Source organism: Agrococcus sp. KRD186 (assembly GCF_017168255.1).
GTDB lineage: Bacteria > Actinomycetota > Actinomycetes > Actinomycetales > Microbacteriaceae > Agrococcus.
This window is the reverse complement of record NZ_JABFAP010000001.1, coordinates 1,206,640-1,262,203: the sequence shown is the minus strand read 5'-3', so window position 1 is coordinate 1,262,203 and position 55,564 is coordinate 1,206,640. Positions and strand designations below refer to the sequence as shown.

The 55,564-nt window shown below is 72.1% G+C and carries 56 protein-coding genes and 1 riboswitch (1 of these 57 cut by a window edge); of the genes, 42 read left to right on the top strand and 14 right to left on the bottom strand.

Going from position 1 to position 55,564, the window contains the following annotated elements:
- The 3 genes from rplS to J1M46_RS06060 form a co-directional block, all read left to right on the top strand.
- On the top strand, nt 1-345 hold the 3' portion of the coding sequence (rplS, locus tag J1M46_RS06070) for a 50S ribosomal protein L19 (protein WP_206447004.1). The gene continues 3 nt to the left of window position 1, outside the view; 345 of the gene's 348 nt are visible here — the last part of the coding sequence; its start codon lies beyond the left edge, outside the window; its stop codon occupies nt 343-345.
- A 143-nt stretch (nt 346-488) separates the two neighbouring features.
- A complete protein-coding gene (gene lepB, locus J1M46_RS06065; protein ID WP_206447003.1) occupies nt 489-1,265 on the top strand; it encodes a signal peptidase I in 777 nt (258 codons plus the stop codon).
- Entirely contained in the window at nt 1,265-1,906 is a 642-nt protein-coding gene (locus J1M46_RS06060) for a ribonuclease HII (RefSeq protein WP_206447002.1), read from the top strand. The genes lepB and J1M46_RS06060 overlap by 1 nt, the downstream gene beginning before the upstream one ends.
- Here J1M46_RS06060 and J1M46_RS06055 read toward each other — a convergent pair.
- Nucleotides 1,897-3,681 (bottom strand): VWA domain-containing protein, encoded by a 1,785-nt coding sequence (locus J1M46_RS06055; protein WP_206447001.1) that lies wholly within the window; start codon nt 3,679-3,681, stop codon nt 1,897-1,899. The genes J1M46_RS06060 and J1M46_RS06055 overlap by 10 nt on opposite strands.
- A gap of 146 nt (nt 3,682-3,827) precedes the next feature.
- On the opposite strand from J1M46_RS06055, the gene J1M46_RS06050 reads away from it, so the two are divergent.
- The 4 genes from J1M46_RS06050 to dprA all read left to right on the top strand — a co-directional run bounded on the left by J1M46_RS06050 (nt 3,828) and on the right by dprA (nt 7,311).
- On the top strand, nt 3,828-4,151 hold the full coding sequence (locus J1M46_RS06050; protein ID WP_021011424.1) for a DUF2469 domain-containing protein: 324 nt from the start codon (nt 3,828-3,830) through the stop codon (nt 4,149-4,151).
- Nucleotides 4,152-4,232: 81 nt separating this feature from the next.
- Complete coding sequence (locus J1M46_RS06045) at nt 4,233-4,586, top strand: YraN family protein (protein ID WP_206447000.1); 354 nt, start codon at nt 4,233-4,235, stop codon at nt 4,584-4,586.
- Between the two features lie 38 nt (nt 4,587-4,624).
- On the top strand, nt 4,625-6,112 hold the full coding sequence (locus J1M46_RS06040; protein ID WP_241249397.1) for a YifB family Mg chelatase-like AAA ATPase: 1,488 nt from the start codon (nt 4,625-4,627) through the stop codon (nt 6,110-6,112).
- Nucleotides 6,109-7,311 (top strand): DNA-processing protein DprA, encoded by a 1,203-nt coding sequence (gene dprA, locus J1M46_RS06035; protein WP_206446998.1) that lies wholly within the window; start codon nt 6,109-6,111, stop codon nt 7,309-7,311. The genes J1M46_RS06040 and dprA overlap by 4 nt, the downstream gene beginning before the upstream one ends.
- A 9-nt stretch (nt 7,312-7,320) precedes the next feature.
- Here the strand turns inward: dprA and J1M46_RS15305 are convergent, their stop codons facing one another.
- Nucleotides 7,321-7,935, bottom strand: a complete 615-nt coding sequence (locus J1M46_RS15305; protein ID WP_342384292.1) for an acyltransferase — start codon at nt 7,933-7,935, stop codon at nt 7,321-7,323.
- Nucleotides 7,936-7,969: 34 nt separating this feature from the next.
- Between J1M46_RS15305 and J1M46_RS06025 the strand changes: the two genes are divergently transcribed.
- Nucleotides 7,970-8,863, top strand: a complete 894-nt coding sequence (locus tag J1M46_RS06025) for a metallophosphoesterase (protein ID WP_206446997.1) — start codon at nt 7,970-7,972, stop codon at nt 8,861-8,863.
- 2 nt (nt 8,864-8,865) lie between these two features.
- Nucleotides 8,866-9,768, top strand: a complete 903-nt coding sequence (locus J1M46_RS06020; RefSeq protein WP_206446996.1) for a tyrosine-type recombinase/integrase — start codon at nt 8,866-8,868, stop codon at nt 9,766-9,768.
- Here the strand turns inward: J1M46_RS06020 and J1M46_RS06015 are convergent.
- Nucleotides 9,689-10,234 (bottom strand): murein hydrolase activator EnvC family protein, encoded by a 546-nt coding sequence (locus J1M46_RS06015; protein WP_241249037.1) that lies wholly within the window; start codon nt 10,232-10,234, stop codon nt 9,689-9,691. The genes J1M46_RS06020 and J1M46_RS06015 overlap by 80 nt on opposite strands.
- Nucleotides 10,235-10,497: 263 nt before the next feature.
- On the opposite strand from J1M46_RS06015, the gene rpsB reads away from it, so the two are divergent.
- From rpsB to J1M46_RS05975, 8 genes are all read left to right on the top strand, one after another.
- Nucleotides 10,498-11,424 carry a 30S ribosomal protein S2 gene (gene rpsB, locus J1M46_RS06010; RefSeq protein WP_206446994.1) on the top strand — a complete coding sequence of 309 codons (927 nt, stop codon included), beginning with the start codon at nt 10,498-10,500 and terminating at the stop codon, nt 11,422-11,424.
- Between the two features lie 11 nt (nt 11,425-11,435).
- The gene (gene tsf / locus J1M46_RS06005; RefSeq protein ID WP_206446993.1) at nt 11,436-12,263 is read left to right on the top strand and encodes a translation elongation factor Ts; all 828 of its coding nucleotides are present in this window, start codon (nt 11,436-11,438) and stop codon (nt 12,261-12,263) included.
- Between the two features lie 117 nt (nt 12,264-12,380).
- Nucleotides 12,381-13,094 (top strand): UMP kinase, encoded by a 714-nt coding sequence (pyrH, locus tag J1M46_RS06000; protein ID WP_206446992.1) that lies wholly within the window; start codon nt 12,381-12,383, stop codon nt 13,092-13,094.
- A gap of 42 nt (nt 13,095-13,136) precedes the next feature.
- Nucleotides 13,137-13,691 carry a ribosome recycling factor gene (gene frr, locus J1M46_RS05995; RefSeq protein WP_092918720.1) on the top strand — a complete coding sequence of 185 codons (555 nt, stop codon included), beginning with the start codon at nt 13,137-13,139 and terminating at the stop codon, nt 13,689-13,691.
- Nucleotides 13,692-13,713: 22 nt separating this feature from the next.
- Nucleotides 13,714-14,643, top strand: coding sequence for a phosphatidate cytidylyltransferase (locus tag J1M46_RS05990; protein WP_206446991.1), 930 nt, complete (start codon nt 13,714-13,716; stop codon nt 14,641-14,643).
- A gap of 31 nt (nt 14,644-14,674) precedes the next feature.
- Nucleotides 14,675-15,223, top strand: a complete 549-nt coding sequence (locus tag J1M46_RS05985; protein WP_206446990.1) for a DivIVA domain-containing protein — start codon at nt 14,675-14,677, stop codon at nt 15,221-15,223.
- A 30-nt stretch (nt 15,224-15,253) separates the two neighbouring features.
- Entirely contained in the window at nt 15,254-15,919 is a 666-nt protein-coding gene (locus tag J1M46_RS05980) for an aggregation-promoting factor C-terminal-like domain-containing protein (RefSeq protein WP_206446989.1), read from the top strand.
- A complete protein-coding gene (locus J1M46_RS05975; protein ID WP_206446988.1) occupies nt 15,919-16,203 on the top strand; it encodes a hypothetical protein in 285 nt (94 codons plus the stop codon). The genes J1M46_RS05980 and J1M46_RS05975 overlap by 1 nt, the downstream gene beginning before the upstream one ends.
- 27 nt (nt 16,204-16,230) lie before the next feature.
- On the opposite strand, the gene J1M46_RS05970 is transcribed toward J1M46_RS05975, so the two are convergent.
- Nucleotides 16,231-17,307, bottom strand: a complete 1,077-nt coding sequence (locus J1M46_RS05970) for an AI-2E family transporter (RefSeq protein ID WP_241249036.1) — start codon at nt 17,305-17,307, stop codon at nt 16,231-16,233.
- A 175-nt stretch (nt 17,308-17,482) separates the two neighbouring features.
- On the opposite strand from J1M46_RS05970, the gene J1M46_RS05965 reads away from it, so the two are divergent.
- Together J1M46_RS05965 and J1M46_RS05960 are read left to right on the top strand one after the other, a co-directional pair.
- Entirely contained in the window at nt 17,483-19,369 is a 1,887-nt protein-coding gene (locus J1M46_RS05965; RefSeq protein ID WP_206446986.1) for a hypothetical protein, read from the top strand.
- A complete protein-coding gene (locus J1M46_RS05960; protein WP_206446985.1) occupies nt 19,366-20,310 on the top strand; it encodes a tetratricopeptide repeat protein in 945 nt (314 codons plus the stop codon). The genes J1M46_RS05965 and J1M46_RS05960 overlap by 4 nt, the downstream gene beginning before the upstream one ends.
- Before the next feature lie 64 nt (nt 20,311-20,374).
- Here the strand turns inward: J1M46_RS05960 and glgB are convergent, their stop codons facing one another.
- Together glgB and J1M46_RS05950 are read right to left on the bottom strand one after the other, a co-directional pair.
- Nucleotides 20,375-22,561 carry a 1,4-alpha-glucan branching protein GlgB gene (glgB, locus tag J1M46_RS05955; RefSeq protein WP_206446984.1) on the bottom strand — a complete coding sequence of 729 codons (2,187 nt, stop codon included), beginning with the start codon at nt 22,559-22,561 and terminating at the stop codon, nt 20,375-20,377.
- Nucleotides 22,558-24,576: an alpha-1,4-glucan--maltose-1-phosphate maltosyltransferase gene (locus J1M46_RS05950; RefSeq protein WP_446698564.1), complete on the bottom strand. Its 2,019-nt coding sequence runs from the start codon at nt 24,574-24,576 to the stop codon at nt 22,558-22,560. The genes glgB and J1M46_RS05950 overlap by 4 nt, the downstream gene beginning before the upstream one ends.
- A gap of 61 nt (nt 24,577-24,637) precedes the next feature.
- Between J1M46_RS05950 and glgP the strand changes: the two genes are divergently transcribed.
- Entirely contained in the window at nt 24,638-27,175 is a 2,538-nt protein-coding gene (glgP, locus tag J1M46_RS05945; RefSeq protein ID WP_206446983.1) for an alpha-glucan family phosphorylase, read from the top strand.
- On the opposite strand, the gene glgX is transcribed toward glgP, so the two are convergent.
- Nucleotides 27,160-29,328: a glycogen debranching protein GlgX gene (glgX, locus tag J1M46_RS05940; protein WP_206446982.1), complete on the bottom strand. Its 2,169-nt coding sequence runs from the start codon at nt 29,326-29,328 to the stop codon at nt 27,160-27,162. The two genes, glgP and glgX, sit on opposite strands and share 16 nt — an antisense overlap.
- Before the next feature lie 20 nt (nt 29,329-29,348).
- On the opposite strand from glgX, the gene J1M46_RS05935 reads away from it, so the two are divergent.
- From J1M46_RS05935 to J1M46_RS05925, 3 genes are all read left to right on the top strand, one after another.
- Nucleotides 29,349-30,506 (top strand): cysteine desulfurase family protein, encoded by a 1,158-nt coding sequence (locus tag J1M46_RS05935; RefSeq protein WP_206446981.1) that lies wholly within the window; start codon nt 29,349-29,351, stop codon nt 30,504-30,506.
- Between the two features lie 191 nt (nt 30,507-30,697).
- A complete protein-coding gene (mnmA, locus tag J1M46_RS05930) occupies nt 30,698-31,966 on the top strand; it encodes a tRNA methyl transferase PRC-barrel domain-containing protein (RefSeq protein ID WP_206446980.1) in 1,269 nt (422 codons plus the stop codon).
- The gene (locus J1M46_RS05925) at nt 31,963-32,325 is read left to right on the top strand and encodes a DUF4440 domain-containing protein (protein WP_206446979.1); all 363 of its coding nucleotides are present in this window, start codon (nt 31,963-31,965) and stop codon (nt 32,323-32,325) included. Before mnmA ends, J1M46_RS05925 begins: the two co-directional genes overlap by 4 nt.
- Before the next feature lie 73 nt (nt 32,326-32,398).
- Here J1M46_RS05925 and J1M46_RS05920 read toward each other — a convergent pair whose 3' ends face one another.
- Together J1M46_RS05920 and J1M46_RS05915 are read right to left on the bottom strand one after the other, a co-directional pair.
- The gene (locus tag J1M46_RS05920) at nt 32,399-32,953 is read right to left on the bottom strand and encodes a hypothetical protein (protein ID WP_206446978.1); all 555 of its coding nucleotides are present in this window, start codon (nt 32,951-32,953) and stop codon (nt 32,399-32,401) included.
- A gap of 8 nt (nt 32,954-32,961) precedes the next feature.
- Nucleotides 32,962-33,105, bottom strand: a complete 144-nt coding sequence (locus tag J1M46_RS05915; protein ID WP_241249035.1) for a hypothetical protein — start codon at nt 33,103-33,105, stop codon at nt 32,962-32,964.
- A 177-nt stretch (nt 33,106-33,282) separates the two neighbouring features.
- Between J1M46_RS05915 and ligA the strand changes: the two genes are divergently transcribed.
- The 5 genes from ligA to J1M46_RS05890 all read left to right on the top strand — a co-directional run bounded on the left by ligA (nt 33,283) and on the right by J1M46_RS05890 (nt 39,130).
- Nucleotides 33,283-35,709, top strand: a complete 2,427-nt coding sequence (ligA, locus tag J1M46_RS05910; protein ID WP_206446977.1) for an NAD-dependent DNA ligase LigA — start codon at nt 33,283-33,285, stop codon at nt 35,707-35,709.
- Nucleotides 35,709-36,215 (top strand): mycothiol transferase, encoded by a 507-nt coding sequence (locus tag J1M46_RS05905; RefSeq protein ID WP_206446976.1) that lies wholly within the window; start codon nt 35,709-35,711, stop codon nt 36,213-36,215. Before ligA ends, J1M46_RS05905 begins: the two co-directional genes overlap by 1 nt.
- On the top strand, nt 36,212-37,378 hold the full coding sequence (locus tag J1M46_RS05900; RefSeq protein WP_092918752.1) for an AAA family ATPase: 1,167 nt from the start codon (nt 36,212-36,214) through the stop codon (nt 37,376-37,378). Before J1M46_RS05905 ends, J1M46_RS05900 begins: the two co-directional genes overlap by 4 nt.
- Before the next feature lie 35 nt (nt 37,379-37,413).
- Nucleotides 37,414-38,352, top strand: a complete 939-nt coding sequence (locus J1M46_RS05895) for a phosphotransferase enzyme family protein (RefSeq protein ID WP_206446975.1) — start codon at nt 37,414-37,416, stop codon at nt 38,350-38,352.
- A 106-nt stretch (nt 38,353-38,458) separates the two neighbouring features.
- Nucleotides 38,459-39,130 (top strand): alpha/beta hydrolase, encoded by a 672-nt coding sequence (locus J1M46_RS05890; RefSeq protein ID WP_206446974.1) that lies wholly within the window; start codon nt 38,459-38,461, stop codon nt 39,128-39,130.
- 12 nt (nt 39,131-39,142) lie between these two features.
- Here J1M46_RS05890 and J1M46_RS05885 read toward each other — a convergent pair whose 3' ends face one another.
- Nucleotides 39,143-40,195, bottom strand: a complete 1,053-nt coding sequence (locus tag J1M46_RS05885; RefSeq protein ID WP_206446973.1) for an Rv2578c family radical SAM protein — start codon at nt 40,193-40,195, stop codon at nt 39,143-39,145.
- A gap of 98 nt (nt 40,196-40,293) precedes the next feature.
- Between J1M46_RS05885 and J1M46_RS05880 the strand changes: the two genes are divergently transcribed.
- From J1M46_RS05880 to J1M46_RS05860, 5 genes are all read left to right on the top strand, one after another.
- Nucleotides 40,294-41,250, top strand: a complete 957-nt coding sequence (locus J1M46_RS05880; protein ID WP_206446972.1) for a YdcF family protein — start codon at nt 40,294-40,296, stop codon at nt 41,248-41,250.
- A gap of 34 nt (nt 41,251-41,284) precedes the next feature.
- Nucleotides 41,285-41,584, top strand: coding sequence for an Asp-tRNA(Asn)/Glu-tRNA(Gln) amidotransferase subunit GatC (gene gatC / locus J1M46_RS05875; RefSeq protein WP_206446971.1), 300 nt, complete (start codon nt 41,285-41,287; stop codon nt 41,582-41,584).
- The gene (gene gatA, locus J1M46_RS05870) at nt 41,584-43,107 is read left to right on the top strand and encodes an Asp-tRNA(Asn)/Glu-tRNA(Gln) amidotransferase subunit GatA (RefSeq protein WP_206446970.1); all 1,524 of its coding nucleotides are present in this window, start codon (nt 41,584-41,586) and stop codon (nt 43,105-43,107) included. The genes gatC and gatA overlap by 1 nt, the downstream gene beginning before the upstream one ends.
- Nucleotides 43,104-44,615, top strand: coding sequence for an Asp-tRNA(Asn)/Glu-tRNA(Gln) amidotransferase subunit GatB (gene gatB / locus J1M46_RS05865; protein ID WP_206446969.1), 1,512 nt, complete (start codon nt 43,104-43,106; stop codon nt 44,613-44,615). Before gatA ends, gatB begins: the two co-directional genes overlap by 4 nt.
- 151 nt (nt 44,616-44,766) lie before the next feature.
- Nucleotides 44,767-45,045, top strand: coding sequence for a GlsB/YeaQ/YmgE family stress response membrane protein (locus J1M46_RS05860; protein ID WP_092918768.1), 279 nt, complete (start codon nt 44,767-44,769; stop codon nt 45,043-45,045).
- A gap of 73 nt (nt 45,046-45,118) precedes the next feature.
- Here J1M46_RS05860 and J1M46_RS05855 read toward each other — a convergent pair whose 3' ends face one another.
- A complete protein-coding gene (locus J1M46_RS05855; RefSeq protein WP_206446968.1) occupies nt 45,119-46,039 on the bottom strand; it encodes a TIGR03560 family F420-dependent LLM class oxidoreductase in 921 nt (306 codons plus the stop codon).
- A gap of 96 nt (nt 46,040-46,135) precedes the next feature.
- Here J1M46_RS05855 and J1M46_RS05850 point away from each other — a divergent pair, with 96 nt between their 5' ends.
- Entirely contained in the window at nt 46,136-47,167 is a 1,032-nt protein-coding gene (locus J1M46_RS05850) for an LLM class F420-dependent oxidoreductase (protein ID WP_206446967.1), read from the top strand.
- A gap of 91 nt (nt 47,168-47,258) precedes the next feature.
- A complete protein-coding gene (locus tag J1M46_RS05845; RefSeq protein ID WP_206448603.1) occupies nt 47,259-48,101 on the top strand; it encodes a DUF3097 domain-containing protein in 843 nt (280 codons plus the stop codon).
- Here the strand turns inward: J1M46_RS05845 and J1M46_RS05840 are convergent, their stop codons facing one another.
- A complete protein-coding gene (locus J1M46_RS05840) occupies nt 48,102-48,881 on the bottom strand; it encodes a GDSL-type esterase/lipase family protein (RefSeq protein WP_206446966.1) in 780 nt (259 codons plus the stop codon).
- Between the two features lie 44 nt (nt 48,882-48,925).
- Nucleotides 48,926-49,034: riboswitch (TPP riboswitch) on the top strand.
- A gap of 26 nt (nt 49,035-49,060) precedes the next feature.
- On the opposite strand from J1M46_RS05840, the gene J1M46_RS05835 reads away from it, so the two are divergent.
- From J1M46_RS05835 to J1M46_RS05820, 4 genes are read left to right on the top strand one after another with little or no spacing between them, the layout of a single operon-like run.
- The gene (locus tag J1M46_RS05835; protein WP_206446965.1) at nt 49,061-49,669 is read left to right on the top strand and encodes an ECF transporter S component; all 609 of its coding nucleotides are present in this window, start codon (nt 49,061-49,063) and stop codon (nt 49,667-49,669) included.
- Nucleotides 49,666-51,153 carry an ABC transporter ATP-binding protein gene (locus tag J1M46_RS05830; protein ID WP_206446964.1) on the top strand — a complete coding sequence of 496 codons (1,488 nt, stop codon included), beginning with the start codon at nt 49,666-49,668 and terminating at the stop codon, nt 51,151-51,153. The genes J1M46_RS05835 and J1M46_RS05830 overlap by 4 nt, the downstream gene beginning before the upstream one ends.
- Nucleotides 51,150-51,932, top strand: coding sequence for an energy-coupling factor transporter transmembrane component T family protein (locus J1M46_RS05825; protein ID WP_206446963.1), 783 nt, complete (start codon nt 51,150-51,152; stop codon nt 51,930-51,932). The genes J1M46_RS05830 and J1M46_RS05825 overlap by 4 nt, the downstream gene beginning before the upstream one ends.
- Nucleotides 51,929-52,417, top strand: a complete 489-nt coding sequence (locus J1M46_RS05820) for a hypothetical protein (RefSeq protein WP_206446962.1) — start codon at nt 51,929-51,931, stop codon at nt 52,415-52,417. The genes J1M46_RS05825 and J1M46_RS05820 overlap by 4 nt, the downstream gene beginning before the upstream one ends.
- 12 nt (nt 52,418-52,429) lie before the next feature.
- Here J1M46_RS05820 and J1M46_RS05815 read toward each other — a convergent pair whose 3' ends face one another.
- Nucleotides 52,430-52,780 (bottom strand): metallopeptidase family protein, encoded by a 351-nt coding sequence (locus J1M46_RS05815; RefSeq protein ID WP_206446961.1) that lies wholly within the window; start codon nt 52,778-52,780, stop codon nt 52,430-52,432.
- A gap of 78 nt (nt 52,781-52,858) precedes the next feature.
- Between J1M46_RS05815 and J1M46_RS05810 the strand changes: the two genes are divergently transcribed.
- Nucleotides 52,859-53,710 carry a siderophore-interacting protein gene (locus J1M46_RS05810; protein WP_206446960.1) on the top strand — a complete coding sequence of 284 codons (852 nt, stop codon included), beginning with the start codon at nt 52,859-52,861 and terminating at the stop codon, nt 53,708-53,710.
- Nucleotides 53,711-53,920: 210 nt separating this feature from the next.
- Nucleotides 53,921-54,217 (top strand): hypothetical protein, encoded by a 297-nt coding sequence (locus tag J1M46_RS05805; protein ID WP_241249034.1) that lies wholly within the window; start codon nt 53,921-53,923, stop codon nt 54,215-54,217.
- A gap of 92 nt (nt 54,218-54,309) precedes the next feature.
- Here J1M46_RS05805 and J1M46_RS15595 read toward each other — a convergent pair whose 3' ends face one another.
- Nucleotides 54,310-54,867, bottom strand: coding sequence for a MarR family transcriptional regulator (locus tag J1M46_RS15595; RefSeq protein WP_342384291.1), 558 nt, complete (start codon nt 54,865-54,867; stop codon nt 54,310-54,312).
- Between J1M46_RS15595 and J1M46_RS05795 the strand changes: the two genes are divergently transcribed.
- Nucleotides 54,824-55,255 (top strand): DUF6640 family protein, encoded by a 432-nt coding sequence (locus tag J1M46_RS05795; protein ID WP_206446958.1) that lies wholly within the window; start codon nt 54,824-54,826, stop codon nt 55,253-55,255. The genes J1M46_RS15595 and J1M46_RS05795 overlap by 44 nt on opposite strands.
- Nucleotides 55,256-55,564: the final 309 nt, after the last annotated feature.

The following is a 55,564-nucleotide window of genomic DNA, read 5'->3' as shown; positions in this document are numbered from 1 at the left end:
CACATCCTCGACAAGGTCGACGCAGCCAGCCTGAAGACCGACATCCCCGACTTCCGGGCCGGCGACACCGTCAAGGTGCACGTCAACATCATCGAGGGCGCGCGCTCGCGCGTCCAGATCTTCCAGGGCGTCGTCATCGGCCGCTCGGGCCACGGCGTGCGCGAGACCTTCACGGTCCGCAAGGTCTCGTTCCAGGTCGGCGTCGAGCGCACCTTCCCGGTGCACTCGCCGGTGATCGACGAGATCGAGCTGGTCAGCCGCGGCGACGTCCGCCGCGCGAAGCTCTACTACCTCCGCGGTCTGCGCGGCAAGGCGGCCAAGATCCGCGAGAAGCGCGACAACTGAGCATCACCCAGAACGGGGCCGGCACTCGCCGGCCCCGTTCTGCGTCGTGGGCCTTCGTCGCCGAATCGTGATGCGGCGCGAGGCCGGCCATGCCGCGTCGGGCGGCTCGGCGCACCTAGACTTGGCACGGCGAAAGGGCGGGGATGACGGACACGGTCGAGACCGGTGAGGCCGGCCGGGGAGACGGCAGGTCCCGCGGGCGCGGAGTGCTGCTGTTCCTGCGCGACATCGTCGTCATCTTCCTGATCGCGCTGCTGATCTCGTTCCTGGTCAAGACCTTCCTGATCCGGCCGTTCTGGATCCCGTCCGAGTCGATGAACCAGACCCTGCAGGTCGACGACCGGATCATCGTCAGCCTGCTGAGCCCCACGGTGATCCCGGTCGAGCACGGTGACGTGGTCGTCTTCGAGGATCCCGGCGGCTGGCTTCCCGAGCCGCAGCAGGAGCCCGAGACCGGCGTCGTCGGCGCCGTCGACTGGTTCCTGACCTTCGTGGGCCTCGCGCCCGAGGACGACCACGGCTACCTCATCAAGCGCGTCATCGGCCTGCCCGGCGACACCGTCGAATGCTGCAACGACTTCGGGCAGCTGCTCATCAACGGCGAGCCCATCGACGAGCCCTACCTGAGCCTCGATCAGCCGGGCCAACCCGCCAGCTCGATGGCGTTCGAGGTGACGGTGCCCGAGGGCCACCTGTGGATGATGGGCGACAACCGCAACCACTCCGGCGACTCGCGCGCGCACATGGACGCCCCGGGCGGCGGCTTCGTGCCGATGCAGTCGGTGGTCGGCCGCGCCATCCTCATCTCCTGGCCCGTCGACCGCTGGAGCTGGCTCGACAGCTACCAGCAGACCTTCGTCGGGGTCGAGTCGCAGGGCGCGGCGACCGAGGTGGTGCTCTCGCGGGCGGTGGCGCACTGATGCCGGCCACGCCGACGCTCGAGCACGAGCAGGCACTGTGGGCGGATGCGTCCCTCGTCATCGGCATGGACGAGGTCGGCCGGGGCGCACTGGCCGGTCCCGTCAGCGTCGGCGCCCTGGCGCTGGCCGCTGACTGCGGCGCCTGGCCCGAGCATCTGCGCGACTCGAAGACGATGACGCCGCTGCGTCGCGCATCCACCGCCCCCCTCGTGCGCGAATGGGGCGTGAGCGCCGTCGGTCACGCCTCGAACGACGAGATCGACCGGCTCGGCATCCAGGTCGCGCTGGGCCTGGCCGGCAGGCGGGCGCTCGTCGCGCTGCACGCGATCGGCATCGACGTGGTCGCTTCGGCCATCCTGCTCGACGGCACCCACGACTGGCTGGCGCCGGCGCTGCGCGCTCCCATCCGCACGACGCTGCGGGCGAAGGCCGACCGCGACTGCGCCTCCGTCTCCGGCGCGGCGCTGGTGGCGAAGGTCGAGCGAGATGAGCGGATGGTCGGGGCCGACACCGTGCACCCGGGCTACGGCTGGGCGTCCAACAAGGGCTACGGCTCCGCCGCCCACATGGCCGCGATCGCCGAGCTCGGGCCGAGCGTGCTGCACCGTCGCAGCTGGTTGCGCGAGACCGTTCAGACGTAGCGGCGGGTGGCACGCCGCCACAGCCACACCAGCAGCACGATCACGCCGATCGCGATCAGGCCGCCGACCGCGAAGGTGATGAGCACGCGCAGCGAGCCGTCGTCGAGCGTCGCGGCGGGCGCCTCCTCGGCCACCGCCGGCGCTGTGTCGGGCGTGCCGCTGAAGTCGGGCGCCGCGGCCGCTTCGCCGATCACCTCGATGGTGACGGTGATGGGCATCGGCGGCGTGCCCTCGGCGGCGCCGAAGCCCATGGCGACGTAGTGCTCGCCCGCGACCACGGGACGTTTGAGCATGCCGGGGTCGCCGTCCCAGCGCACCGGAGCGGTGGTGACGGCGACGGCGGAGCCGGGCTCGGGCAGCGGCTGCGCCCAGCGGGTGCCGTCGGCATCGGTGGCGAGCAGGGCGCCGACGTCGGCGCCGACCGGATCGAGCACCTGCAGGATGCCCCACGCGTCGGCAGGCGCCGGCAGGTCGGGCGAGAGGTTGGCGCGCACGCGCACCTGCTGGCCCCAGTCCGCGGCGACGCGGAAGAACTGGAACTCGTTCGGCAGCATCTCGATCGTGTAGGAGCCCGGCTCGGTGAGCGGTGCGTCGTTGAGGCTCGCGCCGCCGACGAGGCTGCCGGTCGCGCCGTCTGCGGCGATGCCTAGCGACCAGCCGCGCTCGGCGTCGGTGGGCGCCGGCAGCGTCGACGCATTGCTCGGCCACGGCTCCTCGAGGATGCGCAGCTCGAAGGGCACGGGCGCATCGGGCGGCGCGGCGGCCTCGAGCGAGAGCAGCAGCGTCTCGGCTGTCGCGCAGGCGTGGGACGGGCTGCCCTCGGCGGCGCTGAGCCTGCCGGTGAAGATCGAGTAGCGCTCCTCGCCGAGCGCGGCGACGGTGGTCGCATCGCACGCGGTGCCGTCGGCGGTGGTGAGGGTGGCGTCGATCGAGAGCGTGCCCTGGTGCGGGAGCCGGCCGGTGATGCCGACGTGCAGGATCGAGCCGGGCTGCTCGCGCTGCAGCAGGTAGCGCAGCGCGGGCCGATCGCCGCTGAGCTCGTCGGCGTACTGGGTGCCGGCGACCAGCTCGGGCGCGTCGGCCGCATCGACGGTGCCTGCTGCGTCCTCGCCGACGACGCCGAAGGGCCGGAAGGCGCGGGTCGAGAGGCGCTCGAGCGCGTGCTGCAGGCTGTCGGCCTCGGAGACGTCGAGGTAGTCGCCCCGGCCGCGGTCGGCGACGCACTGCAGCTGCTGTCTCGCCTGGGCATCGACGTCGAAGCCGATCACGTCGATGCGCATGCCGATGTCCTGGGCGGTCAGCTCGGCTGCGATCTGGCACGGGTCGGGCTCGCACGTGGCAATGCCGTCGGAGACCAGCAGGATGCCGCGGAAGCCCTGCTGCCCGAGATCGGCGCCGGCCTGCTGCAGCGCGTAGCCGATGGGCGTGTCGCCGGCGGGCTCGTAGCGGCCCACCGCCGCACGCAGCTCATCGCGGTTGTTCGTGCCGATCGGCACCAGCAGCTGCGAGTCGGTGCAGGAGTCGGCACCCGGGTTCGGGGTCGCGCCGAACACGCGCAGCCCGACGCGGTTCTGCGCCGGCAGGTTGGCCATCACCGCGTCGAGCGCGCCGCGCGCGGCGGCGATGCGGGTGGTGCCATCGGGTGTGATCTCGGCCATCGAGCCCGAGGCGTCGAGCACGACCATCAGGCCGCCGTCCTCGGGAGTGCCGGTCGCGCTCGCAGGCGCTGCCGGGAGCGTGCCGGTGCCGAGCGCGACCGCTGCGGCGAGCGCCACGACGGCCAGGATCCTACGCAACGACGCTCCGTTCGGTCGGCAAATGTACCGGAACCGAATCTACGCGCTTCGCAATACGAGCACGATCGACCGGGGCATCTCTTGTCGCAATCCTCAGCCTCGCCGTGCGGCCATAGGATGGCGATGTGGAACCTGAGGACATCGAGGACTACGACCGCGAGGTCGAGCTGGCCCTCTTCAAGGAGTACCGAGACGTCGTCGGCATGTTCAAGCACGTCGTCGAGACCGAGCGGCGCTTCTACCTCGCCAACGACGTGAAGGTCACCCGCCACGACGCCGGCACCGACTTCTATTTCGAGCTCGAGCTCACGGACGTGTGGGTGTGGGACATCTACCGCTCCGATCGCTTCATCAAGTCGGCCCGCATCCTCACGTTCAAGGACGTCAACGTGGAGGAGCTCGCCTCGCGCGATCTGGAGCTGCCGAAGGACCTCGCGATCGAGGAGTGATCGAGGCGGCCTCGGCCGACTTGTCCACAGGCGTGCGATGCGCGCGCACGCGCCACCGCGCGCATCCGCTTCTCTGCACCCATGCGAGCGAAGGATCAGCTGGGGCTTGACGGGGAAGCCGCCGCCACCGTGCACCTGGAGCGCGCCGGCATGCGCATCGTCGACCGCCGGTGGCGCTGCGCGCACGGTGAGCTCGACATCGTCGCGGTCGACGGGCAGACGTTCGTCTTCGTCGAGGTGAAGACGCGCAGGGGGCTCGCCTACGGGCACCCCTTCGAGGCCATCACGCCGGCCAAGGTGCGGCGGCTGCGCATGCTCGCCTGGCTGTGGCTCGAGGCGACGGGGCAGCGCGGACCGGTGCGGATGGATGCGGTGGGCATCATCGCCCCGCGCGAGGGCACATGGCGCGTCGAGCACCTGCGAGGCATCTCGTGAGCGGCTTCGGCCGCGCGGACTGCGTCGTGCTGCGCGGCATGCAGGGCGTCGGCGTGCAGATCGAGGTGCACGCCTCGGCGGGCCTGCCGGTCGTCCACATCGTGGGGCTGCCGGGCCCGGCCGTGCAGCAGGCGCGCCACCGCACCTGGAGCGCGATCGCGCGCATGGGGCTGGCGGCCCCGAGCGGACGGGTGGTGATCAATCTGACCCCCGCGTCGCTGCCGAAGGCAGGCACGCACTTCGATCTCGCGATGGCGATCGCGGTGCTGCGCGCCGGCGGCGCGGTGCCGCCCGACGACGGCGAGACGGCGCTGCTGGGCGAGCTCGGGCTGGACGGCCGCCTGCGGCCGGTCGCCGGCACGCTGCCGCTCGCCCGCGCGGCAGCCGAGGCGGGCGCACGCCGCCTGGTCGTGCCGACCGCCTCGGTCGACGAGGCCTCGCTGGTCGAGGGCCTGCGGGTGCTGGGGGCCGCCAGCCTCGCCCATGCCGCCGCGCTGCTCGGGGCCGATCTCGACCCCGAGCCCGTCGAGCCCGTGCCGGGTCCGCTCGCGCCGGAGCGCGCGCGGTCCGGGCTCGACCTGGCCGACGTGGTCGGCAACCGCGAGGCGGTCGACGCGCTCGAGATCGCGGCGGCCGGTGCCCACCACCTGCTGATGGTCGGACCGCCGGGCGCGGGCAAGACGATGCTCGCGATGCGACTGCCGGGCATTCTGCCGCCGCTGACGCAGCAGCAGGCGCTCGATGTCGCCTCCGTGCGCTCGCTCTCGGGGCAGGCGGCCCCGTCCAGTCTCGACCTGCTGCCGCCGTTCGAGCATCCGCACCACTCGGCGACCGCGGTCGCGCTGGTCGGCGGCGGCTCCGGCACGATCCGGCCGGGCGCAGCGGCTCGCGCCACCCACGGCATCCTGTTCCTCGACGAGGCGCCGGAGTTCCCGCGGGCGGTGCTCGACATGCTGCGGCAGCCGCTCGAGTCCGGCACCATCACCCTCGACCGCGCCGCGGTCAGCGCGACCTACCCCGCGCAGTTCCAGCTGCTGCTGGCCGCAAACCCGTGCCCGTGCGGGCTGCTGGGCACCGGCGACTGCACCTGCGCCCCGATGGCGCGCCGCCGCTACTTCGGCAGGCTGTCGGGGCCGCTGCTCGACCGCATCGACCTGCGGGTGCGCGTCGAGCGGGTCACCCTCGGCGCCGACGGCGCCGGGCTCGGCGGCGCGCCCAGGCGCACAACGGCGGATGCGTCGGCGCGCGTCGCCGAGGCGCGCGCCCGCGCCGCTCGGCGGCTGCACGGCACGGACTGGAGCGCGATGGGTCAGGTGCCGGGTCCGTGGCTGCGACGCCACCTGCCGCTCGCGCCCGCAGTGCTCGCCCCGCTCGAGCAGGCGCTCGAGCGCGGGGTCATCACCATGCGCGGCCTCGACCGATCGGTCCGTGTCGCGTGGACGATCGCCGATCTCGACGGCGCGGACGCGCCGAGCTCGACCCACGTCGGGGGAGCGCTCGCGCTCAGGAAGGGAATACCCGCATGAAGGCCTTCAGGATCGATCTCGACCGGCTCCGCGAAGCAGTCGCAGCCACGCTGCCAGCTGACGCGGAGCCGCCGGACGACGAGGGCGTGCTGGCGCGATTCGCGGCCGGGGCGTGGACTGTGCTGCCGGAGCCGGGCGATGGCGTCGCCGGGATGGTGCGGCAGCGGCTCGGCGACGTGCGCGCGCTGCAGCTGCTGGTCGAGGGCGAGAGCCTCAGCGGCTGGGCGCGCGAGCTGGGCGAGTGCGAGGCCGTCAGCGGCATGCAGGCGGCGCTCGCGCGCTGGCAGCCGCGGCTGGGTGCCGAGCGCATCCTCGGCGCGTTCGCGCAGGGGGCCGCGCACGATCAGCGGCTGCTCACCCCGGCCGACGCGCAGTGGCCGTCCGGGATCGACGATCTCGGGCCGCACGCTCCCGCGGCGCTGTGGCTGCGCGGCGATCCGGCCGCGCTCGAGGCATGCAGCCGCTCCGTCGCACTCGTCGGCGCCCGCGCCTCCTCCGGCTACGGCGAGCTCGTGACCGGCCAGCTCGCCGCCGGTCTCGTCAGCCGGCGCTTCGCGGTCGTCTCCGGCGGCGCCTACGGCATCGACGGCACGGCCCACCGGTCTGCGCTCGCCGGCGGCGGCACGACCGTCGCCGTGCTCGCCGGTGGGCTCGACCGCTTCTACCCGGCGGGCAACGACGAGCTGCTGCGCCACATCGCCGCCACCGGATGCGTCATCGCCGAGGCGCCCAGCGGGGTGCCTCCGACGCGCTGGCGCTTCCTGGCTCGCAACCGGTTGATCGCCGCGCTCGCGAGCGCGACCGTCGTGGTCGAGGCGGGGCAGCGCTCGGGATCGATCAACACCGCCGGTCATGCCGCAGCGCTCGGCAGGCCGCTGGGCGCCGTCCCCGGGCCTGTCACCTCCGGCTCGAGCACCGGCTGCCACCGGCTGCTGCGCGAGTACGGTGCCGCCCTCATCGAGCGGCCGGAGCACATCGTCGAGCTGGTCGATGGCCCGGAGGAGGAGTCGGCGCCGCTCGATGCGCTGACGAGCGATGAGGTGCGGGTGCTCGACGCGCTGAGCCGACGCGCTGCCAGGAACGTCGACGACCTGGCCATGCGGACCGGCATGGCACCGCGAGAGGTCACCGCATCGCTCGCGCTGCTCGAGCTGGCCGGCCGCAGCACCGAGCGCGCAAGCGGCTGGGTGCGCGCCTGAGCCGGCGACTCAGTCGGCCGGCAGCGCGCGTATCACCTTGGCTGGCACGCCGCCCGCGAGGACGTTGTCGGGCAGGTCCTTCGTGACGACCGCTCCAGCCGCGACCACCGTGCCGGCGCCGATGGTCACCCCGCCCAGCACCGTGACGCCGGCGCCGAGCCACGTGCCGTCGCCGATGGAGATTGGCTTCCAATGGTTCTTGCCTGCTCGCTTGGCCGAGCCGCCGACCTCATGCCCGTCGGTGATGAGCTTCACGAACGGCCCGAAGTTGACGTTCTTGCCGATCGTGGTGTTCGCCCGGACATAGCAGGAGCGGTTCATGAACGTCCCGTCGCCGATCGTCACCGGCCCGACGAACTCTGACAGGCCGTACAGCGTGACGTGGTCGCCGATCCGCACCACTTTGTCCGCGCCGAGCTCGCTGACGAACTTCACGGTCGGATCGATGCGGGTGTGCTCGCCGTGGATGACGTGGTGGTGGATGCCGCGGGCGTGGCCCGGAAGCACGCGCTTGTTGAGCTCCTTGACCCGGTTGCGCAGTTGTTCGACTTCAGCCAGGAGCGCTTCCTGGCGCTCCCGCATGGCGCGGATCTCCTGGGCGGTCGCTATCGGGAACCACTTCACGCCCGAAACCTACCAGCGCGGTTACGCTGGGCGCGTGAGCTACGGCATCCATCCCGCCCCCGCGTGCGTCATCGCGCATCTGAGCGACACGCACCTGCTCGCCGGAGGAGCGCTGCTGGCCGACCTGGTCGACACCGAGGCCCACCTGCGGGCCACGGCGGAGCGACTGCGGGTTGCGGCGCCCGACGCCGACGCCATCGTGGTCTCCGGCGACATCGCCGACGTCGGCGAGCCCGCGGCATACGAACTGGCGCGCGAGATCCTCGAGCCGGTCGCAGCCGAGCTGGGTGCGCCGCTCGTCTGGGCCGTCGGCAACCACGACGACCGCTCGCACATGCGCGCGGCGCTCGAGCTCCAGGGAAGCCCGCTCGACCCCATCGACACCGTGCTCGAGGTCGGCGAGCTGCGCATCGTCTCGCTCGACACCAGCCTGCCCGGCTGGCACCACGGCGGCTTCGACGAGGGCCAGGCCGAATGGCTCGCCGCGGCGATCGCGGATCCGCCGGCGCTCGGCACCGTGCTCGTCATGCACCATCCGCCGCTGCCGTACCGCAGCCGGCTCATGCGGCTGCTCGAGTTCCGCGACGAGCAGCGTCTCGCCGAGGTGCTCGGCGCCGGCGACGTGCGGGCGATCCTCTCCGGTCATCTGCACATCAACGGCTCCGGCACCTTCGCGGAGATCCCCGTGATGCTCGCCGGAGCCACCAGCTACGCCGACGACCTCGGCGGGCCGCCGCCGGCGATGCACGGCATCGACGACACCCAGTCGTTCAACCTCGTCGAGATCTACGCGGATGCGGTGGCGCACTCCGTCGTACCGGCCCTGCCGCACGAGTCGCGCGAGACGCTGCCCGCCCACCTCGTCGCGCAGGTCGAGCAGCTCTCTCCGGTCGAGCGGATGGAGCGCTTCAGCCGGAAGCCGAGCTGAGCGTGCGCATCGACGCGGCGATCGTCGGCTACCTCCACCACCTGGAGCGCGAGCGCGGCTATTCGGCGAACACGGTGCGCGGCTATCGCGGTGATCTGCGCGGCCTCGCCGAGCACTGCGAGCAGGCAGGCATCGATGACGCCGCGGCACTGGAGATCGAGACGTTGCGCGACTGGCTCTTCGCCAGCGCCGAGGCAGGGATGGGCAAGGCCACGATCGCCCGCCGCAGCGCCGCGGCGCGCGGCCTGAGCCGCTGGATCGCCGCGAACGGCGGCACTGATGCGGCCGGCCGGCTGCGCACCCCGAAGCGTGATCGCCACCTGCCGAGAGTGCTCTCGCGACAGGCCATTGACGGGGTGCTCGCTGAGCTCTCGGCCGCGGCGGACGAGGGGGACGCCGTCGCGCTCCGCGACCTGGCCGTGGTCGAGCTGCTCTACGCCTCGGCGCTCCGTGTGAGCGAGCTCGTCGGCCTCGACATCGACGACGTCGACCTCGAGCGCCTCACCGTGCGGGTGGTCGGTAAGGGGTCGAAGGAGCGGGTCGTGCCGTTCGGGCGGCCGGCGCTCGACGCGGTGCTCGACTGGATGCGTCGCGGGCGGGCGCAGCTCGCGAACGCGTCGAAGCCGCATCCGGCCCTCTTCCTCGGAGCACGCGGCGGCAGGCTCGGCCAGCGCCGCGTGCACGAGCGGGTCACCGCGCTGCTCGAGTCGCTGCCGGGCTCCGGCCCGCACGGCCCGCACACGCTGCGCCACACGGCGGCGACGCACCTGCTCGACGGCGGCGCCGACCTGCGCGCGGTGCAGGAGATGCTCGGCCACGCGAGCCTCAGGACGACGCAGATCTACACGCACGTCTCGCTCGAGCGGCTCGCCGAGGGCTACCGCACGGCGCATCCGCGCGCCTGACCCCCCGCGGCATGGCGCCGCGCTTGGGGGCACCCATGGGCAGCAGCACCGGGCGTTCGACACCCAGCAGCGTCAGCGGGTCGATGTACTCGCCGTGCAGCCGGGCACCGAGGTGCAGCCGCACCGCGCCGGCCACATGACCCGGCTGCAGCACACCGATCTGCTGGCCCTGCTCGACCGTGTCGCCGGCCGCCACCAGCGGCTCGACCGGCTCGAAGCTCGACACCAGACCGCCGCCGTGCTCGATCGAGAGCACCGGGCGCCCGGCCACCGGCCCCGCGAAGCGCACGACGCCGTCCTGCGGGGCGAGCACGGGGGAGCCGGCCGGCGCGGCGATGTCGATGCCGCGATGACCGGGCCCATAGGGCGTCGCTGGCGCATCGAAGGCACGGACGACCTCGTGGGGCTCGACCGGCCACACCCAGGGGGCGAGACCGAGCAGCAGCAGGGCGACGAGGATGCGCATGCGGGCATGGTGCACCCGCGCGGCCGCGGCGCGTGCGGGCAGTGCGCGGACCGGTGGACAGCGCGGCTTCGCTGCGACCCGCCGGGCATGTAGCATAGGAGGGCATCGCCTGTGCGATGACTTCGCGCGCCCATCGCGACACCACCTCCATCGGTCCGACTGCTCAAGCCCTGTGCCTGAGCGGATGGCGGAGGCGGGTCAGGGCGCCAGGGGCACGGCCACCGGCCGAGCCGACAGAACCGCAACATATGAAGGAGGCGGCTATGGCCGTCGTCACCACCCGCCAGCTGCTTGACAGCGGCGTGCACTTCGGGCACCAGACCCGACGCTGGAACCCCAAGATGAAGCGATTCATCTTCACGGAGCGCTCCGGCATCTACATCATCGACCTGCAGCAGTCGCTGGCCTACATCGACCAGGCCTTCGACTTCGTCAAGGAGACCGTCGCCCACGGCGGCAGCGTGCTCTTCGTCGGCACGAAGAAGCAGGCGCAGGAGTCGATCGCCGAGCAGGCGACGCGCGTGGGCCAGCCCTACGTCAACCAGCGCTGGCTCGGTGGTCTGCTCACGAACTTCCAGACGATCTCCAAGCGCCTCAGCCGCATGAAGGAGCTCGAGGAGCTCGACTTCGAAGACACGTCGGTCTTCACCAAGAAGGAGCTGCTGCTCAAGAAGCGCGAGCTGCTCAAGCTGCAGAAGTCGCTCGGCGGCATTCGCAACCTCCAGCGCACGCCGTCGGCTGTCTGGATCGTCGACACGAACAAGGAGCACCTTGCCGTCGACGAGGCGAAGAAGCTGGGCATCCCGGTCATCGCGATCCTCGACACGAACTGCGACCCCGACGACGTGCAGTACCCGATCCCGGGCAACGACGACGCGATCCGCTCCGTCGCCCTGCTGACGAAGATCGTCGCCGACGCCGCGGCCGAGGGCCTCATGCAGCGTCACGGCGGCGGCGACGCCGCCGCTGAGCCGATGGCTGAGTGGGAGCGCGAGCTGCTCGAGCAGCAGGAGGCAGCACCCGCCGCCGAGGCCGAGCCCGCTGCTGAGGCGCCCGCCGCAGAGGCTGCGCCGGTCGAGGTGCCTGCCGCCGAGGCGCCCGTTGCCGAGGAGCCCGCTGCCGAGGTCGCCGCTGCTGAGGAGACCCCCGCAGAGACCACCGAGGACGTCACCGCGTCCGAGTCCAACTAAGGAGCAGCTGCATGGCCAACATCAGCATCGCCGACCTCAAGATGCTGCGTGAGCAGCTCGGCACCGGCATGAGCGACACCAAGGCCGCCCTCGAGGAGGCCAACGGCGACGTGGAGAAGGCGACGGAGATCCTGCGCCTCAAGGGTGCCAAGGGCAACGCGAAGCGCGCCGACCGCTCGACCAGCGAGGGCCTCGTCGCCACCGCTGACAGCGACGGCGCGGTCACGATGATCGCGCTGGGCTGCGAGACGGACTTCGTCGCGAAGAACGAGAAGTTCATCGCGCTGTCCGAGCGTGTGGTGGCCGCTGTCGCGGCTGCCGGTGCCGCCGACCTCGAGGCCGCGCTCGCGGCTCCGGCAGAGTCGGGCACCGTCCAGTCGATCATCGAGGAGCAGGCCGCCACGCTCGGCGAGAAGATGGAGCTGACCAAGGTCGCTCGTCTCGAGGGCGACGCGCAGGCGGTCTACCTGCACCGCACCTCGAAGGACCTGCCCCCGCAGGTCGGCGTGGTCGTCGCCTACTCCGGTGACGACGCCGAGACCGCGCGCGCGGTCGCGCAGCACATCGCCATGTTCGACCCGGCCTACGTCACCCGCGACGAGGTTCCGGCCGAGCAGGTCGAGAAGGAGCGCGAGCTCGTCACCGAGATCGCTCGCGGTGAGGGCAAGCCCGAGGGCGCGCTGCCGAAGATCATCGAGGGACGCCTGACGGGCTTCTTCAAGCAGATGGTGCTGCTCGACCAGGACTACGCGCGCGACAACAAGCAGTCGGTCGCGAAGGTGCTTGAGGCCGCCGGCCTCACGGTCACCGGCTTCGCCCGATTCAAGGTCGGCGCGTAGCCAGCGCAACGCACGACGAGGGCCGGGGGAGACCCCGGCCCTCGTCGTCTCCGCAGACGCGCACGCGGTAGGCTTCTGCACGGTCCGCGCTCGGGCCGCGACCCCCTGGAGGAGCCCATGTCTGCACAGCCGCGCCGTCGAGTCCTCCTGAAGCTCTCCGGGGAGGCGTTCGGCGCAGGCAGCCTCGGGGTGAACCCCGATGTGGTGCAGGCCATCGCCCGCCAGATCGCCGATGCCGCAGCCACGGTGGAGATCGCGATCGTCGTCGGCGGCGGCAACTTCTTCCGCGGTGCCGAGCTCAGCCAGCGCGGCATGGAGCGCGGTCGCGCCGACTACATGGGCATGCTCGGCACCGTGATGAACGCGCTCGCGCTGCAGGACTTCCTCGAGCAGGCCGGCGCCGAGACCCGCGTGCAGTCGGCGATCCAGATGACACAGGTCGCGGAGCCGTACATCCCGCGCCGGGCGGCGCGCCACCTCGAGAAGGGTCGCGTGGTGATCTTCGGCGCAGGCGCGGGACTGCCCTACTTCTCGACCGACACGGTCGCCGCGCAGCGCGCGCTCGAGATCGGCGCCGACCAGGTGCTAGTCGCGAAGAACGGTGTCGACGGCGTCTACTCCGCCGACCCGAAGCATGACCCCGACGCGACGCGCTACGAGGAGATCACCTACCAGGAGGCGCTCGTGCGCGGCCTCAAGGTGGTCGACTCGACCGCGTTCAGCCTCTGCATGGACAACCGCATGCCGATGCGCGTGTTCGCGATGGACGGCGATGACCAGCTGCGCCGCGCCATCCTGGGCGAGACGGTCGGCACGCTCGTGCGGGCCTGAGCGCCCGACCCCCATAGACTCGACAGCGAGGGAAGGAACCACGTGATCAGCGATGTGCTGGCTTCGGCCAAGGAGAAGATGACGCAGTCCATCGAGGTTGCGAAGGACGACTTCCAGACGGTGAGCGCCGGTCGTGCCAACCCGGCGCTGTTCCAGCGCCTGAACGTCGACTACTACGGCTCGCCGACGCCGCTCGTGCAGCTGGCCTCGTTCCAGCAGCCCGAGGCGCGGACGCTGATCATCACGCCGTTCGACAAGAGCGCGCTGAAGGAGATCGAGCGCGCGATCGTCGCGGCGCCGCATCTGGGCGTGACGCCCAACAACGACGGCACCATCGTGCGCATCACCATGCCGGAGCTCACCGAGGAGCGCCGCAAGGACTACGTGAAGATCGTCAAGGACAAGGCAGAGCAGGCCCGGGTCGCGGTGCGCAACGTGCGCCGGCAGGCCATGACCGACCTCGAGAAGCTCAAGGGCGAGGTCGGCGACGACGAGATCGCCCGCGCCGAGAAGGATCTCGAAGCTGCCACGAAGCAGGCTGTCGACGGCATCGACGAGGCTCTGAAGAAGAAGGAAGCCGAGCTCCTCGAGGTCTGATCGGGGAGTCGGGAGGCGACGCATGCGACGCGAACATCGGAGCGGCGCCGAGATCGAGGCGCAGATCCAGGCGCAGATCAGTGCCGCCCGTGATCAGATCGAGGCCACCCGCGCCCGCGTCAACAAGCGCACAGGGCGCAACATGGCGGCCGCGGTCGGCATCGCCCTGGTGCTCGGCGGTGCGCTGCTCGCCAGCCTGCTGTGGGTCAAGACGCTCTTCATGGTCTTCGCGGTCGTGCTCATCGGCTTCGCGCTGTACGAGCTCGCCAGCGCTCTGCGCTTCGCCGGCCGCGACGTCCCGCGCGTGCCGCTGGTGCTGCTCGGCTGCGCGATCCTGCCCGTCACCTGGTACTTCGGTGCCGCCGGCATGTGGTGGTCCACGCTCGGAGCGGTCGCGATCGTCGGCATCGTGCGCCTGATCGAGCTCGCCGACCCCTCGACGCGCACCGGCAGGGGAGATGTCTTCGCCGACATCACCGCGGGCGCGCTGTGCATCGCGTACGTCGCCGTGCTGGGCGGCTTCACGGTGCTCCTCGCCGCGCAGGACGGCGGCCAATGGTGGATCCTGGCCATGATCGTGATGACGACGGTGATCGACACCGGCGCGCTGGCCGTCGGGGTGTGGCTCGGCAAGCACAAGCTCGCGCCGCGCATCAGCCCCGGCAAGACCTGGGAGGGCCTGCTGGGCGGTGCGGCGTTCGCCGTCGCCGCCGGGATCCCGCTATCGATCTGGATGCTGGGGCAGGAGTGGTGGTTCGGCCTCATCCTCGCCGCGCTGCTCGTGGTGAGCGCCACCGTCGGCGATCTCGCCGAGTCGTTGATCAAGCGCGACCTGGGCATCAAGGACATCGGCTCGTTCCTCCCTGGGCACGGCGGCTTCCTCGATCGGCTCGACTCGATCCTGCCCAGCGCGGTGGTCATGATGGCGCTGTTCCAGGTGACGCACGCGTGAGCCGCAGGGCACCGCTGACATGATGGAGACGATGAGCACGTTCCCGAAAGCCCGCCGATCGCAACAGGGCTACGACATCGAAGAGGTCGAGGACTTCCTCGAGGACGCCCGACGCGCCTACGCGACCGATGCACGAGCTGCGACCGCGATCGATTCCTCCGCGATCCGTCGGATGAGCTTCACCATGCAGAAGGGCGGGTACTCGCCGGCCCACGTCGACGCCGCGCTCGAGCGCCTCGAAGAGGCCTTCGCGCTCCGGGAGCACGAGCGGGGCATCCTCGAGCACGGCGAGGAGCAGTGGTACGCGAAGGTGCGCGAGCGCGCCCGCGACGCGCTGGAGACGCTGCAGCGTCCTGACGGCGAGCGCTTCCGCCGCGTCAGCAGGATCTCGCGCGGCTACCGCCTCGCCGAGGTCGACCGATTCGCCGCGCGCATCGCCGACTACCTGCAGGACGGCCCCGAGATCAGTGCCCGCGAGGTGCGCACCGCGCAGTTCGAGGCCCAGTTCGGCGGCTATGACGAGGACGAGGTCGACGGGCTGCTCGACACGGTCGTGAGCCTGATGCTGGCGGTTCGCTGACGACACCACCCTGGGCTTCGTTACCGTTCCGTGATAACGTCGATCCTCGTGTTCACTCGCTCCGCCCATGCTTCCGCGCGCAAGACGCGCACCCGTGGCGTGCTCTCGGGGCTGTCGCTGCTGGCGGCTGCCGGCTTCGTGCTCGTGACGCTTGCGGCGAGCCCCGGCGAGCAGGTGATGGCCGAGCCGGCCGCCCTGCCGAGCGACAACCGTCCGGGACAGGCGCTCGACGCGGTCACCGGCTCGCAGACAGCGCTCGTGCGCGACGAGATCGTGGTGCACACGCCGACCCCCACGCCGACTCCCGAGCCCGTGGTGGCTGCGCCTTCCGGTGGCGGCGGCGCTGCTGCTGCTGCCGCATCCATCGCCATCCCCCGTGCCGCGGCTCCGAACCCCGGCAGCGCCCAGGCGGTCGCCCGTGAGATGGTGCTCGCCCGCGGCTGGGGCGAAGACCAGTACGCATGCCTCTACAACCTGTGGCAGCGCGAGTCGAACTGGAACGTCTACGCGCAGAACCGTTCGAGCGGCGCATACGGCATCCCCCAGGCGCTGCCCGGCTCGAAGATGGCGACCGCCGGCGCCGACTGGCAGACCAATGCCGTCACGCAGATCTCCTGGGGCCTGGGCTACATCTCCGGCCGCTACGGCACGCCCTGCGGCGCCTGGGGCCACTCGCAGTCGGTCGGCTGGTACTGATGCCTGCGCGGCGGCCGAAGCGTCGCGCGCAGCCCTACGTGCCGCTCGACGTCGACCGCCTCATGCATGGCACCGCGCGAGTCGAGCGCCGCGGCACCGGCGAGTGGCACGTGCAGCCGATGTCCGAGCGGAGCTCCGTCAAGGACTACGCGTGCCCTGGATGCGGTGGCACGGTCGCCGCGGGCACGGCCCACGTGGTCGTGTGGCGGGCGGATTCGATCTTCGGAGAGCGTGCGGTCGAGGAGCGGCGCCACTGGCACACGGGCTGCTGGCGCGCGAACTGATCGCTCGCGCTGCGAGAGCCTGGCCTCCTACTTCGCGTCCTGCCTCGGGATCACGACTTCCTTGAGGATGAGCTGGATGGCGGCTGCGACCGGGATGGCGACGAGCGCGCCCAGGATGCCCAGCAGTGTGCCGCCGATCAGGGCGGAGAGCACGACCACGACGCCTGGCACCTTCACGGCGCGGTTCATGATCTGCGGGCTGATCACGTAGGCCTCGACCTGCATGTAGATGAGGTAGTAGATGGCGACCGGGAGCGCCGTCTCCGGTCCGTCGAGCAGCAGCACGAGCAACGAGATCACCACGGATGCGGAGATCGTGCCGATCAGCGGGATGGTCGACGCGATGAGCGCGACGAAGGCGTAGACCACCGCGAGCTCTGAGCCGACGATCGAGAGCATGACGAACGACAGCACGCCGTTGCACAGCCCGAGGAACCACTGGCCGAGCACGAAGCGGCCGACCGACTGCATGATCTGCTCGGCGATCTCGATGAACTTCGGGCGCGAGGATGCGGGCACCAGACGGTACATGCCCGACTTCAGCGACGGCAGTGAGCCCGTGAAGTACAGCATGAGCACGACGACGATGAAGACCCCGCCGAGCGTGAACACCAGCTGCCCGACGCCGTTGACGATCGCGCCCGCGACCTCGGCCACCCAGGGCGGCAGCGACGACCAGGTGTTGAAATCGGTCAGCGCACTCGTGAGCTGCTCCAGCGCCACGTCGACGTCGAACTGCGGGAAGGTCTCGCGGAGCCAGTCGAAGAAGCCCTCGAGCGCGCCGCCCTCGATCTCGGAGACGATCGACTCGATGAGCTGCGCGAACTGGGCGACGATCGTCGGGATGATCAGCCAGACGGCACCGACAGCGATGCCGAGGATCGCCAGGAAGACGAGCAGCACGGCGCCCCAGCGCGGCATCCTGCGCTTGATCAGGAACTGGATGAGGGGCTCGACGCCCAGCGCCAGGAAGATGCCGGCGAACGCCCAGACGAGCACGGTGCTGATCTGCTGGATGCTGGCGCCGATGACGATGGCCAGCAGCACTCCCAGTCCGCCCACGAGCCCGAGCAGAAACCCGTTCCTGATCTTCACACCCCGCATACTAAAGTGCCGCGGGCAGCCGCCCCGGCAGGCTCGCGGCCCTCGGATGGCGCGAATCGGGCCACCTCAGGTACTCTGGAGGCTTGCCTGCCGGGCGCGGTCCATCGAAACGGCCAGTCAACGATCTCGGCGAGCGTGAAAGGACCCCTGACTCGTGCGATACATCCTCGCGGCCGTGAGCCTCGTGATCTCGCTCGTCCTGCTCGGCCTCGGCATCGGACAGCGCACCATCTGGGCGCCGCCGGACTCGATCGTCGCGCAGCTCGAGCAGCCAACGGACGCCCAGCTGATCGTGATCTCCGGTGACACGCTCAACATGCACGACGGCCGGCAGACGCTGACCATCACGGACGACGGCCCGGTCACGGCTGTCGTCGGTCGCGACCGCGACGTGCTCGGCTGGGTCGGCGAGACCCGCTACGCGGCAGCGCAGATCGACGACCAGGACGTGCTCACCCTCGACGAGCAGGGCAGCGACACGGAGCCCGTGCCGGCGATCGCCGGCAGCGACATGTGGATCGAGGTGCACGAGGGCGAGGGCCGTCTGCAGTTCGACATCGACCTGCCGGTCGGATTCTCGATCGCCATCGCCGGCGAGCCGGGCACCCCGGCACCGGCGGATGTGCGGGTCGAGTGGCCGTTCGATGCGAAGACGCCGCTGTTCGGTCCGCTGATGACCGCCGGGCTGGTCTTCCTCGCGCTGGCTTTGCTGTTCTTCCTGCTGGCGCTGCGCCGGCATCGCCGCCGCCGCGGACCGCAGCGCCGCTCGCACCGCGAGCTCACCCGTGCCGAGCGGCGCGCGCTGCAGCGCGACGCCCGCGCCGGGCTGCCGCTGCCCGATCGCGCGATCGAGCCCACCGCATCCGCCGACGGCGAGCGGGGAGCGATCGATCCGGCGACCACCGAGCCCGAGACCGGCGAGCCCTCCGCCTCCGAGCCCGAGACCGGCGAGCCCGAGGCTCGACCGGAGCAGGAGCGGGGCAGGGCCGAGCGCCGCACCGCGTCGCGCGCCCGCCGCCGTGTCGGGCTGATCGCCTTCCCGGTGCTGGCGTCGATCGCGCTGACCGGCTGCGGGCCGCAGTACTGGCCGAGTCCTGCTCCGACCGACACGACGGCAGCGCCGACGCCGACGAGCCTCGAGGAGACGCTGCCGCCGGTGGCGCTCACCGAGAACCAGTTCGAGCGGGTGCTCGAGAGCACCCGTGACGTCGTGAGCCAGGCCGACGAGGAGCTCGATGCCGCGACCGCCGCGCGGCGGCTCGCGGGACCCATGCTCGCCGCACGGCAGACGAACTACGAGATTCGCTCGCAGAGCGAGGAGGCGGAGGCGCTGCCCGGCATCCCCGATGGCGAGGTGCAGCTGCTGCTGCCCCAGCAGACCGAGACCTGGCCTCGCACCGTGATGGCCGTGATCGCGTGGGAGAACGCCGAGCAGGCGCAGTCGACGATGGTCTTCGAGCAGGCGGAGCCGCGAGCGAACTACCGGGTGATCTACCAGACGACCCTCGGCTCCGGCGTGCAGCTGCCGGCTGTCGCCAGCCCGACGATCGGCGCCGCGAGCCTGCCGGACAACACCGTGCTGCTGCAGCGTCAGCCGGGCGAGATCACGATGGCGTACGCCGACGTGCTGCTCAACGGCGAGGAGTCGGAGTTCGCGTCGTGGTTCCAGGAGGAGGGCGACGCGCTGCGCGAGCAGATCGGCAAGGCGTACAAGGACGAGCAGCGAGCCGACCCTGATCTCGAGCTGACGAACCTCGAATGGTTCAACGGCGAGGACGAGTCGGCGCCGTTGATGCTCGTCACGAACGAGGGCGGCGCGCTGCTGGCCACGTCGTTCACCGAGACGCAGCGCACCACACCGACCGAAGAGGGCGTCGAGGTGTCGGCGTCGGCCGGTGCCGCGATCCTCGCCGGTGTCGATCAGTCGGAGACCGGCATCGAGCAGACCTACCAGCTCCAGGTGCTGTTCGCGGTGCCGCCTGCGGATGCGCCCGAGGGCGCCCGCATCCAGGTGGTCGGCTACGCGCAGTCGCTGCTGGACGCACGAGAGGTACAGGAATGACACAGGAGCACCTGCCCGCATCGATCGGCGGAGCCGTCGACCTGTCTGCGCTCGCCGCGCGGCACGCCCAGGCGGCAGCACCGCAGCCTGAGGCCGTGGCAGCTGCCGGTGCACCCGGCGTGGTCATCACGGTCACCGACGCCGACCTCGAGCAGGTGGTCGAGCTCTCGAGCCGGGTGCCGGTGCTGATCGCGATCGTCGCGGAGTGGAGCGAGCCGAGCGCGCAGCTGACGCCGGTGCTCGAGCGGCTCGTCGAGGCGCAGCGCGGCAGGCTTGTGCTCGCGAAGGTCGACGCCGACCGCAGCCCGCAGATCGTGCAGGCGTTCCAGGCGCAGTCCGTGCCCACTGTCGCCGCGGTGATCGCGGGCCGCCCCGCGCCGCTGTTCACCGGCGCGCAGCCGGAGGAGCAGATCGCCGATGTGCTCGCGCAGGTGCTCGAGTTCGCGGCCCAGCAGGGCGTCACCGGCAGCGTGCCGATGAGCGAGGGTGCCGAGGGCGACGAGGCGCAGGAGCCGGCTCCCGCGCCGGTGCCTCCGCTGCACCAGGAGGCCTACGACGCCATCGACGCCGGCGACCTCGAGGCGGCGATCGCCGCGTTCGAGAAGGCCATCGCGCAGAACCCGCGGGACGCGGAGGCCATCGCCGGCCTCGCGCAGGTGCGACTGCTGACGAGGCTGCAGGGCAAGGGTGCCGAGGAGATCCGTGCTGCCGCGGCAGCCGCTCCCGCCGATGCGCAGGCGCAGATGCTGGTCGCCGACCTCGACCTCTCGGGCGGCCACGTGGAGGATGCGTTCCTTCGCATGCTCGACCTGATGGCGTCGCTCACAGGCGACGAGAAGCAGGGCGTGCGGCTGCGGCTGCTCGACCTGTTCGAGATCGTCGGCGTCGACGACCCGCGCGTGAACGCGGCCCGCAAGCGGCTGACGACGCTGCTCTACTAGGGCTGGGTGCCCGACGCCCGAGACGGGCGTCGGCGCTGGGGTCGCGGCGTGGGCCCGAAAGGGCCTACGCCTTCAGCTCCACCGCGCGGGGCTTCAGAATCAGGCCCGCCAGCGGCGGGATGGTGAGCGTCGCCGACGCGGGTCGCCCGCCCCAGGGCTCGGCCGCCGCGTGCACGGTGCCGAGGTTGCCGACCCCGGAGCCGCCGTACTCTTGCGCGTCGGAGTTCACGACCTCCTCCCACTCGCCGGCGAACGGCAGCCCCATCCGGTAGCCCTCGACGGGCCTGCCCGAGAAGTTCACGATCGCCGCCACCGGGTCGCCGTCGGCACCCCAGCGCAGGAACGCGACGAGGTTGTCGGAGGAGTTGCCGCCGTCGATCCACTCGAAGCCGCCAGGCTCGTTGTCGCGCAGCCAGAGCGCCTCGGTGTCGCGGTAGACGCGGTTGAGCTGCGAGACGAGCGACATGAGGCCGCGGTGCACCGGCTGGTCGAGGATCCACCAGTCGAGCCCGCGCGCCTCGCTCCACTCGCTCGGCTGCCCGAACTCCTGCCCCATGAACAGCAGCTGCTTGCCGGGGTGCGCCCACATGAACGTCAGATAGGCGCGCACCGAGGCGAGCTTCTGCCACTGGTCGCCCGGCATCTTGCCCAGCAGCGAGCCCTTGCCGTGCACGACCTCGTCGTGGCTGATCGGCAGCAGGAACTGCTCGCTGAACGCGTACAGGAACGAGAAGGTGATGTCGCCGTGATGGTGCGAGCGGTACATCGGGTCGACCGCCATGTACTGCAGCGTGTCGTGCATCCAGCCCATGTTCCACTTCAGCCCGAAGCCGAGTCCGGATGCGTCGGTGGGCTTGGTCACGCCCGGCCAGGAGGTCGACTCCTCGGCGATCATGATGACGCCCGGGCAGCGGCGGTAGACGGTGGCGTTGACCTCCTGCAGCAGCGCGATCGCCTCGAGGTTTTCGCGACCGCCGTGCACGTTGGGCAGCCACTCGCCGTCCTTGCGGGAGTAGTCGAGGTAGAGCATCGAGGCGACCGCGTCGACGCGCAGGCCGTCGATGTGGAACTCCTCCATCCAGTAGACGGCGTTCGCCACCAGGAAGTTCTTCACCTCCGGCCGGCCGAAGTCGAACACGTGCGTGCCCCAGTCGGGCTGGTCGCCGCGGCGAGGGTCGGGGTGCTCGTAGAGCGCCTGCCCGTCGAAGCGCGCGAGCGCCCACTCGTCCTTCGGGAAGTGGCCGGGCACCCAGTCCATCAGCACGCCGTAGCCGGCGCGGTGCAGCCGGTCGATCAGGTAGCGCAGGTCGTCGGGGTGGCCGAAGCGGCTGGTGGGGGCGAAGTAGCCCGTCACCTGGTAGCCCCACGAGGGCCCGTAGGGGTGCTCGGCGAGCGGCATGAACTCCACGTGCGTGAAGCCGGTCGTCTCCAGGTGCTCGATGAGCGCATCCGCCATCTCCCGGTAGCCGAGCCCCGGTCGCCAGGAGCCGAAGTGCAGCTCGTAGACCGACATGGGGGAATTGTGGGGGTCCTTCGCGGCCCGGGACCGCATCCAGTCGTCATCGCTCCAGGCGAAGCGGCTGGTGCCCACCTTCGAGGCGGTGGCCGGCGGCACCTCGGTGTAGCGCGCCATCGGGTCGGCGCGCGTCACCCAGCCGTGATCGGTGAGGATCTCGTACTTGTAGGCGCTGTGCTCGAGCTCGCCCGGCACGAACAGCTCCCAGACGCCGGAGGCGCCCATGGTGCGCATCGGGTGCGAGCGGCCCACCCAGTCGTTGAAGTCGCCGATGATGCGCACGGCCCGCGCGTTCGGCGCCCAGACGGCGAACGAGGCCCCGGCCACGCCCTCGTGCTCGCGCAGCCGCGAGCCGAGCACCTGCCAGGCCTGCTCGTGGCGTCCCTCGCGCCACAGGTGCAGGTCGAGCTCGCCCAGGGTGGGCGTGAAGCGATAGGGGTCCTCGCTCTCCCACGCGGCGTCGTCGCCGTAGGCGGTGAGCAGGCGGTAGGGGCGGATGGGTCCGGTCACGACGGCGCGCCACAGACCGTGCCCGAGGTGCTCCATGGGCGTCTCGGCCTGACCGGTGTCGGTCTCGGTCAGCACCGTGACCGCCGCGGCGAGGTGGCGGACGGCGCGCACGACGTGCGAGGTGCCGGGCACTGCCGATGCGTCGGCATGCGCCCCGAGGACGTCGTGCGGCGCGGGGTGCGCGCCTTCGGCCAGCTGCTGGATGGTCGCTTCGTCGAGCATCATGCCCCCAAGCGTCGCACGTGGATGACGTGCGCGGGCTCGACGAATGCGTCGAGCCGCACGAAGTTGTGGTCGCTCCAGTGCCACGTCTCGCCGCTGATGAGGTCGTGCGCCTGGAAGCTCTCGCCCGGGCGCAGGCCCAGCTTCGTCAGGTCGAGGTGCACGGTCGTCTGCCGGGCGGAGTGCGGGTCGACGTTGGCGACCACGATGATCGTGTCTGGCTCGCCCGAGTCGGTGAAGCGGCCGTCGAGGTGCTTCGAGTAGACCAGCACGGCGTCGTCGTCGGACCAGTGGATGTCCATCGCCCACAGCTGCCGGATGGCGGGGTGCTCGGCGCGGATCTCATTGAGCCGCGTGATGTACGGCTCGATGGTGGTGCCGTTGCGAGCGGCGCGCTCCCAATCGCGCGGCCTGTACTCGTACTTCTCGTTGTCGATGGCCTCCTCGGCGCCGGGCCGGGCGACATCCTCGATCAGCTCGTAGCCGGCGTACATGCCCCAGGTGGGCACCGCGGTGGCGGCGATCGCCGCGCGCACCTTGAAGGCGGGCACGCCGCCGAACTGCAGGTACTCGGTGAGGATGTCTGGGGTGTTCACCCAGAAGGCCGGCTTGAACCAGGCCGCCTGCTCGCCGGTGACCTCGCGCAGGTACTCCTCGAGCTCCGCCTTCGTGTTGCGCCACGCGAAGTAGGTGTACGACTGCTGGAAGCCCACCTTGCCGAGCGCCTGCATCATCGCCGGCCGGGTGAAGGCCTCGGCGAGGAAGACGATGTCGCCGTGCTTCGCGTTCACCTGGCCGATCACGTGCTCCCAGAACCACAGCGGCTTGGTGTGCGGGTTGTCGACGCGGAAGATGCGCACGCCGCAGCCCACCCACAGGTCGATGATGCGGAGCACCTCGGCGACGATCCCTGTCGGGTCGTTGTCGAAGTTGACCGGATAGATGTCCTGGTACTTCTTCGGCGGGTTCTCGGCGAAGGCGATCGTGCCGTCGGGCAGCGTCGTGAACCACTCCGGGTGCGTCGTCACCCACGGGTGATCCGGCGCCGCCTGGAGGGCGAGGTCCATGGCCACCTCGAGCCCCGCATCCGCCGCCTGGTCCACGAACGCGCGGAAGTCGTCGATGGTGCCGAGGTCGGGGTGGATGGAGTCGTGGCCGCCGTGCTTCGAGCCGATCGCCCAAGGGCTGCCGGGGTCGCCAGGCTGCGGCGTGAGCGTGTTGTTCGGGCCCTTGCGGTTGACCTCGCCGATCGGGTGCACGGGCGGCAGGTAGAGCACGTCGAAGCCCATCGCCTTCACCGCCGGCAGCCGCTTCGCCGCGGTGGCGAAGGTGCCGCTCTGCCAGGAGCCGTCGGCGCGCTGCACGGCGCCCTCGGAGCGGGGGAACAGCTCGTACCAGGCGCCGACGCCCGCACGGGTGCGCTCGACCCTCAGTTGCAGGGTCTCGGATGCGGTGACCAGGGAGCGAGGCCGGTGGCGGTCGATCGCGCCCAGGATGTCGGGGTCGTTGACCGATGCCCAGCGCTGCAGCACCGGCGCGGCCGTGTTGGCGAGCGCCTTCGCAGCACCGGCGAGCAGGGTGGCGTCGGCGCCGGTCGCGGCGCGGGCCGCTCTGGCGAGCAGCTGCGCGCCCATGGTCGCCATCAGCTCGGCGTCGATGTCGGCGGCGATCTTGATCTCGGCATTGTGGTGCCAGGTGGCCCACTCGTCGGCCCAGGCCTCGACGTGCCAGGTCCACATGCCCTGCTCGTCGACCAACGCGTGCGCCCGGTGGCGGTCGAGGCCATCGTGCAGGGGCTCCATCGGCACGCGCGTCGTGCTGCCGCTGGGGGAGCGCAGCACGAGGGTCACGCCGATGCGGTCGTGGCCCTCCCGGAACGCCGCCGCCTCGAACGGCACGACATCACCGACCACCGCCTTCGCGGGGAATCGGTTGCCGGGCTGCTGCGGGTGCAGATCGAGCACCGGGATCCGGCCGGAGAGGACCTGCACGGGGACTGCTTCGCTCTTCTTCGCCACGCCCTCAACCTACCGAGTGCCGAGCCCGGGCGGCCAGGGCCCGCCGCTAGGCTCGGGGAGTGTGAGAGCTATCCGCCGGTTCACCGTCCGCACCTCCCTCCCTGCGCGGCTCGACCGCCTCGACGCGCTGGCCGCCAACCTGCGCTGGTCGTGGCACGAGCCCACCCGCGAGCTCTTCCGCGAGATCTCGCTCGACGGCTGGCAGGCCACCGGCCACGATCCCGTGCAGCTGCTCGGCTGGGTCGGCACCGCACGGCTCGAGCAGCTCGCCGAGGACGACGACTTCGTCGCCCGCGTCGACGCGCTCGCCGATGACCTCGGCGACTACCTGTCGCAGGCGCGCTGGTACCAGTCGCTCGAGGACGTGCCCGAGTCGATCGCCTACTTCTCGCCCGAGTTCGGCATCACGAGCGCGCTGCCGCAGTACTCCGGCGGCCTCGGCATCCTCGCCGGCGACCACCTGAAGGCGGCCAGCGACCTGGGCGTGCCGATCGTCGGCGTCGGCCTGTTCTACCAGGCCGGCTACTTCAAGCAGGCGATCTCGCGCGAGGGCTGGCAGCAGGAGTCCTACCCGGTGCTCGACCCTGACGGCCTGCCGCTGAAGATCCTGCGGGGCGCCGACGGCACGCACGCGACCGTCGCGCTCGCGCTGCCCGGCGGCCGCACGCTGCACGCGCGCATCTGGCAGGCCACCATCGGCCGCGTGCCGCTGCTGCTGCTGGACACGAACATCCACGAGAACAGCGACGAGCTGCGCACCGTCACCGACCGGCTGTACGGCGGCGGCGGCGAGCAGCGCCTGCAGCAGGAGCTGCTGCTGGGCATCGGCGGTGTGCGCGCGCTCGCGGTCTACAGCGAGCTCACCGGTGCGCCGGCCCCTGCGGTGTACCACTCGAACGAGGGCCACGCCGGCTTCCTCGGCATCGAGCGCATCTCGCGGCTGATCGCCGAGGGCCTCGGCTTCGACGAGGCGCTGCAGGTCGTGCGCGCCGGCACCGTCTTCACCACCCACACGCCGGTGCCCGCCGGCATCGACCGCTTCGACGTCGAGCTGGTGCACAGCCACCTCTCGGGCGACCTGGTGCCCGGCGTCGACGTCGCGCGGGTGCTCGAGCTCGGCCGCGAGGAGGATCCGGCGATCTTCAACATGGCGCAGCTGGGCTTCTCGCTCGCGCAGCGCGCCAACGGCGTCTCGAAGCTGCACGGCAAGGTCTCGCGGCGCATGTTCGCCAGCCGCTGGCCGGGCTTCGACTCGGAGGAGGTGCCGATCACCTCGGTCACGAACGGCGTGCACGCGCCCACCTGGACCTCGCCCATCCTGAAGCACCTGGCCGAGCGCGAGCTCGGCACGCTCGACACGACGCGCTGCGACTGGGGGTCGGATGCGGTCTCCGACGAGACGCTCTGGTCGGTGCGCCGCGAGATGCGCGAGGCGCTCGTGCAGGAGGCGCGCGAGCGCACCCGCGTGAAGCACGTGCGCAACGAGGGCGCGGCGCCGCGCTGGGTCGACGAGCTGCTCGACCCGGATGTGCTGACGATCGGCTTCGCCCGCCGCGTGCCGACCTACAAGCGGCTGACGCTCATGCTGCACGACCGCGACCGGCTGCGGTCGCTGCTGACGCACCCCGAGCGGCCGGTGCAGCTCGTCATCGCCGGCAAGTCGCATCCCGCCGACGAGCAGGGCAAGGCGCTCATCCAGGAGCTCGTGCGCTTCTCGCAGGAGCCCGACGTGCGCGGCCGCATCGTCTTCCTCGAGAACTACGACATCTCGATGGCGAAGTCGCTCTACCCGGGCTGCGACGTCTGGCTCAACAACCCGCTGCGGCCGCTCGAGGCGTGCGGCACCTCCGGTATGAAGGCGGCGCTCAACGGCTCGCTCAACCTGTCGATCCTCGACGGCTGGTGGGAGGAGTACTTCGACGGCAAGAACGGCTGGGCCATCCCCTCGGCGCACGAGCAGATGGATGCCGCCGACCGAGACGCCTTCGAGGCCAACGCCCTCTACGAGCTGATCGAGCACCAGGTGGCGCCGCGCTACTACGACCGCGACGAGCGCGGGCTGCCGACGGCCTGGATCGCCTCCATCCGCCACACGCTCGCCGCGATGAGCCCCGAGCTCTCGGCCGAGCGCATGCTCGCCGAGTACGTCGACCGGCTCTACACGCCGGCGGCGAAGGCTGCGGCGGTCGCCGCTGCCGACGAGGCCCGCGCCGCCCGCGACTTCGCGGTCTGGACGGGGCGGATGCGCGACGCGTTCGGGCAGGTCGAGGTGCGGCACGTGGAGGTCGACGGCGTCGATGTGCCGCCGATCGTCGGCGACGAGGTGCGGGTGCGTGCCTTCGTCGAGCTGGGGGCGCTGAGCCCAGCGGATGTCACCGTCGAGGTGGTCGCCGGCACGATCACCGAGGAGGGCGACCTGCGCCACACGCGCCGGTTCGCGCTCGAGCCGGTGGGCGCCGAGGGCACGGCGCAGCGCTTCGAGTCGGCGATCGAGATGCCGGCCGCCGGCACCTTCGGCTACACCGTGCGCGTGGTGCCGAAGCACCCGATGCTCGCCTCCGACGCCGAGCTGGGGCTGGTCGCCTACGCCAAGGGCTGAGCGGGCGCGGCGCCCGCACTCGGCGTCTGGGGAGCGGGCTCCTCGGGCACCGGCGGCGACGGCGGGGTGCGCAGCACCATGACCGTCGCCGCCGGCTCGCCCGCCACGGGCACGCCGTGCACGGCGTAGACGCGCATGCTCATGGCGGGCATGGCGATGCGGGCGCCCGGAGCGATGCGTTCGTCGTCGTGGTGGTCGGCGGCCGAATCCCACAGCAGCTCGAACTCGGTCGCGCCGTCGGGCAGCGGCGTGGCGACGAGCGTGTCGCGCGGCGAGCCGTGGAAGATCACGAGCACGCGTGAGTAGCCCTCGTGCAGCGGCGTCGACTCGGCGAGCATCTGCATGGTGCGATCGTTCGAGTGGTCCCAGTCGTCGATGGTCATCGGCTCGCCCGCGGCGTTGCACCACTCCAGGTGCGAGGAGCCGGCGACGCGCTGCGCGCTCTGGCCGTACCAGAGCGGCCGCAGCGCCGGGTGCTCGCGGCGCAGCTGCAGCAGGCGCCTGGTCTGGGCGAGGAACGACTCCTGCCAGTCCTTGCGGTCCCACCGCATCCATGTCAGTGCCGAGTCCTGGCAGTAGGCGTTGTTGTTGCCGCGCTGCGAACGGCCGAACTCGTCGCCCATCGTGAGCATCGGCACGCCGGCCGAGACCAGCAGGGTGCCGAGCAGGTTGCGCATCGAGCGGCGCCGGTCGAGCTGCACGCCGACATCCTCGGTGCGCCCCTCCACGCCGTGGTTGAAGGAGCGGTTGCTGTCGGTGCCGTCGCGGTTGTCCTCGCCGTTGGCCTCGTTGTGCTTGTGGTCGTAGCGCACCAGGTCGGTGAGCGTGAAGCCGTCGTGGGCGGTGATGAGGTTGACGCTCTCGAGCGGCCCGCGCCGGCTGTGGAAGAGCCCGGCCGAGCCCGAGACGGCGTGCGCGAGCGGGCCGACGCCGGTCGAGCCGTCGCCGCCGTGCCGGAAGGCGCGCAGGTCGCTGAGCCAGAACTCGCGCGCGGTGTCGCGGAAGCGATCGTTCCACTCGCTGAAGCCGGCCGGGAAGGAGCCGGTCTTCCAGCCGTCGGGCCCGAGGTCCCAGGGCTCGGCGATCATCGTCGCGTCGGCCAGCCCCGGCTCGGCGACGATGCGCTGCAGCAGCGGGTGCTCGGGGTCGAAGCGGCCGTCGGCGCCGCGCCCGAGCACCGGGGCGAGGTCGAAGCGGAAGCCGTCGACGCCCATCTCACGGTGCCAGTAGGTCAGCGAGTCGATCACCAGATCCTGCGCGGCGGGCAGTGAGAAGTCGACGGTGTTGCCGCAGCCGGTCCAGTCGATCAGCGAGCCGTCGCCGTGCACGCGGTAGTAGGAGGCGTTGTCGATCAGCCGCAGGCTCGAGGGCGGGCCGCCGGCCCCCTCCTCGGAGGTGTGGTTGTAGACCACGTCGAGCGCGACCTCGAGGCCCGCCTCGTGCAGCAGCCGCACCATGCCCTTGAACTCGCGCAGCACGCCGCCGGTGCCGTCGAACTGCGCGCGGCGCGAGGCGTAGGCGCCGTGCGGGGCGAAGAACGAGAGCGTGTTGTAGCCCCAGTAGTTCACGCGCCCCTGCTGGATGAGCCGCTGCTCGGAGACGAACAGGTGCACCGGCAGCAGCTGCACCGTCGTGACGCCCAGATCCTTGAGGTAGCGAATCGTCGACGGATGCGCGAGGCCGGCGTAGGTGCCGCGCAGCTCTGCCGGCATGTGCGGGCTGAGCTTCGTGAGGCCCTTGACGTGCGCCTCGTAGAGCACCTGCTGGTCGAGCGGAATGTCGGGCCGGGGCGCGCCGCCCCAGTCGAAGGCATCGTCGATGACGGTTGCGCGGTACTGGCCGTGCGGTGTGCGCACGATGCCGCGCGCGTGCGGCGGGAGCGTGTTGCGGGTCCAGTCGAAGGCGTGGCCGGGGCCCTCGGGCCCGTCAACGCCGAGCGCGTAGGGCGTGCCGGCCGGCAGCCGGTCGGTCTCGACGAGGAAGACGTCGCCCCGCCGCTGCATCGGGATGGCGTCCAGCAGCCAGTCGGGGTCGTGCGGATCGAACAGCCGCAGCTCCATGCGCTCGGCGTGCTTCGACCACACGGTCAGCCGCTGACCGCCCTCGATGCGCTCGAGCCCGCGGGCACGCTCCAGAGACTGCACCTGCACCACGCGCTCTAGGCTATGGGGTCATGCGGCTCTTCGATCACGCCGCCGCCACCCCCATGCGCGAGTCGGTGCGGCAGGCGCTCGCGACGGCCGAGCCGCTCGCCAATCCGGCGTCGACCCACCGCGAGGGCCAGCGTGCCCGCGCCGTGCTCGAGGACGCCCGGGAGCGGCTCGCCGCGACGCTCGGCGCCCATCCGACCGAGATCATCTTCACCTCCGGCGGCACCGAGTCGATCAACCTCGCGCTGAAGGGCGCCTGGTGGGCGGCTGCCGATGCCGGACGGCGCGGCGCCATCGTCGTCCCGGTCGCCGAGCACCACGCGACCCTCGACGCGGTCGAGTGGCTCGAGCGGCAGGGCGCCGAGCTGCGCTGGATCGGCGTCGACGGGCACGCGGTGACCGACCACGGGGCCTTCGCCGATGCGCTCGGCGGCACCGCCGCATCCGCTGCCTCGTCCTCGTCGTCGGCCGCGGCTGCCGTCGCCACCATGCTGGTCGCCAGCAACGAGCTGGGCTCCCTGCAGCCGATCGGTGCGGTGGCGGATGCGTCGGCGCGCGCGGGCGTGCCGCTGCACCTCGACGCCGTGGGCGCGTTCGGGCATCTGCCGTTGCGGTTCGCCGAGACGGGGGCGTCGCTCATGAGCGTCGCGAGCCACAAGCTCGGCGGACCGCACGGCGTCGGCGCGCTGGTCGTGCGGCGCGACGCGCGGCTCGAGGCGCTGCATCACGGCGGCGGGCAGCAGCGCGGGCTGCGCTCGGGCACGCAGGATGCGCTGGGTGCGTCGCTGTTCGCGCTCGCCGCGGAGGAGGCGCTCGCCGAGCTCGACGCCGAGTCGGCGAGGCTGCGCGGGCTGACCGAGCGGATCCTCACCGCGGTCGCGCCGCTGCCGGGCGTGCGGGTGCTCGCGAGCGACGACCGGCTGCCGCACATCGCCCACTTCGTCGTCGAGGGAGCGCAGGGGGAGTCGCTGCAGTTCCTGCTCGACGAGGCCGGCTTCGCCGTCTCGAACGGCTCGGCGTGCTCTGCCGGCGTCTCGCGCGAGAGCCACGTCGTGCGCGCGTGCGGGGTCACGGGCGTCGCGCCGCTGCGATTGTCGCTCGGCCGCACGACGACCGCCGCCGACGTCGATGCGCTGCTCGATGCGCTGCCGGCGGCCATCGAGCGCGCCCGCGCCCTCTGACGCGCCCGCCTGTCGGGCCGCGCCCGCCCGTCGGGCCGCACCCGCCCGTCGGGCCGCGCCCGCCTGTCGGGAGTGACGACTTGCTGTTCGAATGTCGCAACTCGCGTGCACAGACTCGTCATTCGCCGGCACCGTGGCTCGACTCGCTGCGGATCGGTACCCTGGATGGCGGCGATGATCAGGAGGTGCGCGTGAAGGTGCTGGCAGCCATGTCGGGCGGGGTCGACTCCGCCGTCGCCGCGGCGCGCGCCGTCGACGCCGGCCACGAGGTCGTCGGCGTGCACCTGGCGCTCAGCCGCATGCCCGGCACCCTGCGCACCGGCAGTCGCGGGTGCTGCACCGTCGAGGACGCGATGGATGCCCGCCGCGTCGCCGACAAGCTCGGCATCCCCTTCTACGTGTGGGACTTCTCCGAGCGCTTCCACGCCGACGTGGTGCAGGACTTCGTCGACGAGTACGCCGCCGGCCGCACCCCGAACCCGTGCCTGCGGTGCAACGAGAAGATCAAGTTCGAGGCACTGCTCGACCGCGCCATCGGGCTGGGCTTCGACCGGGTCGTGACGGGACACTACGCGCGCGTCGAGCACGCGCAGTCGGGCGTCGAGCCGCCCGCTGTCGAGCGCTCCGGCGTCGAGCTGCCCGGCGTCGAGCGCTCCGGCGTCGAGCGCTCCGGCGTCGAGCTCCACCGCGCCGCCGACTGGGCCAAGGACCAGTCCTACGTGCTGGGCGTGCTCACCGCCGAGCAGCTCGCGCACTGCTGGTTCCCGCTCGCCTCGACGCCCACGAAGGCCGAGGTGCGGGCAGAGGCCGCCGAGCGCGGTTTCCTGCTGGCGCAGAAGCCCGACAGCCACGACATCTGCTTCATCCCCGACGGCGACACGCGGGGCTTCCTCGCCGAGCGGCTCGGCTCCGACCCGGGCGAGATCGTCGACCGCGACGGCGCCGTCGTCGGCAGCCACGATGGCGTGCACGGCTACACCGTCGGCCAGCGCCGCGGCATGTCGCTCGGCGTGCCCTCGCCCGACGGCCGCCCGCGCTTCGTGCTCGAGGTGAAGCCCTCCACCCGTCAGCTCGTGGTCGGGCCGAAGGAGGCGCTCGCCGTCTCGCGCCTGGCCGGCACCCGCATCTCCCACGCCGGCGCACCGCATCCGCGGCTCTCCGACGGCCTCGACATCGAGGTGCAGATCCGCGCGCACGCCGACCCGGTGCCCGCCCACGCGCGCATGGTCGGCGACGAGCTCGTCATCGACGCGGTCGAGCCGCTCACGGGCGTCGCGACCGGCCAGTCGGCCGTGCTCTACCTCGGCACCCGCGTGCTCGGGCAGGTGACGATCGACCGCACGGTCGCCGCTGACGAGCTCGTGACGGCGGATGCTTCGGTGTCAGCGGGTACGTCGGTGTCAGCGGATGCGTCGGCGACGCCGGGCGAGCGCGCGGCCGGCATGCGGGGTGCCGAGTGACGCTGCTCGAGGAGCTGCTCGCGCTCGAGCACGCGGGCTGGCGCTCGCTGTGCGATGCCACCGGCGGTGACTTCTACGGCCGCACGATGACCGATGACGCGCTGATGGTGCTCGTCGACGGCTCGGTGCTCGACCGGGATGCGGTGGCCGCGTCGCTCTCGGATGCCCCGCCGTGGGCGTCGTACGAGATCGTCGAGCCGCGGCTGCTCGCCCTCGGCGATGACGCCGCCTCGCTCGTCTACACCGGCGTCGCGCGGCGCGAGCAGGGCGAGGACTTCGTCGCTCGCATGGCGAGCACCTACGTGCGCGAGGGCGGCGGCTGGCGGCTCGCGCTCTACCAGCAGACGCTGCGACCCTGAATCCCTCGCTGACGGCGCAGTGGTCGCCGAGGTGCTCGGTGGTGGCTGAACTGCTCGGTGGTGGCCGAACGTCTCAGTGGTGGCCCTCTTGCTCGAGCAGCGACTCGTCGAGCGCCGGGGCATCGCCCTCGTCGACCTGCTGCACCGCGCCGTGCTCGCCGTGCGGCACCGCGTAGCGGCCGGCCTCGGTGCCGGCCAGCGCCGCGGTCGCCACGGCGGCCACGACGGTCGCTGAGGCAGCGATGGCCAGCAGCGCGGGCACGGCGCGAGGCTCGTCCCCGCTTCCGGATCGCGGGCGGGCGAGGAGTGCGGCCGCCCCGAGCGCGAGCGCGCTCTCGCCGAGCATCGGCCCGAGCGGCAGCACCGCGGCAGCCCCGGGCAGCGCCGCGAGCGCCGCGACCCAGGCGACCGTCGGCAGCGCGAGCGGGCCGAGCACGGCGACGACCGGCAGCGGGCGTCCGCGCAGCGCCAGTACGGCGACCACGCCCTGCCCGACACCGGCCGCCACCAGGGGCAGCGCCAGCCATGGCACTGCGGTGAGGGCAGAGGGAGCGGCGCCCACCGCGAGTGCGATGAGTGCCGCCCCGAGCGCCGAGACGGTCCCCGCCATCCGCATCAGCGCAGCCATGATCGCTCCTACGCCGTCGCGTGCTGCGCGCTCGTGCTGCGGTCGAGCGCGAGCGCGAGCCCGTTGCCGAGCAGGACGATGGCCGAGGCGAGGTGCAGGCTGTGGTCGGCGGTGGTGAGCGCCAGGATGTTGCAGGCGGTGGACTGTGCCATGACTCCTCCTTCACTCGCTGCCGTTGCCGGCCTGCGCGCCGCCATGGCGCACGAGGTGTCTGCAGGGGTTCGGAGCACCGGGACGGCCGGATTGGATCGCTTCGCCACACCGCATGCGAGCAGGGGATGTGGGGCGGATGCGGCGAACGCGTGGGTCGTCGGTGGCACGATGGGTGCATGGCGAGCCCCAAGGCCCCGACGACCACCGAGACGTCCGCGACGAGCGACGCCGACGCATCCGCAGCACCGTCGACGGCGACGAGCCTCACCGCCGCGAACACCAGGGTGCAGGAGCTGCGCGAGCGCATCGAGGAGGCGAGCGCCGCGTACTACGACCGCGACGCCTCGCTCATGGACGACGCGAGCTACGACGCGCTGGTGCGCGAGCTGGATGTTCTCGAGCGTGAGCACCCGGAGCTGCAGAGCCAGGACTCGCCCACGCAGGCGGTGCAAGGCGGCGCCGCGAGCGGGCTGCCGACGATCGAGCACGCCGAGCGCATGATGAGCCTCGACAACGTCTTCTCGGTCGAGGAGCTGCGCGAGTGGTGCGCGAAGGCGGAGGCGGCCGCGGGCAGGAGGGTCGCCTGGCTGACCGAGCTGAAGATCGACGGCCTCGCGGTGTCGCTGCGCTACGAGCGCGGGGTGCTGACGAGCGCCGCGACGCGCGGCGACGGCCGCGTGGGCGAGATCGTGACGACGAATGCGCTGCGGGTGGCGGGCATCCCCGAGCGGCTGACGGGGGAGGGTCACCCCGAGATCGTGGAGGTGCGCGGCGAGGCGTTCATCCCGGTGGCGGCATTCGAGCGGCTGAACGCGCTGCAGGAGGCGATGCGGCCGCGCTCGGTCGAGGAGGATCGCGCCCGGCTGGGCGCGAAGCTCGACGAGGAGAAGGCGGCCGACCGCGCGCTGCGCCGGTTCCCGACCTTCGCGAACCCGCGCAACGCCGCATCCGGCGGCCTGCGCCAGCAGCTCGAGAAGAAGACCGGGCTGGAGCACGAGGCCGGCGAGGCCCGCATCGCCGCGCTCGCGGTCTACGTGCACGGCATCGGCGCGTGGGACGACCCGCCCGTCGCCGCGCAGAGCGAGGTGTACGAGCTGCTGGCCTCGTGGGGGCTGCCGACCAGCCCGCACACGCGCGTCGAGCCCGACGTGGATGGCGTGGTCGCGTTCGTCGAGCGGTACGGGGCGGGGCGCGGCGAGGTCGAGCACCAGCTCGACGGCGTGGTCGTGAAGGTCGACGAGCTCGCGCTGCACGGTGAGCTCGGCTTCACCAGTCGCGCGCCGCGCTGGGCGATCGCCTACAAGTACCCGCCGGAGGAGGTGCACACGAAGCTGCTCGACATCGTCGTCTCGGTCGGGCGCACGGGTCGCGCGACGCCGTACGCGTCGATGGAGCCGGTGCACGTCGCAGGCTCGGTCGTGCGCCAGGCGACGCTCCACAACCAGGACGTGGTGCGCGCCAAGGGCGTGCTGATCGGCGACACCGTCGTGCTGCGGAAGGCGGGCGACGTCATCCCCGAGGTGCTGGGCGCGGTCGTCGAGCTGCGCGACGGGAGCGAGCGCGAGTTCGTGATGCCGGCCGACTGCCCCGAGTGCGGCACGCCGCTGCGGGCGATGAAGGAGGGCGACATCGACCTGCGCTGCCCCAACGCGCGCTCCTGCCCGGCGCAGGTGCGGGGGCGGGTCGAGCACATCGGCTCGCGCGGGGCGCTCGACATCGAGGCGCTCGGCGAGGTGACCGCCGCCGCGCTGACGCAGCCGACCGTGCCGCCGGAGCCGCCGCTGGTCACCGAGGCGCGGCTGTTCGACCTCACCATCGACGAGCTGGTGCCGATCGAGGTGGTCGTGCGCGACGCCGAGACCGGCGAGCCCAAGGTGGACGAGGAGGGCGCGCCGGTCGTGCGCGCCCCGTTCCAGCGCGTCGAGCTCACGTATCCGCCGGGCGCCGAGGGGATGTCGGCGGCCGAGCGCCGCAAGGCCGGCATCCGCAAGGATCACCGCGTGCTGCACCCCTCGGCGCAGGCGACCACGCTGCTGGCCGAGGTCGAGGCGGCGAAGACCAAGGACCTCTGGCGCCAGCTCGTCTCGCTCAACATCCGCCACGTCGGCCCGGTGGCCGCCCGGGCGCTGGCCGACTGGTTCGGCTCGCTCGCGGCGATCGAGACGGCGGATGCAGCCGAGCTCGCGCAGGTCGACGGCGTCGGCCCGATCATCGCCGACGCGGTCGTCGAATGGTTGGCGGTCGACTGGCACCGCGAGATCGTGCAGACCTGGCGGGATGCGGGGGTGCGGTTCGCGACGCCCGATCACCCCGGTCCCGGCGCGGCCGCCGAGCGCGGCGGCGTGCTCGCCGGGCTCACCGTCGTCGCGACCGGCTCGCTCGAGGGCTACACGCGCGACGGGGCGCAGGAGGCGATCATCGCCGCCGGCGGCAAGGCCGCCTCGAGCGTGTCGAAGAAGACCGACTTCGTCGCGGCCGGACCCGGCGCCGGCTCGAAGCTGGCGAAGGCGGAGGATCTCGGCATCCGCATCCTGGACGCGGAGGGCTTCCGGATCCTCGTCACCGAGGGCCCCGACGCCCTCCCGATCGCAGAGGAGCAGTGATGGACGCCATCGCCGTACTGACCGAGTCGTTCTCGCGCGTGCCGCAGCTCGCGCGGCGCGCCGTCGAGGGCCTCACGCCTGAGCAGCTCGCCTGGGTGCCCGCCGAGGGCGCGAACCCGATCGCCTGGCTCGTGTGGCATCTCGCCCGCGGGCAGGACGCGCAGATCGCACAGGTCGCCGGCACCGATCAGGTCTACGCCTCGGGCTCCTGGGCGCCCCGGTTCGGACTGCCGTCGGATGCGGACGACACCGGCTACGGCCACGACGAGGAGGATGTGCGCGCCGTGCGCCCGGAGTCCGCGCAGACGCTGCTCGACTACCTGGCTGCCGTGCACGAGGCGACGCTGGCCTACCTCGACACGCTCGAGGCGGCGGACCTCGATCGCGTCGTCGACGACGCATGGGATCCGACCGTCACGTTCGGCGTGCGGCTGGTGAGCATCGTCGACGACGACGTGCAGCACGCCGGCCAGGCCGCCTACGTGCGCGGGCTGCAGGGCGCGTGATCGATCGGCTCGCGATCGAGGGCTACCGCTCGATCCGCTCCCTCGTGGTCGAACTGGCGCCGCTCACGGTCGTGACCGGTCGCAACGGCACCGGCAAGTCGAGCCTCTATCGCGCGCTCCGCCTGCTCGCGGCCGCCGGGCAGGCTCGCGCGGTCGCCGAGCTCGCGGCTGACGGTGGGCTCGACGCGGTGCGCTGGGCGGGGCCGGAGACGATCAGCCGCGCGGTGCGCGAAGGCGGGCCGACGCAGGGCCTTCGCCGTTCCGGACCCGTCGCGCTGAAGCTCGGCTTCGGCGCTGCCGACGGGCTCGGCTACGCGATCGACCTCGGGCTGCCGGTACCGCAGGGCGACCCGCAGCATCCGAGCATGTTCGACCGCGACCCGATCATCAAGCAGGAGCACGTCTTCGCGGGCCTCGACCCGCGCCCAGCCGGCGTGCTGATCGAGCGCAGGGGGCAGCTCGCCCGCGCCAGCGGCGACAGCGGATGGCGCGAGCTCACCCGCGGCCTCGCGCCGTGGACGTCGGTGCTCGACGAGCACACGGGCGCAGCGGATGCACCGGAGATCGCCGGCGTGCGCCGCACGATGCGCTCGTGGCGGTTCCACGACGCGTTCCGCACCGACCCGGGGGCACCAGCACGCCAGCCGCACGTCGGCACTCGCAGCCCGCGGCTCGACGACGACGGCGGCAACCTCGCCGCGGTGCTGCGCACGTCGATCGAGGCGGGCTTCGATCGTGAGATCGCACGCGCGGTCGCCGACGCGTTCGACGGCTCGGGTCTCGAGATCGCCGTGCACGACGGCCGCATGACGCCCGTGCTGCACCAGCGCGGCATCCTCCGCACGCTGTCGGCCGCCGAGCTCTCGGACGGCACGCTGCAGTACCTGCTGCTGGTGGCGGCGCTCACGTCGGTCGAGCAGCCGAGCCTCATCGTGCTCAACGAGCCGGAGCGCAGCCTGCACGTCGAGCTGCTCGCGCCGCTGGCCGCGATGGTGCGCCGGGCAGCGGAGCGCACGCAGGTGCTCGTCGTCACGCACCAGCAGCAGCTGGTCGGCGAGCTCGGCGGCAGCCGCATCGATCTCGAGAAGCAGCACGGCGAGACGATCGTGTCGGGGCGCGAGGGGCTGCTCGACCAGCCGCCGTGGCACTGGCCGAAGCGCTGAGCCGCCCGCACAGCCGCGCTCGGTAGCGTGCCGGCATGGCTGATCGACACGACGTCCAGACCGCCTTCGGTGACCTGCTCACGATCGACGGCGGCGCCTCCCTGTCGCCCTGGAGCGAGGTGTGGAGCGCGCGCGTGCACGGCGGCGCCGAGGAGGTGCCCGCGATCGTCAAGCAGACGTGGGGCAGCCCGGAGCCCCTCGAGGCGTGGCAGCGCACACTGGTGGCCCGGGGCATCCGCACGGTCGCGCCGCTCGCGCCCGCCATGGCCGTCGGCGAGGGTGACGGTGTCGAGCACTGGGTGGCGTACCCGCGCCTCAACGGGCGCGACTGGGATGGCGGCAGCGCCGACCTCGGCGCGGCTGGCCGGCTGCTGGGCGAGATGCACGTCGCCTCCGAGGGGCTCGTGATCGACGGCTTCCCCGGCTTCGAATGGGGCAACCCGGAGCGCGCCTCGATCGACGAGGACATCGCGGCGATCGAGGCCTCCGCCGCGGAGCACTGGCCGGGTCTGGACGTCTCGCGCTGGGTGAGTCAGCTCGATGGCTTCGTGCCGCTGCTCGAGCGCGTGCGCGCGGCCGATGTGCCGCAGCTGCCCGCATCGCTCGACCACCGAGCCGACAACCTGCTGTTCGACGTCGAGGGCGCACTGATGCTCGATCTCGAGAACGCCGCGCTCGCCCCGCGCATCCTCGACCTGGCGGTCGCGGCGCTGCTGTTCCCGCTCGAGCACGCCGGCTCCGGCGGCAGCGCGCTCGGGGGCGCGGAGTGGGCGGCGTTCCGCGACGCGTACCTGGCCGCGTGCCCGTTGACGCGGCAGGAGCGCGAGCTGTGGCCGGCGGCGCTGACGTACATGAAGCTCGAGTGGGGCACCTGGCACCTCACCGACGGTGTCGAGGCCGTGCCGGAGGGCAACCTCGGCTACCTCCAGGACCTGCTCACGCTCGACGAGCACGCCCGCTTCCCGCTCGGCTGAGTCCGGCCTCGCGCGCGAGCGCCGGCGCTCCTACAGTGGAGCGCATGCCTGCATCCCGCACCGAACCGAGCGCCCCGGTGCCCGGCGAGCGGGAGTGCTGAGCGGCATGCGGCTGGTCTTCGCCCACGGCAGCGGCCACGTCGGCCGGCAGGCCTTCCCCGAGCAGGCGGAGGCGTTCCCGGATGCTCGCTTCCCGGTGCTGCCCGGCTACGGCGACGACGCTCCGGCCGTCGGTGATGTCGCGGCCGCCGCCCATCTGCTGGCGCTGGAGGCGGCCGAGGCGGACGGCCTGGTCGGCTACAGCTTCGGCGGCGTGAGCGCGGCGATCGCCGCGTGCATGGAGCAGCCTGCCGCGCTCGTGCTCATCGAGCCGGCGCTCTTCCAGCTCTCGCGCGAGCAGCCCGCGAGCGCCGCGCTGATCGCACGGCTCGAGCCGATCTACCTCGACGCGGCACTGACGGATGAGCGCTTCGGGCGCAGCTTCCTCCGTGCGCTCCAGGGCGAGGATCCCGGCCCGCTCGTCACACCGGACGCCTTGTCGTGGTCGCGGCGCACGCGGCTGCACGGCGCACCGTGGCGGCATCGGGTCGACCCGGACTGCATCGCCGAGACCCGCACGCTCGTGCTCAGCGGCGGCTGGAACGACGAGTACGAAGAGGTCGCCGCTTCGCTCGTCGAGCTGGGCGCCGAGCACGCGGTGCTCGCGGGCCACGGGCACCGCGTCATCGACCATCCCGAGTGCTCGGAGCGCATCCGCGCCTTCATCGACGCCGGCTGAGCGGCGCTCCGCTCAGAACAGGGTCGGCACCGGCTCCGGCGTGGGCTGGCTCGTCGACGGCAGCTGCCTCGCCCGCGGCGGGGGAGCGGCGAGCCCGGTGCCCGCGGTCGTGAGTACCCGCGCGAGCCGGTGCTGCCGCAGCAGCGGCGCGATGCGGTCGCGCAGCCAGTCGCGGTACTCGCGCTTGGCGTAGGCGCCGCGCCCATAGATGCGGCCGTAGAGGGGGATGAGATGCGGATGCTCCTGCCGCAGCCACGACAGGTACCACTCGCGGGCGCCGGGTCGCAGGTGCAGCGAGCTGGCGATCGCGCTCGTCGCACCCGCCTCGGCGATGTCGGCGAATGCGCGCTCGAGGTGCTCGCGCGTGTCGGTCAGCCCGGGCAGGATCGGCGTCGCGAAGACGGCGCAGTCGAGCCCCGCCTCCCGCACCGCGCTCACGGTCGCGAGACGCGAGCGGGTGGTCGGCGTGCCCGGCTCGACCTGCTGCTGCAGCTCGTCGTCGAAGATCGCGATCGACATCGCGACGGAGACCGGCACGTCGCGCGCGATCGACGCGAGCAGCGGCAGGTCGCGCCGCAGCAGCGTGCCCTTGGTGAGGATCGAGATCGATGCGCCGTGCCGCGCGAGCGCCTGCAGCACGCCCGGCATCAGCCGGTAGCGGCCCTCCGCCCGCTGGTACGGGTCGGTGTTCGTGCCCAGCTGCACCGCGTCGACCTCCCGGCGAGGACCGGCGAGCTCGCGCCTGAGCACCTCGACCAGGTTGGCCTTCACGACGATGCGGGAGTCGAAGTCGGCGCCCGCGTCGAGATCGAGGTAGGTGTGCGTGTTGCGGGCGAAGCAGTAGCGGCAGGCGTGCTGGCAGCCGCGGTAGGGGTTGATCGTCCAGCTGCCGCCCATGAAGCCGTCGCCGGGCACCCGGTTGAGGGCGCTCTTCGCGGTGATCTCCATGAACGAGACGCCGTCGAAGCCGGGCGTCGGCCACTGCTCGAGCACGCTGCCGCGCGCCTCGAGGCCCGGCAGCGCATCGGTGTCGACGTGCGTCGCCGTCTGCCCTTCCCATCGCATGCGCACCATTCGAACACACGTTCGAGCCTCGCGCAAGCCTCGCCGCCATCCGCCGAAGGCGCGTCGATAGTCTGCTGACCGTGTGGGGGAGCCGACGGATGCGCGCGCTGCGCCCGGCGCTCTGGGCGACGGGGATCGTCGTGGCCTTCGCATTCCTGCTGACGCGGGTGCTGCGCCGTCCGATCACGGTCTGGCTCGATGTGCCGATGGTGCAGGGTGGCTGGGCGCTGCTGGTCGCCGCCGCGCTGGTCGCCACGATCGGGCTCGGCGGCGCGTCCCTGTGGCATGCCGCGGTGCTCACGCGGCTGGTGCGCGTGCGCCGCATCGACCTGCTCATCGCACTGCTCGGGGGTGGGATGCTGCTGCTCGCGATCGCCATCGTGGTGGCGGCCGGGAGCGATGCGGCTCTGGCGCGCACGCTCCTGCTGCTGGCGCTGCCGCTGTGGGTCGGCGGCTGCGCGGCGGCGGCGCTCGCGCTGGCGATCCTCATCCACCTGCGGCGAGGGCGCTCGGTGCCCGCTGCGGGCACGGTGCTGATCCTGGGCGCGGGCCTGCGCGGCCGCGAGGTCGGACCGCTGCTGCGCACCCGGGTCGAGCGCGGTGCCGAGCTCTGGCGCCGCTCACTCGCCGCGCGTCCCGATGCGCGCATCGTGGTCGCCGGCGGGCAGGGACCGGACGAGGTGCGCACCGAGGCGTCGGCGATGGCCGAGCACCTCATCCGTCGTCTCGGCGTCGCCGCCGGTGCGATCGACCTGGAGGAGGCGTCGACGACGACGCGCGAGAACCTCGAGCTCTCGCGGCCGTTCCTCGCCGCGCCTGCACGCGCGCCGCTCGCGGTGGTCACGAGCGAGTACCACGCTTACCGCACGGCGTGGCTGCTGGTGCGCACGGGCATCGACGGCACGGTGGTCGGCGCGCGAACCCGGCGCTCGTACCTGCCGGGGGCCGTCGTGCGGGAGGCGCTCGCGGTCGCAGCAGAGCACCGCTGGTGGTGCATCGGCGCGGCGGCCGTGCTGTGGGTGCTCGCGGCCTGGGCCGTGGTCCAGCAACCGTAGGATTGAGGGAACCCCGCTCACGACGAGGAGACGCATGTCTGAGATCACTCGCGAGGATGTCCAGCACTTGGCTGGACTGGCTCGCATCGCGCTCACCGACGATGAGGTGACGAGCCTGACCGCCGAGCTGTCGCAGATCGTCGACGCCATCGCGACCGTCCGCGAGGTCGCGGGCGACGACATCCCCGCCACCAGCCACCCGGTGCCGATGGCCAATGTCCTGCGCGAGGACGTGGTCGGCGAGACGCTCACGCACGAGCAGGCCTTCGCGGGCGCGCCGAGCCACGACGGCGAGCGCTTCCGCGTCACGGCGATCCTGGGGGAGGAGCAGTGATGGAGCAGGCACCGAGCGAGCTGACGCGCCTGCCGGGCCACGAGCTCGCCACCCTGATCGCGGCCGGCGACGTCTCCAGCGTCGAGGCCACGCAGGCTCATCTCGACCGCATCGCCGCCGTCGACGGCGAGATCCATGCCTTCCTGCACGTCAACGGCGGCGCGCTCGAGCAGGCGAAGGCGATCGACGAGCGCCGCGCGAGCGGCGAGCAGCTGCACGCGCTCGCTGGCGCCCCGGTGGCGATCAAGGACGTGCTGTGCACGATCGGCATGCCCTCGACCTCTGGCTCCAGGATCCTCGAGGGCTGGGTGCCGCCCTACGACGCGACGGTCGTCGCCCGGCTGAAGGCCGCCGGACTCGTCGCCCTCGGCAAGACCAACATGGATGAGTTCGCGATGGGCTCGTCCACCGAGCACTCCGCCTACGGCCCCACCCGCAACCCCTGGGACACCGAGCGCATCCCGGGTGGCTCCGGCGGCGGCTCAGCGGCTGCGGTCGCGGCATTCGAGGCTCCCTTCGCCCTCGGCAGCGACACCGGCGGCTCCATCCGCCAGCCAGCCGCGGTCACCGGCACGGTCGGCGTCAAGCCCACCTACGGCGGCGTCAGCCGCTACGGCGCGATCGCACTCGCCTCCAGCCTCGACCAGGTCGGGCCCGTGACCCGCACGGTGCTCGACTCGGCGCTCATCCACGACGTCATCGGCGGGCACGACCCCCACGACTCGACGAGCCTCAAGCGCGAGTGGCCCTCGTTCACCGCCGCCGCCCGCGAGGGCGCCGCATCGGGCAGCCTCGCCGGGCTGAAGGTCGGCGTCGTCAAGGAGCTCGACAGCGAGGGCATCGCCGCCGACGTGCAGGCGCGCTTCAAGGAGACCGTGCAGGTGCTGACGGATGCGGGGGCCGAGGTCGTCGAGGTCTCGTGCCCGTCGTTCGCGTACTCGGTCGCCGCCTACTACCTGATCCTCCCGGCGGAGGCCTCCTCCAACCTCGCCCGCTTCGACTCGGTGCGCTTCGGCCTCCGGGTCGAGCAGCAGGGCCAGACGGTGGAGGACGTGATGGCGGCCAGCCGCGAGGCGGGCTTCGGCCCGGAGGTGAAGCGCCGCATCATCCTCGGCACCTATGCGCTCTCGGCCGGCTACTACGACGCCTACTACGGCTCGGCGCAGAAGGTGCGCACGCTCATCCAGCGCGACTTCGACGCCGCGTTCGAGCAGGCCGACCTGCTGATCAGCCCGGCGGCGCCGACCACCGCCTTCAAGATCGGCGAGAAGATCGACGACCCGCTGGCGATGTACGTCAACGACATCACCACGATCCCCGCGAACCTCGCGGGCATCCCGGGCATGGGCCTGCCCATGGGCCTCGGCGACGACGGGCTGCCCGTCGGCCTGCAGCTGCTCGCCCCGATGTTCGAGGATGCGCGGCTCTACCGCGCGGGTGCGACCATCGAGGCGCTGCTCGCCGACGGCTGGGGCGGCATCCTCACCACCAAGGCCCCCGAGCTCGCAGGAGGCGCGGCATGAAGGCGAAGCTGATGGACTTCGACAAGGCGCTCGAGCTGTTCGAGCCGGTGCTCGGCTTCGAGGTGCACGTCGAGCTGGGCACGAAGACGAAGATGTTCTCGGCCGCGCCGAACCCGGCCCACCCCGAGTTCCACGGCGCCGAGCCGAACACGCTCATCGACCCGCTCAGCCTCGGGCTGCCCGGCAGTCTGCCGGTCACGAACGAGACCGCCGTGCGCTACTCGATCTCGCTCGGGCTCGCGCTCGGCTGCGAGATCGCGACCTCGTGCCGCTTCGCGCGGAAGAACTACTTCTACCCGGACACCCCGAAGAACTACCAGATCTCGCAGTACGACGAGCCCATCGCCTTCGAGGGGCAGGTCGAGATCGAGCTGGCGAACGGCCGGCAGTTCACGGTGCCGATCGAGCGCGCGCACATGGAGGAGGATGCCGGCAAGCTCACGCACGTCGGCGGCTCCACCGGCCGCATCCAGGGCGCCGAGTACTCGCTGGTCGACTACAACCGGGCCGGCGTGCCGCTGGTGGAGATCGTCACGCACATGATCTTCGGCGCCGAGCACGACGCGCCAGAGCTCGCGAAGGCCTACGTCGGCGCCATCCGCGACATCGTGCTCTCGCTCGGCATCTCGGAAGCCCGCATGGAGCGCGGCAACCTGCGCTGCGACGCGAACGTCTCGCTGCGACCGCGCGGCTCGGAGCGTCTCGGCACCCGCACCGAGACGAAGAACGTCAACTCGATGCGCTCGGTCGAGCGCGCCGTGCGCTACGAGATCCAGCGTCAGGCGGCGATCCTCGCCGACGGCGGCACCATCACGCAGGAGACGCGCCACTGGCACGAGGACACCGGGGCGACGAGCCCCGGCAGGCCCAAGTCCGACGCCGACGACTACCGCTACTTCCCGGAGCCCGACCTGCTGCCGGTCGAGCCCAGCCGCGCGCTGGTGGAGGAGCTGCGCGCCGCGCTGCCCGAGCAGCCCGTCGCGCGCAAACGCCGCCTGAAGGCTGAGTGGGGGTTCAGCGACCTCGAGTTCCAGGACGTCGTCAACGGCGACATGCTGCACCTCGTCGACGCGACCGTCGCCGCCGGTGCGGCGCCGCAGAGCGCGCGCAAGTGGTGGACGGGCGAGATCGCCCGCGTCGCCAACGAGCGCGGCGTCGAGGCGGCATCGCTCGTCGAGCCCGCCCACGTGGCCGAGCTGCAGCGGCTGATCGACGAGGGAGTGCTCACCGACCGATTGGCTCGACAGGCGCTCGAGGGCGTCATGGCCGGCGAGGGCAGCCCCGCAGAGGTGGCCGAGGCGCGCGGGCTCAAGGTGGTCATCGACGAGTCGGCGCTGGTCGCCGCGGTGGATGAGGCGCTCGCCGCGCAACCCGATGTGCTGCAGAAGATCCGCGACGGCAAGGTGCAGGCGGCCGGTGCGGTGATCGGTGCGGTGATGAAGGCGATGCGCGGTCAGGCGGATGCGGCTCGCGTGCGCGAGATCGTGCTGGAGCGCGCGAGCGGCTGAAGATTCGGTGCGGATCCGGCGATCTCTGGTTCCGCCGCATCCCAAGAAACTTCACAGGTTGAGGGGTACGCTCACGATCAGAAGCCGCAGATCGCGGTGACCAAGGCGGAGCTGCCCTTGCACCGCCCCGACACGGAAGGACTCGCACATCATGGGATTCCTCGTCTTCCTCATCTTCGGACTCATCGCGGGTGCGCTCGCAAAGCTCATCCTGCCCGGCAAGCAGGGCGGCGGCTGGATCGTCACGCTGCTGCTCGGTGTCGTGGGCGCCATGCTCGGCGGCTGGATCGCCGGCGCCATCTGGCCGGACAACGACATCTACGGCTCGTTCTTCTCGCCGCTCGGCTGGCTCTTCGCGATCGGTGGCGCGCTCGTCGTGCTGCTGATCTGGGGCCTCATCACCAAGAATCGCGGCCGCACGAGCGCCTGACGCTCGCACGCGACACGAAGGGGGCTGCCTGCGGGCGGCCCCCTTCTGCGTCCCGCTGCGCGGCCTTCGGCCGCTACTCGACGGCCGTGCCCGTGAACGCAGCCAGCTCGTCGAGATGGTCCAGGTCCGTCAGGTCGAGCGTCTGGAGGTAGACCCGCTCGACGCCGTCGTCGGCGAGGGCGCCCAGTCGGTCCTCGACCTCGGCGCGCGTGCCGGCGATGCCGTGCTCGCGCAGCTCGGCGGGCTCTCGGCCGATCGCCGCCGCGCGGCGTGCGACCGTCGCCTCGTCCTCGCCGACGCAGGCCACCATCGCCACCGAGCGCACGACCGGCCGCGTGCGCTCCTCGACCTCGATGGCGCGGTCGAGCGCGGCGAACAGGGGGCGGATGCGGTCGAAGGTGGGGAAGGACAGGTTGTGCTCGTCGGCGAACCGAGCGGCGAGCCGCGGGGTGCGCTTCTCGCCGAGGCCGCCGACGATCACCGGCAGCCGATCCTGCGCGGGCTCCGGCAGTGCGGGGGAGTCGACGATCGCATAGTGCTCGCCCTCGAACGAGAAGCGGGCGCCGGCAGGCGTCGCCCACATGCCCGTCACGATCGCGAGCTGCTCCTCCAGCAGGTCGAAGCGGCGCTTCGGGAAGGGGATGCCGTAGGCGGCGTGCTCCTCCGCGAACCAGCCGGTGCCGAGCCCCAGCTCGACCCGGCCGCCCGACATCGCGTCGACGTTCGCGACCTGCACGGCCAGGATCCCGGGCAGGCGGTAGGTGACGGAGGAGACCAGCGTGCCCAGCCGCACCCGCGACGTGTCGCGCGCCAGCCCTGCCAGCGACGTCCACGCATCCGTCGGCCCATAGCCGGGATCGCCGTCGCCCATGCGCAGGTAGTGGTCGGAGCGGAAGAAGCCGTCGAAGCCCAGCTGCTCGGTGCGGAGCGCCACAGCGAGCAGCTCGTCGTAGGAGGCGCCCTGCTGGGGCTCGGTGAAGATGCGGAAGTCCATGTCTGACAGCCTAGGCAACCCCCGCTGACAGCGTCTCGGTGGTCGATCAGCCACAAGGTCGGGCGGCGCGGTCGGCGGAGATGCCAGGATCGGCGCATGGACTACGGCTACATGCTCGGCTACTGGAAGGCCGGCCCGCCCGCGGGCGCGCTCGAGACGGTGCAGGAGGCGGAGCTGCTGGGCTTCGACTCGGTGTGGACCGCCGAGGCGTACGGGTCGGATGCGTTCACGCCGCTGGCATGGTGGGGTTCGTCGACCAGCACGATCAAGCTCGCGACCGGCATCGCGCAGCTCTCGGCACGCACGCCCGCCGCGACCGCGATGGCGGCGATGACGCTCGACCACCTCTCCGGCGGCCGCGTCATCCTGGGCCTGGGCGTCAGCGGACCGCAGGTGGTGGAGGGCTGGTACGGCCAGGCCTTCCCGAAGCCGCTCGCGCGCACGCGCGAGTACGTCGGGATCCTGCGCGACGTGATGGCGCGCGAGGCACCGGTGTCGGCGCCCGGGCCGCAGCTGCCGCTGCCGCGCACCGGCGAGGGCACGACCGGGCTGGGCAAGCCGCTCATGTCGACGCTGCATCCGCTGCGCCAGCACATCCCCATCCACCTCGCGGCAGAGGGGCCCAAGAACACCTCGCTCGCCGCCGAGATCGCCGACGGCTGGCTGCCCTTCCTGTTCTCGCCCGCGAACGACGCGGAGGCGCGGTCGCTGCTCGCCGAGGGCTTCGCCAAGCGCGATCCAGGGCTGCCCGACGCGGAGGCGTTCGAGGTGTCCGTGCCGGTGCCGATCGTCGTCGACCAGGACGTCGAGGCCGCCGCGGACCGGCTGCGCCCGATGATCGCCCTCTACGTCGGCGGGATGGGCGCGAAGGGCGCGAACTTCCACTTCGACGCGGTGGCGCGGCTGGGCTTCGAGGCCGAGTGTCTCGAGATCCAGGAGCACTACCTCGCGGGCCGCAAGGCCGAGGCGATCGCTGCCGTGCCTACGCGGCTCGTCGACGAGATCGGGCTGATCGGGCCGGTGCAGCGCATCCGCGACGGCCTGGCCCGCTGGGAGGAGTCGGTCGTCACGCGCATCCTGGTGCAGGGCGACATCACCGCGGTGCGGGCGGTCGCGCAGCTGCGCTGAGGCAGCGGCGCCGAGCCTGCTGCTCTCAGGCACGGGCGCGGCGAGCCAGGCCACCTCCACCCGGGAGCGAGCCTAGGATCGTCCGGTGCAGATGGACTGGGACAGCTGGGGCGGCGATGTGCTCTCGCCCGAGGCGAAGGCCGCTCGCGCGCCGGTGCCGCCCAAGCGCGTGCCGGCCCAGCGCGAGCTCGTCGTCGAGCGGCACGACGGCTACGTCGGTGCGGTCGTCGGTGTGGAGGCCGGCAACGTGCACCTGGAGGACCGGCGCGGCACGGTGCGCGCCTTCCCGCTCGGCCGCGGCTTCTTCGTCGACGGCGTCGAGATCGAGCTCGTGCCTGCGGCGGCGAAGCAGGCGGGGCCGACGCGCACCGCATCCGGTTCGCGCGCGGTCGAGGGCCTCAAGGCGCGCGTCGCGCTGCCCAGCCGCATCCTGGTGGAGGGCGTGCACGACGCAGAGCTGGTCGAGCAGGTGTGGGGGCACGATCTGCGGGTCGAGGGCGTCGTCGTCGAGCCGCTGCACGGCGCCGACGATCTGGCGGCGATCGTCGCCGAGTTCGCGCCGACCCGCGCGCGGCGCCTCGGCATCCTGCTCGACCACCTGGTGGCGGGCTCGAAGGAGACCCGCATCGCCCAAGCCGTGATGAGCGGGCCGCATGCCGCGCACGTGCGCATCGTCGGGCATCCGTTCATCGACATCTGGCAGTCGGTGAAGCCTGCACGGCTCGGCATCGCGGCGTGGCCGGAGGTGCCGAGGGGCGAGGACTGGAAGCGCGGCACGCTCCGACGCCTGGGCATGCCGCACGGCAGCCAGGAGGATGTCGGGCGCGCGTGGCAGCGCATCCGCTCGCGGGTGCGCGACTGGAACGACCTCGAGCCCGAGCTGCTGGGCCGTGTCGAGGAGCTGATCGACTTCGTGACCGCGCCGCCCGGCTGATCAGGCGAGCGGCTGCACCTCGACGAGCGTCGCGTGCTTCGGGTCGCGGCCGTCGCCGGATGAGCGGCCGGTGATGCGGCGGCCGAGCCAGGGCAGCACGTACTGGCGGTAGTACGCCAGGTTCCGCCTGCCCTCTGCGGTCGTCGCCGCCGCCAGGTCGCGCCAGCCCTCCGGGGCCGCATGCCCGAGGGCGCGCAGCACGTTGCGCGCCACGTGCGCATGGCCAGCGGTGTTGAGGTGCAGCCGGTCGGACGACCAGAAGCGCGGGCTGCGCAGCTCAAGGTCGCCCCAGTTGTCGACGTAGGGCGCGTCGAGGTCGCTGATGCGGCTCTCGACCGCCCGCGCGAGCGCGTCGCCCCGACGCTGCATGACGGCGCCGATCGGCATCACCAGGCTCGGATTGCCGCCAGAGAGGAGGATGGGGCGGATGCCCGCGGCTGCGATGCGGTGCGCGGCCACGGCCAGGCGCTCCCCGACGTGGTCGATCGAGACCCGCGGCCGCAGGATGTCGTTGCCGCCGCCGTTGATGCTGATCGCCTCTGGCTCGAGCGCGATCGCCGCCTCCAGCTGCTCGGAGAGGATGCCGTGCAGCTTGCGCCCGCGGATGGCGAGGTTGGCGTAGCGCACCGGCGTTCCCTGCGCCGTCGCGAGCCCGGCGGCGACGAAGTCTGCCCAGCCGCGCACCGTGCCGTCGGGCAGCTCGTCGCCGACGCCCTCGGTGAAGCTGTCGCCGATGGCGACGAACGATCGGATCTGCGGTGCGGCCTCGGTCTCTTCCACCGCGCCAGCCTACGGCCGCCGTCTGCATGCGTCCGGGCTAGACTGCCTGCAGACACGGGAGTCCGGTGCGCCGGGCTGAGAGGAAGGCCGCAGCCTTCGACCGTCATACCTGATCTGGATCATGCCAGCGCAGGGAGACACGTCACCCGTGCCATCTCACCGAGAGAAAGGCACTTCGAATGACCACCACATCCACCGCGCCGGCGAGGCGCACGAGCAGCTGGCGGGTCGTCGACATCGTCGTCGCCGCAGTCCTCGGCGTCGCCACGGGGCTGCTGTTCGTGCTCTGGAACGGCGTCGGCTACGTCTGGTTCAGCGCCATGGACGCGCTCACCCCCGGCTTCGGCGGCCTCGCCGTCGGCATCTGGCTCATCGGCGGCGTGCTCGGCGGGCTCATCATCCGCAAGCCCGGCGCCGCGCTGTTCGTCGAGCTGCTCGCCTCCCTCGTCTCGATGCTGCTCGGCAGCCAGTGGGTCATCGAGACCGTGTACGCCGGCATCGCGCAGGGCCTCGGCGCCGAGCTCATCTTCCTGCTCTTCGCCTACCGGCGCTTCGGGCTGCCGGTGGCGATGCTCGCCGGCGTGGGTGCGGCCGTCGCGGCCTGGACGCTCGAGCTGTTCACCTCCGGCAACCTCGCCATGAGTGGCGAGTTCCTCATGATCTACCTCGCTTGCCTGATCGTCTCGGGCGCGCTGCTCGCGGGCCTCGTCGGCTGGCTGCTGACGCGGGCACTGGCGGCGACGGGCGTGCTCGACCGCTTCGCGTCGGGACGAGCGCGCGGCAGATGACCGGCTCCCGCATCCGCGCCCGCGGATGGGGCTGGCAGCACGCGGGTCGCGACGCCCCTGCCGTCGCCGGGCTCGATCTCGAGGTCGAGCCCGGCGAGCGGGTGCTGCTGCTCGGCCCCTCGGGAGCGGGCAAGTCGACCCTGCTGGCAGCGCTCGCCGGGGTGCTCGGCGGCGACGACGAGGGCGATGAGACCGGTGAGCTGACGGTCGACGGCGCGCATCCGTCGTCGCTGCGGGGCACGGCCGGCCTGGTGCTGCAGGACCCGCAGGCGAACACGATCATGTCGCGCGTCGGCGACGACGTGGCGTTCGGCTGCGAGAACCTCGCCGTGCCGCGAGACGAGATCTGGAGCCGCGTGCGGCACGCGCTCGAGGCTGTCGCCCTCGACGTCGCGCTCGACCGCTCCACCGCCGCGCTCTCGGGCGGCCAGCGGCAGCGGCTCGCGCTCGCCGGCGTCATCGCGATGCGACCGGGGCTCATCCTGCTCGACGAGCCCACGGCCAACCTCGACCCCGCCGGGGTCGTCGAGGTGCGGGATGCGGTGGCGCGCGTCGCCGCCGAGACCGGCGCGACGCTCGTGGTCGTCGAGCACCGCGTGGAGACCTGGCTGCCGGTGGTCGACCGCGTCGTGGTGCTCGCGGCCGGCGGGGGAGCGGCGGCGGACGGCTCGCCCGCGAGCGTGCTGGGCGCGCACGGTGAGCAGCTCGCGGCCGACGGCGTCTGGGTGCCGGGGCTGCCGGTGGAGGTGGCGCGGGGCACGCGGCACGCGGGGGAGGCGCTGCTCGAGCTCGACGCGGTGCGCTCCGGCCGGGCCGGCGAGGTGGTCCACGAGGCGGTCTCGCTCGAGGTCCGCGCAGGCGAGGCGCTCGTCGTGACCGGGCCGAACGGCGCCGGCAAGTCGACGCTCGCGCTGACGCTCGCGGGGCTGCTGCCGGCGGTCGAGGGCGAGGTGCGGGCGACCGAGCCGCTGCGCGCCCCCGACGTGCGCGAGCCGCGGCCGATCCGCTGGCGCCCGAAGCAGCTCGCGCGTCGCATCGGCACGGTCTTCCAGCAGCCCGAGCATCAGTTCGTCGCCGCGCGGGTGCGAGACGAGATCGCGGCGGGTCTGGTGGCGCTGCAGCAGCCGAAGCACGAGATCGCGCAGCGCGTGGACGGCCTGCTCGCGGCGCTGCGCCTGGAGGCGCTGGCCGACGCCAACCCCTTCACGCTCTCGGGCGGCGAGCAGCGACGGCTCTCGGTCGCGACCGTGCTGGCTCCCGCTCCCAGGGTGATGGTGCTCGACGAGCCCACCTTCGGGCAGGACCGCCGCACCTGGACGGAGCTCGTGCGCCTGATCGCCTCGCTCGTCGACGATCGCGGATGCTCGGTCGTCGCGATCACCCACGACCCCGACGTCGAGCGGGTGCTCGGCGACCGCACGCTGCGGCTCGGCGGTACGGCGGCCGAGCACGGCGGCCTCGCGCCTCGGGCGGAGCGAGCATGACCGCGCTGACACGCACGCCGCGAGGCCTCGACCGGGTGAACCCGGTGACCCCGTTCGTCGCCGCGGTCCTGTACTCGGTGCCGATGCTGCTCACCATCGACCTCGTCTCGGCGGCCATCGCGCTCGGCGCCTGGATCATCGTGTTCGCCAGCGCCGGCATCGGGCCGCGCACCGTGCTGCGCCGATCCTGGCCGCTGCTGCTCGCCGCCCCGCTGTCGGCGGTCAGCATGCTGCTCTACGCAGAGCCGGGCGGGCGCATCCACGCCCAGCTCTGGCTCATCGTCATCAGCGATCAGTCGATCGAGCTGGCGCTCGCGATCGGGCTGCGCGTGCTCGCCATCGGCGTGCCGATCCTGGTGGGGCTCGTCGGCCTCGATCCGACCCGGCTCGCCGACGGCCTCGCGCAGGTGGCGCGCCTGCCGCACCGCTTCGTGCTCGCCGCGCTCGCCGGCGTGCGGCTGTTCGGCGTGCTGGGGGAGGATTGGCGGCAGATCGCGCTGGCCAGGCGCGCCCGCGGGCTGGGCGACACCGGCGCCGTGCGGCGCGCGCTGCAGGCGGCGTTCGCGCTGCTGGTGGTGGCGCTGCGCCGCGGCGGCACCCTCGCGACCGCGATGGAGGCGCGCGGCTTCGGGGACGCCGAGCGCACCTGGGCTCGCCCCTCGAGACTGACCCGGGCGGATGCGGTGCTGCTGCTGGTCACGGCGGTGGTGGTCGCGCTCGCGGTCGGCACGGCGCTCGCGACGGGATCCTTCCGCCCGGTGTGGCAGGGCGCCCTGTGAGCGGCACCACCCCGATCGCGATCGTCGACGGGCGCTCGGGCTCCGGCAAGACCGAGCTCGCCGAGCGGCTCGCGGCCCAGACCGGTGCACGCGTCATCCACATGGACGACCTCTACGCCGGCTGGCACGGGCTCGCCACCGGCTCCCGCCTGCTCGAGCGCGGCATCCTCGCGCCCCTCGCGGCAGGCGAGGTCGCGGTGTGGCGGCGCTGGGACTGGTCGCTCGGCGACTGGGGGCCCGAGGATCGTGCGGAGCCCGGGCAGCCGCTGGTCATCGAGGGCTGCGGCTCGCTGACGATCGAGAGCCGCTTGCACGCCGAGCGCGCCATCTGGCTCGAGGCTCCCGAGGCGGTGCGGCGCGCCCGAGCGCTGCAGCGCGACGGCGACGACTCGTGGTGGATGCTGTGGCGCGCGCAGGAGGACGCCCACATCGCCGCGAACGACCCGGCCTCGCTCGCGGACGAGCGGCGGGCGACGGCGACCTGAGGCCGCGCGCGCTCAGGCCCAGCCCAGCTGGTGCAGCTGCGCGTCGTCGATCCCGTAGAAGTGCGCGATCTCGTGCACGAGCGTCGTGCGCACCTCGCCGCGCAGCTCGTCCAGGGTCTCGCTGGTCTCGATGTGCGGCAGGCGGTACACCATGATGCGGTCGGGCAGCTCGCCGAAGCCGTAGTTGCCGCGGTCGGTGATGGCGACGCCCTCGTAGAGCCCCAGCAGATCCTCGTCGGGATGCGCGTCCTCGACCAGGAAGACGACGTTGTCGAGCCCCTCGACCATCTCGTCCGGCAGCTCGTCGAGCACCTCGGTCACGAGCGCTTCGAAGGCATCCTGGGACATGTCCACGGTCAGCATCCTCTCGCACCGATGCGCCGCCTCCGCCCAAGCAGCAGAAGTTAGGTAACCCTCACCTGCTGATACCCTGGGGGGCATATGAGCCTCCCTGATCGCGCCGCGTCTGTCCGCACACATCGCCCGCCCCGGCCCCAGCACGTGCTGGAGGTGCTGAGCAGCGAGCGCATCGCGCCGAGCCTCGTGCGCGTCCGGCTCGGCGGTGCGGGCATGGCCACCTTCACGCCGAACGCGTGCACCGATGCCTACGTGAAGCTGCTGTTCGTCAAGCCCGAGCTCGGCCTCGAGCCGCCCTACGACCTTGAGGCGCTGCGCGAGATGCTCGCTGCCGACGACCTGCCCGTCACCCGCACGTACACGGTGCGCGAGGTGACGGCCGAGTCCATCGCACTCGACTTCGTCGTCCACGGCGCCGAGGGGCTCGCGGGCCCGTGGGCCGCGAGCGTGCAGCCGGGGGAGCGCATCGCGCTCAACGGCCCCGGCGGCGCCTTCGTGCCCGACGAGACTGCTGACTGGCACCTGTTCGCGGGCGACGAGTCGGCGCTGCCCGCGATCGCTCGCGCCATCGAGGCGCTCGGGGCGGATGCGCGGGGCGTCGCGGTCATCGAGGTGCGGGATGCGTCGGAGGAGATCAGCATCGCGGCACCGGCCGGCGTCGAGGTGCGCTGGCTGCATCGCGGCGAGCCGCGCGCCGAGACCATCGGGCTGCTGGCAGAGACGGTGGCGCAGCTGGCGTGGCCCGAAGGCCGCGTGCAGGCGTTCGTGCACGGTGAGCGCGAGTCGATGAAGGCGATGCGCGACGAGCTCTTCAAGCGCCGCGGCCTGGAGCGCGCGCAGGTCTCGCTCTCTGGCTACTGGGCGCAGGGCCGCACCGAGCAGCGCTTCCAGGCCGAGAAGCGCGAGCCGGTCGGTCAGATCCTGCCGAGCGAGTGAACGACAGAAGCCCCGGTCTGATGACCGGGGCTTCGTGCTGGGTGCCTGGGTAGCACGTTCGGCAACCCCGCCCCCAAGACGAAAACCCTTGTCAACCGCTTAAATCGTGGGGTCTACGAGGTCTCGCGGCGTCCGCAGGATAGCGCCCCGAAGGACGGTCGTGGCCCTGTCGTGAGGACTGTCGAGACGGCTCAAACTTTTCTCACGGCCGTGGAGGTGGATGCTCTGGTCGGCGACTACCTGGCCGGGACAGGCGTCAAGGCGCTCGCCGAGCGGTACGGCGTCCACCGCGCCACGGTGTTCTCGCACCTTCGTCGCCGGAACGTGCCGAGGCGTCGCCCAAGGTTGGGTATCGACGAGAAGGCGGAGGCCGTGCGCCTTGGGCGAGCAGGTGTCTCGATGCGGGCGATCGGGCGGCGGATGGGTGTGGACCGCAAGGTTGTGCGGGCCGCGCTTGTCGAGGCTGGGCTCGTCGTGGACGACGGGTCGAACGCATCTGATCGGTGACACACAAGACGCCGTGTGAGGACCGGGGATCAGGACAGCTCGGGGAACGCTTCGCCCGCGACCACCGCCGGCTGGATCGTTGACGAACTACGTCAACGTCGTCGAAGAAACCGAGTCAGCGTTCGACAACCGACGACACAAGCCCGTTCGCCGGCGCCGCGCTGGTGATCGCGGCCGCGTCGCGGGGGCCGCAGTCGATGGCGGCGGAACTGGCGATGCTGCAGCAGCTCCTCATGTTCGGTCGCACCGTCGTGCAGATGCATCGCGCGGTGCGGGATGCCCGCACCGCCACCGCCCAGCCGCTCCAGCGGTGGGCGGCTCAGGTGCGGACGGGCGGCGAGAAGTCGCTGGACGGTATCGCGACCCACCGCTGTGGCGCCGACCCTCCGGACACGGTGATCGCTCCGATCGGGTTCCCGCCGCACCATTTCGTGCGCTTCCAGCCGGTCCACGATGTCGGACATCGTTGCAAGCGAAACCCCGGAGCTCGGGCGCGAGCGCCTCAGTGCGGGCCGTGCACAGGTGGCGGCAGCACCGTGGACGAGTGTGTGTGTGTGTTCGTCGCAGCTCTTCCTCGCCCGGCGGTCGCGCGGGTAGCGTGGAGTGATGCGAGCTGGTCGGCGGATCCTCCGGGCGGCTGCCGGAATCACGGCGGTCGGCGGGTTCGCTGCGGACTGGAACCGCACCCACCTGTTCAACCCGGCATGGACTCCGCGCGCCAAGTTCCATGACGCGCTGACCATCTCGGTCGGGATGCTGCTCGGTTCCGCATCGCTCTACTATCTCGGCCGACGCGGTGGCTCACCACGAGACAACCGCCGGATCGGGGCCCTTCTGCCGGCGGTCTTCTGGGCGGCCATGGGTCTCAGCTTCCTGTTCCCGGGAGCGAAGGGGCTCGAATCAGAGTTCCCCGAGCTGATACCCAGAGTAAAAGGAGTGTGGATCAACGAGCGGTTCGGGAGCGGGTTCTTCCTCGCGCTGATCGCCGCCGGGTACCTGCTGGACCGCAGCCAGGACCGATCCCACGACGCGCGCTGATCTCCGCGGCGGTGTTCCACCGTCGGATTTCCTGCAGCGGCGGCTTGCTGACGAACTGGTCGCTGTTGAGCGTGTTCAGCACCAACGGTGGTGATCAGCGCGCCGCGGTGCTCGCCGAGCAGAGAGCCGAACGCGCCCGAGAACACGCCCAGCGGGATCAAGGTGGCCAGCAGGCCTGCTCCGTATGCGCGCCGCCGACGTGCTCGTGCGGCCGCGCTATGCGTCGCAGCGCACGGACGTCGTGGCCGGCTACTCGGTCGCGCTGCGGCCGCAGCGGGGGAGTGGTGAGGGGCCGATCTGGTACGGGGG

Coding starts and splice junctions, on each gene's coding strand:
- lepB (WP_206447003.1), top strand. CDS start 489: ATGACGGACACGGTCGAGACCGGTGAGGCCGGCCGGGGAGACGGCAGG.
- J1M46_RS06060 (WP_206447002.1), top strand. CDS start 1,265: ATGCCGGCCACGCCGACGCTCGAGCACGAGCAGGCACTGTGGGCGGAT.
- J1M46_RS06045 (WP_206447000.1), top strand. CDS start 4,233: ATGCGAGCGAAGGATCAGCTGGGGCTTGACGGGGAAGCCGCCGCCACC.
- J1M46_RS06040 (WP_241249397.1), top strand. CDS start 4,625: ATGCAGGGCGTCGGCGTGCAGATCGAGGTGCACGCCTCGGCGGGCCTG.
- dprA (WP_206446998.1), top strand. CDS start 6,109: ATGAAGGCCTTCAGGATCGATCTCGACCGGCTCCGCGAAGCAGTCGCA.
- J1M46_RS06015 (WP_241249037.1), bottom strand. CDS start 10,234: ATGCGCATCCTCGTCGCCCTGCTGCTGCTCGGTCTCGCCCCCTGGGTG.
- rpsB (WP_206446994.1), top strand. CDS start 10,498: ATGGCCGTCGTCACCACCCGCCAGCTGCTTGACAGCGGCGTGCACTTC.
- tsf (WP_206446993.1), top strand. CDS start 11,436: ATGGCCAACATCAGCATCGCCGACCTCAAGATGCTGCGTGAGCAGCTC.
- pyrH (WP_206446992.1), top strand. CDS start 12,381: ATGTCTGCACAGCCGCGCCGTCGAGTCCTCCTGAAGCTCTCCGGGGAG.
- J1M46_RS05990 (WP_206446991.1), top strand. CDS start 13,714: ATGCGACGCGAACATCGGAGCGGCGCCGAGATCGAGGCGCAGATCCAG.
- J1M46_RS05985 (WP_206446990.1), top strand. CDS start 14,675: ATGAGCACGTTCCCGAAAGCCCGCCGATCGCAACAGGGCTACGACATC.
- J1M46_RS05975 (WP_206446988.1), top strand. CDS start 15,919: ATGCCTGCGCGGCGGCCGAAGCGTCGCGCGCAGCCCTACGTGCCGCTC.
- J1M46_RS05970 (WP_241249036.1), bottom strand. CDS start 17,307: ATGCGGGGTGTGAAGATCAGGAACGGGTTTCTGCTCGGGCTCGTGGGC.
- J1M46_RS05960 (WP_206446985.1), top strand. CDS start 19,366: ATGACACAGGAGCACCTGCCCGCATCGATCGGCGGAGCCGTCGACCTG.
- glgB (WP_206446984.1), bottom strand. CDS start 22,561: ATGATGCTCGACGAAGCGACCATCCAGCAGCTGGCCGAAGGCGCGCAC.
- J1M46_RS05935 (WP_206446981.1), top strand. CDS start 29,349: ATGCGGCTCTTCGATCACGCCGCCGCCACCCCCATGCGCGAGTCGGTG.
- J1M46_RS05920 (WP_206446978.1), bottom strand. CDS start 32,953: ATGGCTGCGCTGATGCGGATGGCGGGGACCGTCTCGGCGCTCGGGGCG.
- J1M46_RS05915 (WP_241249035.1), bottom strand. CDS start 33,105: ATGGCACAGTCCACCGCCTGCAACATCCTGGCGCTCACCACCGCCGAC.
- ligA (WP_206446977.1), top strand. CDS start 33,283: ATGGCGAGCCCCAAGGCCCCGACGACCACCGAGACGTCCGCGACGAGC.
- J1M46_RS05905 (WP_206446976.1), top strand. CDS start 35,709: ATGGACGCCATCGCCGTACTGACCGAGTCGTTCTCGCGCGTGCCGCAG.
- J1M46_RS05895 (WP_206446975.1), top strand. CDS start 37,414: ATGGCTGATCGACACGACGTCCAGACCGCCTTCGGTGACCTGCTCACG.
- J1M46_RS05890 (WP_206446974.1), top strand. CDS start 38,459: ATGCGGCTGGTCTTCGCCCACGGCAGCGGCCACGTCGGCCGGCAGGCC.
- J1M46_RS05885 (WP_206446973.1), bottom strand. CDS start 40,195: ATGCGATGGGAAGGGCAGACGGCGACGCACGTCGACACCGATGCGCTG.
- J1M46_RS05880 (WP_206446972.1), top strand. CDS start 40,294: ATGCGCGCGCTGCGCCCGGCGCTCTGGGCGACGGGGATCGTCGTGGCC.
- gatC (WP_206446971.1), top strand. CDS start 41,285: ATGTCTGAGATCACTCGCGAGGATGTCCAGCACTTGGCTGGACTGGCT.
- gatA (WP_206446970.1), top strand. CDS start 41,584: ATGGAGCAGGCACCGAGCGAGCTGACGCGCCTGCCGGGCCACGAGCTC.
- gatB (WP_206446969.1), top strand. CDS start 43,104: ATGAAGGCGAAGCTGATGGACTTCGACAAGGCGCTCGAGCTGTTCGAG.
- J1M46_RS05860 (WP_092918768.1), top strand. CDS start 44,767: ATGGGATTCCTCGTCTTCCTCATCTTCGGACTCATCGCGGGTGCGCTC.
- J1M46_RS05855 (WP_206446968.1), bottom strand. CDS start 46,039: ATGGACTTCCGCATCTTCACCGAGCCCCAGCAGGGCGCCTCCTACGAC.
- J1M46_RS05850 (WP_206446967.1), top strand. CDS start 46,136: ATGGACTACGGCTACATGCTCGGCTACTGGAAGGCCGGCCCGCCCGCG.
- J1M46_RS05845 (WP_206448603.1), top strand. CDS start 47,259: ATGGACTGGGACAGCTGGGGCGGCGATGTGCTCTCGCCCGAGGCGAAG.
- J1M46_RS05835 (WP_206446965.1), top strand. CDS start 49,061: ATGACCACCACATCCACCGCGCCGGCGAGGCGCACGAGCAGCTGGCGG.
- J1M46_RS05830 (WP_206446964.1), top strand. CDS start 49,666: ATGACCGGCTCCCGCATCCGCGCCCGCGGATGGGGCTGGCAGCACGCG.
- J1M46_RS05825 (WP_206446963.1), top strand. CDS start 51,150: ATGACCGCGCTGACACGCACGCCGCGAGGCCTCGACCGGGTGAACCCG.
- J1M46_RS05815 (WP_206446961.1), bottom strand. CDS start 52,780: ATGCTGACCGTGGACATGTCCCAGGATGCCTTCGAAGCGCTCGTGACC.
- J1M46_RS05810 (WP_206446960.1), top strand. CDS start 52,859: ATGAGCCTCCCTGATCGCGCCGCGTCTGTCCGCACACATCGCCCGCCC.
- J1M46_RS05795 (WP_206446958.1), top strand. CDS start 54,824: ATGCGAGCTGGTCGGCGGATCCTCCGGGCGGCTGCCGGAATCACGGCG.